Annotated in this window: 52 protein-coding genes, 1 tRNA gene, 1 other RNA gene and 2 pseudogenes (1 of these 56 cut by a window edge); 21 read left to right on the forward strand and 35 right to left on the reverse strand. The window is 66.8% G+C overall.

The annotated features are described in order from the left end of the window. The 3 genes from Q8O26_RS11105 to Q8O26_RS11115 all read right to left on the reverse strand — a co-directional run. On the reverse strand, positions 1 to 389 hold a 389-nt coding region (locus Q8O26_RS11105; RefSeq protein WP_305575583.1), incomplete at its 3' end, for a LemA family protein. 189 nt (positions 390 to 578) lie between these two features. Beyond that, an RNA gene (rnpB, locus tag Q8O26_RS11110) (RNase P RNA component class A) lies at positions 579 to 963 on the reverse strand. A gap of 48 nt (positions 964 to 1,011) precedes the next feature. Next, complete coding sequence (locus Q8O26_RS11115; protein ID WP_305575584.1) at positions 1,012 to 1,254, reverse strand: hypothetical protein; 243 nt, start codon at positions 1,252 to 1,254, stop codon at positions 1,012 to 1,014. 148 nt (positions 1,255 to 1,402) lie between these two features. On the opposite strand from Q8O26_RS11115, the gene Q8O26_RS11120 reads away from it, so the two are divergent. Further along, entirely contained in the window at positions 1,403 to 2,749 is a 1,347-nt protein-coding gene (locus Q8O26_RS11120; RefSeq protein WP_305575585.1) for a 3-carboxy-cis,cis-muconate cycloisomerase, read from the forward strand. Between the two features lie 2 nt (positions 2,750 to 2,751). Here the strand turns inward: Q8O26_RS11120 and Q8O26_RS11125 are convergent, their stop codons facing one another. The 3 genes from Q8O26_RS11125 to Q8O26_RS11135 form a co-directional block, all read right to left on the reverse strand. After that, positions 2,752 to 4,269: a malonyl-CoA synthase gene (locus Q8O26_RS11125; RefSeq protein ID WP_305575586.1), complete on the reverse strand. Its 1,518-nt coding sequence runs from the start codon at positions 4,267 to 4,269 to the stop codon at positions 2,752 to 2,754. Between the two features lie 99 nt (positions 4,270 to 4,368). Next, entirely contained in the window at positions 4,369 to 6,558 is a 2,190-nt protein-coding gene (locus tag Q8O26_RS11130) for an ATP-binding protein (RefSeq protein WP_305575587.1), read from the reverse strand. Between the two features lie 88 nt (positions 6,559 to 6,646). Next, a complete protein-coding gene (locus Q8O26_RS11135) occupies positions 6,647 to 7,189 on the reverse strand; it encodes a thermonuclease family protein (RefSeq protein ID WP_305575588.1) in 543 nt (180 codons plus the stop codon). Between the two features lie 139 nt (positions 7,190 to 7,328). On the opposite strand from Q8O26_RS11135, the gene Q8O26_RS11140 reads away from it, so the two are divergent. The 4 genes from Q8O26_RS11140 to Q8O26_RS11155 all read left to right on the forward strand — a co-directional run bounded on the left by Q8O26_RS11140 (position 7,329) and on the right by Q8O26_RS11155 (position 10,317). Next, positions 7,329 to 8,159: a hypothetical protein gene (locus Q8O26_RS11140; protein ID WP_305575589.1), complete on the forward strand. Its 831-nt coding sequence runs from the start codon at positions 7,329 to 7,331 to the stop codon at positions 8,157 to 8,159. Next, positions 8,144 to 8,935, forward strand: a complete 792-nt coding sequence (locus Q8O26_RS11145) for a HAMP domain-containing sensor histidine kinase (protein WP_305575590.1) — start codon at positions 8,144 to 8,146, stop codon at positions 8,933 to 8,935. Before Q8O26_RS11140 ends, Q8O26_RS11145 begins: the two co-directional genes overlap by 16 nt. Positions 8,936 to 9,024: 89 nt before the next feature. Next, on the forward strand, positions 9,025 to 9,636 hold the full coding sequence (locus Q8O26_RS11150; RefSeq protein ID WP_305575591.1) for a glutathione S-transferase family protein: 612 nt from the start codon (positions 9,025 to 9,027) through the stop codon (positions 9,634 to 9,636). Between the two features lie 51 nt (positions 9,637 to 9,687). Next, a complete protein-coding gene (locus Q8O26_RS11155) occupies positions 9,688 to 10,317 on the forward strand; it encodes a uracil-DNA glycosylase family protein (protein WP_305575592.1) in 630 nt (209 codons plus the stop codon). A 37-nt stretch (positions 10,318 to 10,354) separates the two neighbouring features. On the opposite strand, the gene Q8O26_RS11160 is transcribed toward Q8O26_RS11155, so the two are convergent. Next, a complete protein-coding gene (locus Q8O26_RS11160) occupies positions 10,355 to 11,227 on the reverse strand; it encodes an NAD(P)-dependent oxidoreductase (protein ID WP_305575593.1) in 873 nt (290 codons plus the stop codon). A gap of 253 nt (positions 11,228 to 11,480) precedes the next feature. On the opposite strand from Q8O26_RS11160, the gene Q8O26_RS11165 reads away from it, so the two are divergent. Next, positions 11,481 to 12,569, forward strand: a complete 1,089-nt coding sequence (locus Q8O26_RS11165; RefSeq protein ID WP_305575594.1) for a TRAP transporter substrate-binding protein — start codon at positions 11,481 to 11,483, stop codon at positions 12,567 to 12,569. A 101-nt stretch (positions 12,570 to 12,670) separates the two neighbouring features. Here Q8O26_RS11165 and Q8O26_RS11170 read toward each other — a convergent pair whose 3' ends face one another. From Q8O26_RS11170 to moaA, 7 genes are all read right to left on the reverse strand, one after another. Continuing rightward, the gene (locus tag Q8O26_RS11170; protein ID WP_305575595.1) at positions 12,671 to 13,849 is read right to left on the reverse strand and encodes a patatin-like phospholipase family protein; all 1,179 of its coding nucleotides are present in this window, start codon (positions 13,847 to 13,849) and stop codon (positions 12,671 to 12,673) included. Between the two features lie 95 nt (positions 13,850 to 13,944). Continuing rightward, positions 13,945 to 15,813 (reverse strand): TRAP transporter large permease subunit, encoded by a 1,869-nt coding sequence (locus tag Q8O26_RS11175; protein WP_305575687.1) that lies wholly within the window; start codon positions 15,811 to 15,813, stop codon positions 13,945 to 13,947. A gap of 149 nt (positions 15,814 to 15,962) precedes the next feature. Beyond that, on the reverse strand, positions 15,963 to 16,571 hold the full coding sequence (locus Q8O26_RS11180) for a TRAP transporter small permease subunit (RefSeq protein ID WP_305575596.1): 609 nt from the start codon (positions 16,569 to 16,571) through the stop codon (positions 15,963 to 15,965). Positions 16,572 to 16,958: 387 nt separating this feature from the next. Continuing rightward, on the reverse strand, positions 16,959 to 17,894 hold the full coding sequence (locus Q8O26_RS11185) for a DMT family transporter (protein ID WP_305575597.1): 936 nt from the start codon (positions 17,892 to 17,894) through the stop codon (positions 16,959 to 16,961). Further along, positions 17,891 to 19,039 (reverse strand): N-methyl-L-tryptophan oxidase, encoded by a 1,149-nt coding sequence (solA, locus tag Q8O26_RS11190; protein WP_305575598.1) that lies wholly within the window; start codon positions 19,037 to 19,039, stop codon positions 17,891 to 17,893. The genes Q8O26_RS11185 and solA overlap by 4 nt, the downstream gene beginning before the upstream one ends. Before the next feature lie 99 nt (positions 19,040 to 19,138). Next, positions 19,139 to 19,795, reverse strand: coding sequence for a hypothetical protein (locus Q8O26_RS11195; RefSeq protein ID WP_305575599.1), 657 nt, complete (start codon positions 19,793 to 19,795; stop codon positions 19,139 to 19,141). A 242-nt stretch (positions 19,796 to 20,037) separates the two neighbouring features. Then, positions 20,038 to 21,060, reverse strand: coding sequence for a GTP 3',8-cyclase MoaA (moaA, locus tag Q8O26_RS11200; RefSeq protein WP_305575600.1), 1,023 nt, complete (start codon positions 21,058 to 21,060; stop codon positions 20,038 to 20,040). A 158-nt stretch (positions 21,061 to 21,218) separates the two neighbouring features. On the opposite strand from moaA, the gene Q8O26_RS11205 reads away from it, so the two are divergent. The 3 genes from Q8O26_RS11205 (at position 21,219) to Q8O26_RS11215 (ending at position 23,756) form a co-directional block, all read left to right on the forward strand. Then, complete coding sequence (locus Q8O26_RS11205; RefSeq protein ID WP_305575601.1) at positions 21,219 to 21,623, forward strand: DUF971 domain-containing protein; 405 nt, start codon at positions 21,219 to 21,221, stop codon at positions 21,621 to 21,623. A gap of 127 nt (positions 21,624 to 21,750) precedes the next feature. Then, on the forward strand, positions 21,751 to 22,593 hold the full coding sequence (locus Q8O26_RS11210) for a hypothetical protein (RefSeq protein ID WP_305575602.1): 843 nt from the start codon (positions 21,751 to 21,753) through the stop codon (positions 22,591 to 22,593). 170 nt (positions 22,594 to 22,763) lie between these two features. Continuing rightward, positions 22,764 to 23,756: a tripartite tricarboxylate transporter substrate binding protein gene (locus Q8O26_RS11215; protein ID WP_305575603.1), complete on the forward strand. Its 993-nt coding sequence runs from the start codon at positions 22,764 to 22,766 to the stop codon at positions 23,754 to 23,756. Positions 23,757 to 23,786: 30 nt separating this feature from the next. On the opposite strand, the gene Q8O26_RS11220 is transcribed toward Q8O26_RS11215, so the two are convergent. Further along, complete coding sequence (locus Q8O26_RS11220) at positions 23,787 to 24,137, reverse strand: antibiotic biosynthesis monooxygenase (RefSeq protein WP_305575689.1); 351 nt, start codon at positions 24,135 to 24,137, stop codon at positions 23,787 to 23,789. Positions 24,138 to 24,314: 177 nt separating this feature from the next. Here Q8O26_RS11220 and Q8O26_RS11225 point away from each other — a divergent pair, with 177 nt between their 5' ends. Further along, the gene (locus Q8O26_RS11225) at positions 24,315 to 24,947 is read left to right on the forward strand and encodes a LysE family translocator (protein WP_305575604.1); all 633 of its coding nucleotides are present in this window, start codon (positions 24,315 to 24,317) and stop codon (positions 24,945 to 24,947) included. A gap of 18 nt (positions 24,948 to 24,965) precedes the next feature. Then, positions 24,966 to 26,501, forward strand: coding sequence for a glycosyltransferase family 39 protein (locus tag Q8O26_RS11230; RefSeq protein WP_305575605.1), 1,536 nt, complete (start codon positions 24,966 to 24,968; stop codon positions 26,499 to 26,501). Positions 26,502 to 26,794: 293 nt separating this feature from the next. Here Q8O26_RS11230 and Q8O26_RS11235 read toward each other — a convergent pair whose 3' ends face one another. After that, on the reverse strand, positions 26,795 to 28,267 hold the full coding sequence (locus Q8O26_RS11235; RefSeq protein WP_305575606.1) for an NAD-dependent succinate-semialdehyde dehydrogenase: 1,473 nt from the start codon (positions 28,265 to 28,267) through the stop codon (positions 26,795 to 26,797). A 153-nt stretch (positions 28,268 to 28,420) separates the two neighbouring features. On the opposite strand from Q8O26_RS11235, the gene Q8O26_RS11240 reads away from it, so the two are divergent. Together Q8O26_RS11240 and Q8O26_RS11245 are read left to right on the forward strand one after the other, a co-directional pair. Continuing rightward, a complete protein-coding gene (locus Q8O26_RS11240) occupies positions 28,421 to 29,101 on the forward strand; it encodes an HAD-IA family hydrolase (RefSeq protein WP_305575607.1) in 681 nt (226 codons plus the stop codon). A gap of 108 nt (positions 29,102 to 29,209) precedes the next feature. Then, a complete protein-coding gene (locus Q8O26_RS11245) occupies positions 29,210 to 30,976 on the forward strand; it encodes a methyl-accepting chemotaxis protein (RefSeq protein ID WP_305575608.1) in 1,767 nt (588 codons plus the stop codon). 4 nt (positions 30,977 to 30,980) lie between these two features. On the opposite strand, the gene Q8O26_RS11250 is transcribed toward Q8O26_RS11245, so the two are convergent. Further along, complete coding sequence (locus tag Q8O26_RS11250) at positions 30,981 to 32,147, reverse strand: OpgC family protein (protein WP_305575609.1); 1,167 nt, start codon at positions 32,145 to 32,147, stop codon at positions 30,981 to 30,983. 193 nt (positions 32,148 to 32,340) lie between these two features. Here Q8O26_RS11250 and Q8O26_RS11255 point away from each other — a divergent pair, with 193 nt between their 5' ends. Continuing rightward, positions 32,341 to 32,871, forward strand: coding sequence for a hypothetical protein (locus Q8O26_RS11255; RefSeq protein WP_305575610.1), 531 nt, complete (start codon positions 32,341 to 32,343; stop codon positions 32,869 to 32,871). Positions 32,872 to 33,023: 152 nt separating this feature from the next. Then, a complete protein-coding gene (locus Q8O26_RS11260) occupies positions 33,024 to 33,227 on the forward strand; it encodes a hypothetical protein (protein WP_305575611.1) in 204 nt (67 codons plus the stop codon). 126 nt (positions 33,228 to 33,353) lie between these two features. Here Q8O26_RS11260 and phnE read toward each other — a convergent pair whose 3' ends face one another. The 11 genes from phnE to Q8O26_RS11315 form a co-directional block, all read right to left on the reverse strand. Beyond that, on the reverse strand, positions 33,354 to 34,193 hold the full coding sequence (gene phnE / locus Q8O26_RS11265; RefSeq protein ID WP_305575612.1) for a phosphonate ABC transporter, permease protein PhnE: 840 nt from the start codon (positions 34,191 to 34,193) through the stop codon (positions 33,354 to 33,356). Continuing rightward, positions 34,190 to 35,062 (reverse strand): phosphate/phosphite/phosphonate ABC transporter substrate-binding protein, encoded by an 873-nt coding sequence (gene phnD, locus Q8O26_RS11270; protein WP_305575691.1) that lies wholly within the window; start codon positions 35,060 to 35,062, stop codon positions 34,190 to 34,192. The genes phnE and phnD overlap by 4 nt, the downstream gene beginning before the upstream one ends. 2 nt (positions 35,063 to 35,064) lie before the next feature. Continuing rightward, the gene (gene phnC, locus Q8O26_RS11275) at positions 35,065 to 35,850 is read right to left on the reverse strand and encodes a phosphonate ABC transporter ATP-binding protein (protein WP_371134534.1); all 786 of its coding nucleotides are present in this window, start codon (positions 35,848 to 35,850) and stop codon (positions 35,065 to 35,067) included. 64 nt (positions 35,851 to 35,914) lie between these two features. After that, the gene (locus Q8O26_RS11280; protein ID WP_305575613.1) at positions 35,915 to 36,808 is read right to left on the reverse strand and encodes a LysR family transcriptional regulator; all 894 of its coding nucleotides are present in this window, start codon (positions 36,806 to 36,808) and stop codon (positions 35,915 to 35,917) included. Next, positions 36,801 to 37,823 (reverse strand): NAD(P)-dependent oxidoreductase, encoded by a 1,023-nt coding sequence (locus Q8O26_RS11285; RefSeq protein ID WP_305575615.1) that lies wholly within the window; start codon positions 37,821 to 37,823, stop codon positions 36,801 to 36,803. The genes Q8O26_RS11280 and Q8O26_RS11285 overlap by 8 nt, the downstream gene beginning before the upstream one ends. A 624-nt stretch (positions 37,824 to 38,447) precedes the next feature. Then, positions 38,448 to 39,722, reverse strand: coding sequence for a TRAP transporter large permease (locus tag Q8O26_RS11290; protein WP_305575617.1), 1,275 nt, complete (start codon positions 39,720 to 39,722; stop codon positions 38,448 to 38,450). Positions 39,723 to 39,731: 9 nt separating this feature from the next. Next, positions 39,732 to 40,286, reverse strand: coding sequence for a TRAP transporter small permease (locus Q8O26_RS11295; RefSeq protein ID WP_305575619.1), 555 nt, complete (start codon positions 40,284 to 40,286; stop codon positions 39,732 to 39,734). Positions 40,287 to 40,385: 99 nt separating this feature from the next. Continuing rightward, a complete protein-coding gene (locus Q8O26_RS11300) occupies positions 40,386 to 41,396 on the reverse strand; it encodes a sialic acid TRAP transporter substrate-binding protein SiaP (RefSeq protein ID WP_305575621.1) in 1,011 nt (336 codons plus the stop codon). 94 nt (positions 41,397 to 41,490) lie between these two features. Next, positions 41,491 to 42,219 carry a GntR family transcriptional regulator gene (locus tag Q8O26_RS11305; RefSeq protein ID WP_305575623.1) on the reverse strand — a complete coding sequence of 243 codons (729 nt, stop codon included), beginning with the start codon at positions 42,217 to 42,219 and terminating at the stop codon, positions 41,491 to 41,493. Between the two features lie 252 nt (positions 42,220 to 42,471). After that, positions 42,472 to 42,546 (reverse strand) — tRNA-Val (locus Q8O26_RS11310). A gap of 169 nt (positions 42,547 to 42,715) precedes the next feature. Continuing rightward, the gene (locus Q8O26_RS11315) at positions 42,716 to 44,047 is read right to left on the reverse strand and encodes an aspartate aminotransferase family protein (protein WP_305575625.1); all 1,332 of its coding nucleotides are present in this window, start codon (positions 44,045 to 44,047) and stop codon (positions 42,716 to 42,718) included. A gap of 239 nt (positions 44,048 to 44,286) precedes the next feature. On the opposite strand from Q8O26_RS11315, the gene Q8O26_RS11320 reads away from it, so the two are divergent. The 3 genes from Q8O26_RS11320 to Q8O26_RS11330 all read left to right on the forward strand — a co-directional run bounded on the left by Q8O26_RS11320 (position 44,287) and on the right by Q8O26_RS11330 (position 47,953). Further along, positions 44,287 to 45,609: a DUF2865 domain-containing protein gene (locus Q8O26_RS11320; RefSeq protein ID WP_305575627.1), complete on the forward strand. Its 1,323-nt coding sequence runs from the start codon at positions 44,287 to 44,289 to the stop codon at positions 45,607 to 45,609. A gap of 63 nt (positions 45,610 to 45,672) precedes the next feature. Continuing rightward, the gene (locus tag Q8O26_RS11325) at positions 45,673 to 45,987 is read left to right on the forward strand and encodes a hypothetical protein (protein WP_305575628.1); all 315 of its coding nucleotides are present in this window, start codon (positions 45,673 to 45,675) and stop codon (positions 45,985 to 45,987) included. Between the two features lie 79 nt (positions 45,988 to 46,066). Then, a complete protein-coding gene (locus Q8O26_RS11330; RefSeq protein WP_371134537.1) occupies positions 46,067 to 47,953 on the forward strand; it encodes an FAD-dependent monooxygenase in 1,887 nt (628 codons plus the stop codon). A gap of 19 nt (positions 47,954 to 47,972) precedes the next feature. On the opposite strand, the gene Q8O26_RS11340 is transcribed toward Q8O26_RS11330, so the two are convergent. Further along, complete coding sequence (locus Q8O26_RS11340; protein WP_305575629.1) at positions 47,973 to 48,707, reverse strand: hypothetical protein; 735 nt, start codon at positions 48,705 to 48,707, stop codon at positions 47,973 to 47,975. Positions 48,708 to 48,715: 8 nt separating this feature from the next. Then, positions 48,716 to 50,680, reverse strand: coding sequence for an ABC transporter ATP-binding protein/permease (locus Q8O26_RS11345; protein ID WP_371134539.1), 1,965 nt, complete (start codon positions 50,678 to 50,680; stop codon positions 48,716 to 48,718). 186 nt (positions 50,681 to 50,866) lie between these two features. On the opposite strand from Q8O26_RS11345, the gene Q8O26_RS11350 reads away from it, so the two are divergent. From Q8O26_RS11350 to Q8O26_RS11360, 3 genes and pseudogenes are all read left to right on the forward strand, one after another. Further along, positions 50,867 to 51,478, forward strand: coding sequence for a TIGR00730 family Rossman fold protein (locus Q8O26_RS11350; RefSeq protein WP_305575631.1), 612 nt, complete (start codon positions 50,867 to 50,869; stop codon positions 51,476 to 51,478). A 39-nt stretch (positions 51,479 to 51,517) separates the two neighbouring features. Continuing rightward, a pseudogene (locus Q8O26_RS11355) lies at positions 51,518 to 51,742 on the forward strand (type II toxin-antitoxin system ParD family antitoxin); the annotation flags it as partial. 32 nt (positions 51,743 to 51,774) lie between these two features. Next, positions 51,775 to 52,053: pseudogene (locus tag Q8O26_RS11360) on the forward strand (type II toxin-antitoxin system RelE/ParE family toxin); the annotation flags it as partial. A 2-nt stretch (positions 52,054 to 52,055) separates the two neighbouring features. Here the strand turns inward: Q8O26_RS11360 and cimA are convergent. The 5 genes from cimA to Q8O26_RS11385 all read right to left on the reverse strand — a co-directional run. Further along, positions 52,056 to 53,669, reverse strand: a complete 1,614-nt coding sequence (gene cimA / locus Q8O26_RS11365; protein ID WP_305575633.1) for a citramalate synthase — start codon at positions 53,667 to 53,669, stop codon at positions 52,056 to 52,058. Between the two features lie 7 nt (positions 53,670 to 53,676). Then, positions 53,677 to 53,811 carry a hypothetical protein gene (locus tag Q8O26_RS11370; protein WP_305575635.1) on the reverse strand — a complete coding sequence of 45 codons (135 nt, stop codon included), beginning with the start codon at positions 53,809 to 53,811 and terminating at the stop codon, positions 53,677 to 53,679. Beyond that, entirely contained in the window at positions 53,808 to 54,266 is a 459-nt protein-coding gene (locus Q8O26_RS11375; protein WP_305575637.1) for a GFA family protein, read from the reverse strand. The genes Q8O26_RS11370 and Q8O26_RS11375 overlap by 4 nt, the downstream gene beginning before the upstream one ends. Next, positions 54,263 to 55,648 (reverse strand): cysteine--tRNA ligase, encoded by a 1,386-nt coding sequence (cysS, locus tag Q8O26_RS11380; protein ID WP_305575639.1) that lies wholly within the window; start codon positions 55,646 to 55,648, stop codon positions 54,263 to 54,265. Before cysS ends, Q8O26_RS11375 begins: the two co-directional genes overlap by 4 nt. 179 nt (positions 55,649 to 55,827) lie before the next feature. Beyond that, positions 55,828 to 56,071: the 3' portion of a hypothetical protein gene (locus Q8O26_RS11385; protein WP_305575641.1), read on the reverse strand. It continues 209 nt past the right edge of the window; 244 of the gene's 453 nt are visible here — the last part of the coding sequence; its start codon lies off the right edge, out of view; its stop codon occupies positions 55,828 to 55,830.

Genomic DNA, 56,071 nt, shown 5'->3' on the forward strand with positions numbered 1-56,071 from the left:
GCGAGCTTGTCCTCGACATTGCCGAGATCGACCTGCAACTGCTGGAAATTGGCGCTGGCCTTGAGGTCCGGATAGGCCTCGCCGAGGGCGAGGAGCCGGCCTACGGCCCCGGAGAGCTGCTGCTCGGCGGCGGCCTGTGCCGCCGGACCATGGGCGCCCTGCGCGCTGTTGCGCGCGGCGATCACCGCATCCAGCGTCGACTTCTCGTGCGCCGCATAACCCTTCACCGTCTCGACGAGATTGGGGATGAGGTCGTGGCGCTGCTTCAGCTGCACGTCGATGTCGGCGAAGGCCTGGTTGACCCGCTGCCGCAGCCCGACGAGGCCGTTATAGACGAAGACCGCGTAACCGGCGGCGGCGGCAACGATGCCGAGAATGGCCCAACCCATGACGTGGCTCCTGCACAGGACGACGGACGGCGATAATGCCCGGTGACAGTGTCACGGGCGTGGCCGGTTCGCAAAGACAAGGCGGGCAGACATGTTTCAGCCCGATGTCGGGGGGGCGTTCCTGTCGCGCGCCTGCCGCCATCCCGGACATGGCGAGGCCCCGGACGCTTTCGCGCCGGGGCCTCTCAACATATCAGTCGGCCTGTAAGCCGGGTTTTGTGGGGCGGGATTGCTCCCGCGCGACGGCCATTCCTCTAGGCGACCGATTGCTCGGCCGCTCTGGCAACCTACCCGGACGACGACGCGGATCCACGCCCGGGGTTGCCCCCTGTCGTCCCTATTCGGTTTTGCTCCCGGTGGGGTTTACCATGCCGCTTCCGTTGCCGGTCGCGCGGTGGGCTCTTACCCCACCTTTTCACCCTTGCCGGGGCGAACCCCGGCGGTCTGTTTTCTGTGGCACTGTCCCTGGGGTCGCCCCCGCCGGACGTTATCCGGCACCGTGTTTCCGTGGAGCCCGGACTTTCCTCCCCCGCGCCCTTTCGGGTGATGCGGCGGCGGCCGTCCGGCCGGCTGATGGCCCCAAGTGAAACAGCGGCGGCGCGCTGTCAAGCGCCGCGCCGGCTCAGTCCTCGGCGGGACGATCGACGGATTCGCGTCCCGCCGGGGCGCCGAGGCTGCTCGTCGGGGTCGAGGGCTTGGCCGGGTCGCTGGCCGGGAAGGATCCCTCCAGCGCCTCGTTCAGCGCGGCTTCGTCGGCCTTGTTCATCGTGCTTTTCGGCATCTTCGGACCCTTGCCGGAGATCGCATCCTCGAACTCACGTGTACCCTCGGCCTGCAACGCTTCGGTCTTGCTCTGTGCGGACATGTTGCTCTCCCATGGCCATGCTGCTTCGACACCGACAACCCGCAAGGGTGTTCCGAGGTTCCCGGCGCAAGGTTACCGTCCAGCCGACCGCCTTGGTTCGGGGTGCCCGGCTCTGCTAAGGCTGGGGCCTGCCAGTAAAGAGGTTTCCATGCCGTCGCCGCTTCTCGCGCCCCTCTTCGGTTCGCCCGCCATGGAGGCGGTCTGGTCGGATGAGGCGGCTGTCGTCGCCATGCTCCACTTCGAGGCGGCACTGGCAGTTGCCGAGGGCGAAGCGGGCGTCATACCGGCCTCGGCGGTCGTGCCGATCAATGCCGGCTGCATGATGCTCGACGTCGATATGGCGGCGCTGGCGGAAGCGGCCGGCATCGCCGGCAACACGGCGATCCCGCTCGTCAAGATGGCGACCGCAAAGGTGGCCGAAGCCGATCCGGAAGCCGCTAAATGGGTTCACTACGGCGCCACCAGCCAGGACGTGATGGATAGCGGCCTGGTGCTGCAACTGCGCTCGGCCTTCAAGCTCATCGAGGCCGATCTTGCCCGCGCCATGGCCGCCGCCGCGGCGCTGGCGAAGGACCATCGCGACACGCCGATGGCCGGTCGCACCTGGCTGCAGCAGGCCCTGCCGATCACCTTCGGGCTGAAGATGGCGGGAACGCTCGATGCGCTGATGCGCCATCGCGAGCGGTTGGCCGAGGTCCGCCCGCGCATCCTCGCGCTGCAGTTCGGTGGCGCCGCCGGAACGCTCGCCTCGCTCGGCGGCAAGGGGCCGGAGGTCGCCCGCCTGCTCGCCCAGCGCCTCGACCTGTCGCTTCCCGACACGCCCTGGCACGGCCAGCGCGACCGCATTCTCGAGGCCGCGAGCCTGATGGCGGGCCTCGTCGCCACCGCGGCCAAGGTCGCCCGTGACGTCGCCCTGATGATGCAGACGGAGGTCGGCGAGGTGCTCGAGCCTTCCGCGCCGGGCCGCGGCGGCTCCTCGACCATGCCACACAAGCGCAATCCGACACTCTCGGCCACCATCCTCGGTGCCGCTGGGCTCACGCCGCAACTCCTCGCCACCATCGCTGCCGGCGGCGCGGGCGAGCACGAGCGCTTCGCCGGCGGCTGGCAGTCGGAATGGCTGGCGCTGCCGGAGCTCGCCCGCCTCGCGGGCGGCGTCCTGGCCCGTCTAGCCGAACTCCTCGAGGGGCTGGAGGTGATGCCTGAGCGGATGCGCGTCAACCTCGACGCCACCGGCGGCCTTCTGATGGCCGAAGCCGTGCAGATGGCGCTGGCGCCGGTGCTCGGCCGCCTCGCCGCCCATGACGTGATCGAAGCCGCATGCCGCAAAGCGACGGGCGAGGGCAGGGCGCTGCTCGACATGCTGGCCGAAGATGCCGCCATCGCGCCCCATGCGTCCCGCGATTGCCTCGCCGAACTCCTCGATCCCGCCGGCTATCTCGGCGCGGCGGGGATCTTTGTGGACCGGGTGCTAGAGCGGTATGCAGCCAGCTGAACTCAGCCGCCGTAGATGCCCTTGTAGGTCTCGCGCAGCACGTTCTTCTGCACCTTGCCCATGGTGTTGCGGGGCAGATCGTCCACAACGATCACTCGCTTCGGCAGCTTGAACTTGGCCAGACGGGTCTCGAGGGCGGCGAGGATCGCACCCTCGTCGAGCCGCGTGCCGGGGGTCGCGACCACCACGGCCGTGACGCCCTCGCCGAAATCGGGATGGGGGACGCCGATCACCGCGCTCTCGAAGACGCCGACCATGCCGTCGATCTCCGTCTCCACTTCCTTCGGATAGACGTTGTAGCCACCGGAAATGACGAGGTCCTTGCCGCGCCCGACGATATGGACATAGCCGTCGGCGTCGATCTTGCCGAGGTCGCCGGTGATGAAGAAGCCGTCTCCGCGGAATTCGGCGGCCGTCTTTTCCGGCATGCGCCAGTAGCCCTTGAAGACGTTCGGCCCCTTCACCTCGATCATGCCGATCTCGCCCTTCGCCACCTCGGTTCCCGTCTCCGGATCGGTGACGCGCAGGTCGACCCCAGGCAGCGGGAAACCGACCGTGCCGGCGACGCGCGCGCCGTCATAGGGGTTCGAGGTGTTCATGTTCGTCTCGGTCATGCCATAGCGCTCTAGGATCGCCTGGCCGGTCATCTCCTTGAAGGCGCGATGCGTCTCGGCGAGCAGCGGCGCCGATCCCGAGATGAAGAGGCGCATGTGACGCGTCGCGCCGGCGGTGAGGCGCTTGTCCTGGACGAGGCGCACGTAGAAGGTCGGGACGCCCATCATCGTCGTGGCGCGCGGCAGCAGTTCGAACACCTTGTCGGCATCGAACTTCGGCAGGAACAGCATGGTCGCGCCCGCCATCAGGATCGTGTTGGTGGCAACGAACAGGCCGTGGGTGTGGAAGATCGGCAGGGCGTGCAGCAGCACGTCGTCGCGGGTGAAGTGCCAGTAGTCCTTCAGCGTCAGCGCGTTGGAGGCGAGGTTGTCGTGGGTCAGCATAGCGCCCTTGGAGCGCCCTGTCGTCCCCGACGTGTAGAGGATGGCGGCCAGATCGTCGGCGCCGCGGGTCACCGTGTCGAAGACCGGCTGTTCGGCGATTGCCTTCTGCCAGAGCGAGCCGTCCTTCCCCCGGCCGAGCGTCTCGACCGCCGGCACGCCGGTGCGGGCCGCCACTTCGGCGACACCTTCGCGGCGGGACGGATCGCAGACCACCATCGCCGGCTCGGCGTCGGAGAGGAAATACTCGATCTCGGCGAGCGTGTAGCCCGTATTGAGCGGAAGGAAGACGGCGCCCGCCCGGACACAGGCGAGATAGAGGAAGATCGCTCCTGGCGATTTCTCCACCTGCACCGCCACCCGGTCGCCGGGCTTCACCCCGTTAGCCACCAGCGCATTGGCGAAGCAGCCGGTCGCGGCGAACAAATCCTCATAGGTGAAGAGCGTGCCGTCCTCGGTCTCGATGAAGGTCTTGGTCGGATCGGTATCGAAGAGACGGACAAGATCGAAGAGGTGATTGGCCATGGCTCAGCGGACGGTGCTCGGCGATGCGATCTGGGAACGCGGGAGGGCGGACCATGCCGCATCCCGTCGGTCAGGTCGAGGGGCGGGCAGCGGCGCCCGTCAGCCGGCGAGCGCCATAGGCTTGCCGAGATGGTCGGCGCGGATGGTGGCACGAACCTGGGTCCCCGCCCCCGGCTTGGAGCGGATGGTCAGCGCGCCGCCATGCAGGTCGATCAGCTTCTTGACCAGGGCGAGGCCCAGTTCGTCCCCCTCGCCCACGCCTTCGGCCAGCGGGTCCAGGGCCTGCGCCAATTGCCCCGGCGATACGCCGGTGCCGGAATCGGTCACGTCCAGCACCAGTTCGCCGCCGGGCCCCTGTTTGACGGAGACATTGACGATGCCGCCGCGCGGGGTCGTGGCGATGGCGTTGTTGACGAGTTCGCCCATGATCTTGCGCAGTGCCGCCGCGTTGGCGGACATGGTGGAGACTTCCGGGGTCCAGACCACCCGGAACTTCACGCCCTTGGATTCCGCGCGCGGCCGGCAGAGCAGGTTGACCTCGCCGATGAGCTTTTCCATCGGCGCCTGGTCGCCGGCCGGCGGTCCCTCGATGGCGGAGGCCTGGGCATAGTCGAGCACGTCGGCGAGACGGCGGGCCAGCCTTGCCGATTCCTCGCGCGCCGCCTCGATCAGCGCATCGATGTCGTCCTGATGCCGGCTCGACGCGGCACGCCGCGCCATCAGGTGCAGGCGTTCGATCGGCTGGCGGAACGTTCTGCCTATCAGCCGCACGAGGCCCGAGCGCACGCCCTTGAGGTTTTCGACGGCGATCAGCGAGCGGGCGACCTGGTCGGTCAGGAAGGCGACCTCGCGCGTCGCCGAATCGAGCCTCGACTCGCGCTCATGCACCTCGCCGGAGAGCCGGGCATTGAGGTCGTTGGCCTGCTCGGCCGCTGCCTCTGCGAGGGAGAGCTTTTCCTTCACGCCCTTGATCTGCGCCTGGAAGATGTCGACGGCGCGGTTGTATTCGCGGGCGATCTGTCCGAGTTCGCCGTCGGAATCGGCCTCCAGATAGGCGAAGGCACCGGCATTCAAGTTGAGCGCCCCGAGCTGGCTGACCAGCATGGCGACGTCGGTCGTCATCGCGTGTTCGGTGACGTTCAGGCCGATGCGCTCCTCCTCGGGGCCGACCCTCAGGCGGATGACGTAGCGCAGGCCGAAGGTCGCGGCGCCCATGACCGCCGCCGACCATGCGACGATGGCGAGCAGGCCGATGGCCTGCATGGTCAGGGTCGCAACGAGCGTGTCGGGCAGACAGAGGGCGACGGCGAGGACGCCGAGCATGCCGGGAAAAACGTGCGCGGAGGCGATGCCGAGGGCATCGTCGATCTCCAGGTGTTCGAGCGCCCGCCCGCCCGCGAGCGCAACCGCCGCCCCCGCCGCTCCGAGCCCGATCGCGCCGAGCGGATGAAGGAGGTGAGCCGCTGCCGATGCCGCCACGACGCCGGCGAGGGTCGCGTGGATGATATGGACGACGGTGACGCGGGACGGGCGGATCTGGTTGGCGAGGAAGGTCGCGGTGATCGCCGCGGCGCCGGCGAGAACGAGATTGATCACGACCGGAGCGATGGCGATGCCGGCGGCCATCGCCTGCCCGATGGCGATGCCGAACCAGCCGAGCCACAGCAGCATCACGCCGAGGGCGGCGAAGGGAAAGCTCTGGCTCTGCACCACGAGGGTTCGCCGGGTGCCGTTGAAGCGGCCTGTGCGGGCGCCGATGGCATAGGCGACCACCAGCGCGGCAGTGCCTCCGGCGACATGGATGACGCCGCCGCCGGCGAGGTCGATGAAGCCGAGCCCCTTGAGCCAGCCGGCGGTCTCTCCCTGTGCCCATGCCCAATGCAGGACGAAGGGGAGAACGCCGAGGCTGTATACCGCCACCAGTGCCGCATAGCCGCGCAGCGTCGTGCGTTCCGCCAGCGGTCCGGACAGGAGCGTTGCCGCGGCGCAGGAGATGGCGAGCGCGAAGACAAGGTCCGATCCGCCGTCGGCGGGCATGAAGGGGCCGTTGCCGGCGAGGGGGCCGCCGGCATTCATGATGCCGTATCCGGCAGCCCAGACGATCAGCGTGGTGATCCCGACCTGGACGAGGAGCTTGGCGGCAGCGTTCACGCTGTGCTTCGCGCGTACCAGGCCGCTTTCCAGCGTGACGTGGCCGGCAAGGACGAGGAACACGCAGAGCGCGATGATGACGGGCCAGAGCAGATCTTGCGGCGTCGGAGGCATCATGAAACCGGTGGCGAGACGCATCGCTCGCGATCGCACTGTCTGCGATCATAGTTAACGCAACGTTACTCGGCGCGGAAACCGACAGGATCAGAACCGTTTAGCAGAGGCGTCAGCTTTCCGGCGTCACCCCCGGCCGGTGGCGGTCGCGCCATTCGCGGGGGCGGACGAACTCGCCGGCCCAAAGGCCGCGCCGACCGGTCCGGGCCGAAGCTTCGTCCTGGTAATAGGCTCCATAGGCAACGGCGTTGCCGGAGAGAACCTGCGCCCGCCCAAGGTCGACATCCTCGACGCGGCAAATGGCGACGGTCCGCCCATATTGGTCGATGTCACGACGCTCGCAGGTGAGGGGCTGGCCGGCGACCATGGCGATGAGGGAACGGGCGGATTCGCGCCCGCAGCGCACCTCCCGACCGTCGCGCGTGCAGCGCTGGAACAGTTCCGGCGCATCGATGCCGAAGAGCCTCACTTCGATGCCGGCGACGACGAGGCTGTCGCCGTCGACGATGCGGGCATAGCCGCCGAAGGCGCGGCCGGCCGCAGGTCCCTGCAGGGCATGGCGGATAGCATAGGCCGTTACCGCCGCGACGGCCAACACGAGCCATACGAAACCGGTATTGGGCCGCAGGCTGCGGAAACGTGAGAAGCGCAGCATGGGAGGGCCGGGGCGGAGAATCAGGAATGAAACAGCGTGTTCATGGTTCGTTTACCATGGATCTCGACCTGCCGTTAATCAACCTCTGCCACGATCTGGACTGAGTGGCGTTGCGTTGGAGAGGTGCCCGGGGATGGGCGTGACGGCGGCAGACGGACGGCCGGACGACCGGCAGGCCGATAAGGCGCGCGAGCAAGCCCAGAGCCGCAAGCGCGTCGTCCGCCAGGTGCGCGATGCGCGCGACCGGCTGACCTCGACCACCGGAACGAAGCGCTCCTTCGAATACGAGTTGATGCGCGTCTTCGCGCAGAACAAGCGGTCGGCGGGCATCGCCGTCGCCCTGATCGCCATCGCCACCGGCTGGGTTGCCGGCTGGGCCACCAACCCGGCGCTCGGCGCCGCGGCCGGCGTCATCATCCTTGTCGCCCATGGCTTCTGCATGCTCATGGCGCGGTCGTTCCTCAAGGTCGCCCCGGACAAGGCCGATCTCGCCTCCTGGCGTCTGCGTTTCGTCATCGCCGAGGTCATGCTCGGTCTGGCCTGGGTGCTCGCCTTCATCGTCGTCATGCGCACCGAGGTCGCCGAGGCGAGCAACTTCCTGCTCGTCGGCATGCTCATCGTCGTCGCCGTTTCGGCGATGATCGGCTCGACCCTGCCGGCCGCCGTCTTTGCCTCCTCGCTCCCCGTTGCCGGCACGGTGATCGCCTATTTTCTCCTCCTCCACGGCATGCAGGGCGCGGTTCTGGGCGCCATGGCGCTGGGCACGCTCGTCTTTTTCGCCATCATCTCCGCGCGCCTCTACCAGACCAACCTCGCGACCATCGAGGCGCGGGCCGAGAAGGACGCGCTGATCGGCGAGCTGGAGACGGCGAAGACCAATTCCGACGAGGCCCGCCGAAATGCCGAGATGGCCAATATCGCCAAGTCGCAGTTCCTCGCCCAGATGGCCATGAATTGCGCACGCCGCTGAACGCCATCCTCGGCTTCTCGGAGGTGATGAAGGGAGAGATGTTCGGCCCGCATTCCTCGCCGCAATATGCCGAATATGCCGGCGACATCCATTCCTCGGGCCAGCATCTGCTGTCGCTGATCAACGAGATCCTCGACCTCTCGCGTATCGAGGCAGGCCGCTACGACCTCAACGAGGAGGCGCTGACGCTCGCCTATGTCGTCGAGGATTGCCACCACCTCCTCAAGGTGCGCGCCAAGAACAAGGGCGTCGCCATCATCGAGCGCTTCGAGGCCGACATGCCGAAGCTCTGGGCGGACGAGCGCTCGATCCGGCAGATCGTGCTCAATCTGATGTCCAACGCCATCAAGTTCACCCCGATCGGTGGCGAGATCACCCTGAAGGTCGGCTGGACGGCGTCGGGCGGGCAATACATCGCGGTGAAGGATACCGGCGCCGGCATTCCCGAGGACGAGATCCCCATCGTCCTGTCGAATTTCGGCCAGGGCTCCAACGCGATCAAGAATGCCGAACAGGGCACCGGCCTCGGGCTTCCGATCGTCCAGGGCCTGGTCTCGATGCATGGCGGTACCTTCACGCTGAAGTCGACGGTGCGCATCGGCACCGAGGTGACCGTGACCTTCCCGGCCGAACGGGTGATGGAGGCGCTGCCGGCCATCGCCAGCCCGCCCGTCGCCGCGCGTATCGACATCCCCATGGCCGAGGAGCCGCTGCCCGCCGCCATGGTGCAGAATGTCGGGGCGCTCCGCCGTGCCCTGTTCGGGCCGCGCCGCTGACGCCTATCCCCCGTCCCGCCGGGTTGACCCTCGCGCGCCTCTGATGTGCAGTTACACGATAAAAAGCCTGCTGCAGGAGGACGCTCGCGATGAAGCTCTACGACACCCCGCTCGCCCCCAATCCGCGCCGTGTGCGCGTCTTCCTCGCCGAAAAGGGCATCGATATCCCGAGGGTCACCATCGACCTCGGGAAGATGGAACAAAAGTCGGAGAGCTACGCGGCCGTCAATCCGCGCCAGCGAACGCCCGCCCTTCAGCTGGACGACGGGTCCATCCTGTGTGAATCCGTCGCCATCTGCCGCTACATCGAGGCGCTCCATCCCGAGCCGAACCTGTTCGGGCGGACGCCGAAGGAGATCGGCGAGGTCGAGATGTGGTCGCGCCGGGCGGAACTGAACCTGCTGTCCACCATCGCCTTTGCCTTCCGCCACCTGCACCCGGCCATGGCCGTTATGGAGGTGCCGCAGGTGAAGGAATGGGGCGAGATTAACAAGGCGCGCATCGTCGACGAGCTTACCTTCCTCGACAGGCAGCTCGCGGGCCGCGACTTCGTCTGCTGCGACCGCTTCACCAATGCCGACATCACCGCGATGATAGGCGTCGACTTTCTCAAGCCGACCCGCGTCGCCGTTCCCGACGAACTGGTCGACCTGAAGCGCTGGCATGCGGCCATGGCCGCCCGTCCCAGCGCGAAGGCATGAGGACGGCGCCTGACCGCCAGGCGGCGTTCCCCTGACGGCACGGGAGGCGAAATGGCGGAAGACCTCGACGCCCTCGGACGCGCCATCACCGCCTGCAGGATCTGCGTCGAGACCCCCCGCGGCGCGCCGCTTCCTCACGTGCCGCGCCCCGTCGCCTGGCCATCGGCGACGGCGCGCATCCTGATCGCGGGCCAGGCCCCCGGCACCCGTGTCCATGCGTCGGGCCGGCCTTTCACCGACCCGTCCGGCGACAGGCTGCGATCCTGGATGGGGCTGGACGAGGCCGTCTTCTACGATCGTACACGCCTCGCCATCGTTCCGATGGGCTTGTGCTTCCCAGGCCTCGATGCCAAGGGAGGCGACCTGCCGCCGCGGCGCGAATGCCGGGACACTTGGCACGACCGGCTGATGGCGGTCATGCCGCAGGTCGACCTCATCCTTGCCATCGGTGTCCCGGCGCAGGCCTATCACCTCGGCCGGCTCGGCCTGGGCCATCTGCGCGGCGCGACTCTCACCGAGACCGTCGGCGCCTGGCGCGCCGTTCTCGCGGCCCGCGGCAGCCCGGCCGTCTTCGTGCTGCCGCATCCCTCCTGGCGCAACTCGGGATGGCTGAAGCGCCATCCCTGGTTCGACGCGGACCTTGTTCCGGCCCTGCGTCGGGCGGTGTCGGCAAGGCTTTAGGCCTGGGCGCCGGGGCAACCCGGCGAAGCGGTGCGCGTCACTTGCGCTCGAGGCGGGCGAACAGGCTGGACGTGTCCCAGCGGCCGCCGCCCATCGCCTGGACCTCGCCGTAGAACTGGTCGACCGCCGCCGTCACCGGCAGGGTCGCGCCGTTGCGGCGGGCTTCGGCGAGGCAGATCGACAGGTCCTTGCGCATCCAGTCGACGGCGAAACCGAAGTCGAACTTGTCCTGGTTCATCGTCTTGTGGCGGTTTTCCATCTGCCAGGATCCGGCGGCGCCCTTGGAAATGACGTCGACGAGCTGCTCGATGTCGAGACCGGCCTTGCGGGCGAAGTGCAGGCCCTCGGACAGGCCCTGGACGAGGCCGGCGATGCAGATCTGGTTGACCATCTTGGCGAGCTGGCCGGCGCCGGGGCCGCCGAGCCGGCGGGCGGCGCGGGCAAAGGCCATGATGACCGGTTCGGCGCTGGAATAGTCGGCCTCCTCTCCGCCGCACATGACGGTGAGAACGCCGTTCTCGGCGCCAGCCTGGCCGCCCGAGACAGGCGCGTCGACGAAGCCGATACCGAGGGCCTTGGCCTTGGCCTGGAGTTCGCGCGCGACATCGGCGGAAGCGGTGGTGTTGTCGACGAAGACGGAGCCCGGCGCCATGGCCTGGAAAGCACCATCAGGGCCGATGGTGACGGCGCGCAGGTCGTCATCGTTGCCGACGCAGGCGAAGACGAAATCCTGCCCTGCGGCAGCCTCCTTCGGCGTCCGCGCCGCCTTGCCGCCATGCTGGGTGACCCAGGCATCCGCCTTGGCGGCCGTGCGGTTGTAGACCGTCAGATCATGGCCGCCCTTGGCCTTGAGGTGGCCGGCCATGGGATAGCCCATGACGCCGAGACCGAGGAACGCGACTTTCGCCATGACATGAAGCTCCGCTGCGATAGCTGGACAAAAAGGACGCCTACCATCCCCGTGACGGACGACAGGTCAAGCCTCCACGGCTGCAAACCCGCTCCTGAAACGACATTACGTACAAACACTTAGCCATGCAAAATTCGGAAGACCGCCAATCCGCAATGCTGGCATGCGCCGGTAAATTGTGTTTGTGTCCGCCCCACGAGCCCGGCAAACGGGCCGATTTTTTCACTGCGGGACCTTAAGGGAGAACATGCTCATGGAGCGCCGCACTTTCATCAAGACCGCGTCGGTAGCCGCCGCCGCATCTGCCGTCGCCGCCCCGGCGATCGCCCAGACCGCTCCGGAAGTGAAGTGGCGCCTGGCGTCATCCTTCCCGAAGTCGCTGGACACCATCTATGGCGCCGCTGAGGTCTTCTCGAAGGCCGTCGCGGAGATGACCGACAACCGGTTCCAGATCCAGGTCTTCGCGGCCGGCGAAATCGTCCCCGGCCTGCAGGCCATGCAGGCTGTGCGCGACGGCACGGTCGAGTCCTGCCACACGGCGTCCTACTACTACACCGGCATCGATCCGACCTTCGCCCTCGGGACCGCCGTGCCGTTCGGCCTCAACTCGCGGCAGCAGGATGCCTGGCAGTTCCTCGGCGGCGGCATGGAACTGATGAACGCCTTCTATGCCAAGCACAACATCTACGCGATCCCCGCAGGCAATACCGGCTGTCAGATGGGCGGCTGGTTCCGCAAGGAGATCAGGACCGCCGACGATCTGAAGGGCCTGAAGATGCGCATCGGCGGCTTCGCCGGCCGCGTCATGCAGAAGCTCGGCGTCGTTCCGCAGCAGGTGGCGGCCGGCGACATCTACCCCTCGCTGGAAAAGGGCACCATCGACGCGGCCGAGTGGGTCGGTCCCTATGACGACCAGAAGCTTGGCTTCAACAAGGTGGCGCCGTTCTACTATTATCCCGGCTGGTGGGAAGGTGGGGCCATGCTCCACAACATGTTCAACATCGCCCGCTACAATGCCCTCCCGGCGTCCTACAAGGCGATCCTGCTCAACGCATCGCACCAGGCCAACACCTGGATGCAGGCCAAGTACGACGCCCAGAACCCGGCGGCGCTTCGCCAGCTCGTCGCCGCCGGCACGCAGCTGCGTCCCTTCTCGCTCGAGGTTCTGGAGGCCTCCTTGCGGGCCTCCAACGAGGTGAATGCCGAGACCTCGGCGCAGAATGCCGATTTCAAGAGGATCCTCGATCACCACAACGCCTTCCGCGGCGAGCAGTATCTGTGGTGGCAGGTCGCCGAGTACACCTATGACACCTTCATGATCCGGGCCCGCGCCCGCGGCTGACCAACGCCAGATCGTCACATGAAAAACCCCGGCGGAGCGATCCGCCGGGGTTTTTGCATGGGATCACGGGATGCTTGTTGCCCGAACCTCTACCCAGCAGATCAGGGACGATAGCCCGGAGGGCGCTTCAGCCAGGGCTGGTTGGTGCGGATCTCGTTACGGCCGAACTCGAACAGTGCGTTCATGTAAGGCGGATCGAAGGGCTTCACATAGGGCACCGTGAAGCGGCGGGAGATGTAGGCCAGGTTGAAGTCGACCCGGTCGCGCTGGGTGACGAGGTACATCCGGTAGATGTCGCCGATGGCGTTCGACGTGATCATCGTCGAGATCGAACGCGCCGCGATCTGCAACAGACCGCGCTGGACCTCCTCGTTCAGTTCCTGCGTGCGACCGTTGCGGATGATCCAGGCCACGCGCGGGACGCGGCGGACCACGGCAGGTGCATTCCGTAGCGGTGCATCGCTCGGATAGAGGAATACCTGGGTCGTCGCCCCGCCGTCGACATGCATTTCCTGACGACGGTTGGCGCCCACCATGACGTCCAGCATCACCGGGGGGAACGCTCCGGGAATCGAGGCAGACGCGAGCAGGATGTCGCGGATCGCCTGAACCTTGCCCGGATGGTTGCTGACGGCGATCGCGCCGATGTTCCAGGCCACCGGCTGGCCGAGATCGAGATTGGTCGTGCCGATCATCAGCACGCGACCCTTCTGGTACTCGCGGCCGATCTCCTCGACCATTTCCGGCGTGATGTGGGTGGCGATGAGCGCGGCAAGCGGCCGGCTGTCGGCGACGGAATCACCATTGAGGATGGTGATGATCGGCAGGAGCTGTGCGATGTTGTCGCGCTGGATGGTCGTGTAGACCGTCTTCAACTGCTCATCGTAACGGCTGCCCAGGAAGGCGAAAGGCGCGGTCAGGGCGCCTGTGGACACGCCGGTGACCAGGCGGAACTGCGGACGGTCGCCACGTTCGGTCCAGCCGTAGAGCAATCCTGCACCGAAGGCGCCATTCTCGCCGCCGCCCGAAATGGCGAGCAGATGGTCGGTGCCGGTCACCCCCGACAGACGCCGCCGCTGTTCGGCCGCGGCGAAGCTTCCGGTGAGGGCCACCGTGTCCCCGCTCAATGAGAAACGGGCATCGGGAATGCCGAGAAACGACGCCTCGGATGTCTCGTGCCGCGGAACGGCGGGCAGACGCGGCTGGGTCGAACAACCGGCGATGACCAAGGTCATCGCCATGACGGCCAGCTGGAACAGGCGGGGGACTGTCGGTTGCATGAACCACTCCGTGCCCCATCGATAATGGTCCGCCGACGGAGCGTCTAGGGCTGAAAAGACACGGGCCGCAACGCAATGTCACGGCCCGGTCGGCATCAGTTGCGCGGAGCCGGCGGCGGCTCCAGCCCGGGCGGCGGACCGCCGAGGCCCGGTGGCGGCCCCCCGAGGCCAGGCAAGCCACCCGGCGAGTCGAAACTCGGAAGGCCGTTGCCGAGGCCCGGCAACTCGATACGGATCTCGACCTTGGAGGGATCGACCGTCGACACCGCGCCCTTGTAGTGCATGACCATGCCCGGGAAGGCGATCACCAGGCCCACCATGATGCACTGGATGACGACGAAGGGCACCGCTCCCCAGTAGATCTGCATGGTGGTGACGGGCTCCATGCGCAGGCCCGTTATCTTGTCGATATAGGCCTCTTTTGGCGCCACAGATCGCAGGTAGAACAGTGCGAAGCCGAAGGGCGGATGCATGAAGCTCGTCTGCATGTTGACGGCCAGGATGACGCCGAACCAGATCAGGTCGATGCCGAGTTTCTCAGCTGCCGGACCGAGCAGCGGCACGACGATGAAGGCCAGCTCGAAGAAGTCGAGGAAGAAGGCCAGCAGGAAGACCATGATGTTGACGACGATCAGGAAGCCCGCCTGGCCACCCGGCAGCGATACGAGCAGATGCTCGACCCAGATATGGCCGTTGACGCCGTAGAAGGTCAGCGAGAAGACGCGGGCACCGACCAGAATGAACAGCACGAAGGCGGACAGCTTGGCCGTCGATTCCGTAGCCTGGCGGACGAGGTCAAAGGTCAGTCGCCGCTTGATCACGGCCAGGATCATCGCGCCCGCCGCGCCCATGGCACCACCCTCGGTCGGCGTCGCCAGGCCGATGAAGATGGTGCCGAGGACGAGGAAGATCAGGCCGAGCGGCGGCACCATGACGAAGGTGACCTGCTCGGCGATGGGCGAGATCATCTTGAAATTGCCGAACCGCTCGATGAGGCCGACCACGATCGCATAGGCAAAGCCGAAGGCGGCGGCTTCGGCGATCAGTGACCAGACCTGGTAGCCACCCTGCTTGAGGAGGAAGTAGGCGACCATAAGCGCCAGGGTCATGGCGACAGTGAGGAGCAGCCGCTGCGCGCCGAAGTAATGATTGCAGGCGACGGCGATGAAGGCGACCATCACCGCCACCGACATCGACAGGATGACGAAGTCGGCGCCGCCACGGACGCTCGTCTGGTTCATGATGAAGACGGCGACGATGGCCGAGAACAGGACGAGGACACCGAGCTTCCAGCTGCCGCGCTTGCCGTCGTCCTGCATGTAGAGGAGCGCTTCCTTGGGCAGCCCAGGTGCGTTCTTCGGCTGCGTCATGGTCACGAGGAAGACATAGCCCGCATAGAGCCCCGCCAGCACCAGTCCGGGCACGAAGGCGCCCTCATACATGTCGCCGACCGAGCGTCCCAACTGGTCAGCCATGACAATGAGGACGAGCGAGGGCGGAATGATCTGCGCCAGCGTGCCGGATGCTGCGATGACGCCGGAGGCGAGCCGGCGGTCATAGCCATAGCGCAGCATGATCGGCAGCGAGATAAGGCCCATCGAGATGACGGAGGCAGCAACGACGCCGGTCGTGGCCGCGAGCAGTGCACCGACGAAGATGACCGCATAGGCGAGACCGCCGCGGATCGAGCCGAAGAGCTGGCCAATCGTGTCGAGCAGGTCTTCCGCCATGCCGGAGCGCTCAAGGATGAGGCCCATGAAGGTAAAGAACGGGATGGCCAACAGGGTGTCGTTGTTCATCGTCCCGTAGATGCGCTCGGGCAGCGCCTGCAGGAAGTTCGGCTGGAACAGCCCCAGTTCGATGCCGACGATGGCGAAGAACAGGCCGTTGGCGGCGAGCGCGAAGGCAACCGGGTAGCCGAGCAGCAGGAAGAAGACGAGCGCCACGAACATGACCGGGGCCATGTTGGCGCGGACGAAGTCGCCGAAACCGGAGCCGGCGGCGGCATGCGCCGGCTCGGCGAAGAGGGCCAGGGCGAGGAGTGTGAAGGCGGCGGCGGCGAGCGCGCCCGAGAGGGAACGGCGGATGGACACTGGTTTTCTCCCGGTACGCGTCACTTCTTGGCCGCGTCGAGCAGGCCTTGCGCCTTGGCGATTTCGAGCAGCCGTGCGGCTTCCGCCTCGGCCATCTCGTGATGTCCGCCGCCGTGCACGTCCTCAAGTTCGCCGCGCATGATGGCGACGCGCTTGATGAGCTCGCTGATGCCCTGCAACAGCAGCAGCACGAAGCCCGCCAGAACAAGGAACTTGGCCGGCCAGACGACGAGGCCGCCGGCATTCATCGACTGTTCGTTCTGCAGGTAGGATTTCAGGAAGAACGGCCAGCTGTCGTAGAGCAGCAGGATGCAGAACGGCATCAGGAACAGGGTGTGGCCGACGACATCGATCCAGTTGCGCACCCGCTTCGAGAACAGGCTGTTCACCACATCGATGCGGATATGCTCGTTGGCGAGCAGCGTCCAGGCGGCACAGAGCATGAAGACCGCGCCGAACAGATACCACTGAGCTTCGAGCCAGGCGTTCGACGAACTCGAGAACACCTTGCGGATGATGGCGTTGCCGGCCGAGATGACGACGGCCACGAGAATCAGCCAGCTGGCGGCCTTGCCGATATAGGTGTTGACCGTATCGATGACACGGCTGATCGAAAGCAGTCCCTGCATGCCGGGTAGACTCCCCTGGAAGGCCCTGACCTTGCGGAGCCGCAGGAGAGGACGCCTGGGCACCCCGCTCTCACGCATGCGAGCGGAAGACCCGCCGCCATGAAGCATCATGAAACGTGTCTCGCGACAATGGCCGGTCGCTACGTCAGGGACGCAGCCCGCCTTGTCTCTCGATCGCCCACCATGCCTGTCCCGCTGACCGTTCCCGCGATTGTTGTGCGGTGACCGGTGCGACATCGAAATGTCGTAAGTCCTCTATGCCACGGCTGTGGCGGGGACAACAGTGGTCTGCGGAAGATTTGGACCGGAATCCCCATCCCGGCGCAATGATGGGGTGGATCATTCCGTCCGCGGCGACATTTTCCCGACAGTGCCGCAGCCGCGGGATCAGGGGAGGGTCGTCCGCGCCTCCACCTCGGAGCTCCTCATCTTGAGCCTGACCCGCTCGCGGTGAAGGGTATAGAGGCCGGCGCCGACGATCAGGACGATACCACCCCAGCTGGTTGCATCCGGCCATTCGCCGAAAACGGTGATCCCCGAGACAATGGCCCAGACCATGACCGAATAGCGGAAGGGCGAGACGAGCGAGACCTCGACGCCGCGGAAGGCGAGGATCATGGCGTGGTTACCGACCACGACGACGGTCGCTGCCGCGAAGAGAAGTCCGACATGGGTGGCGGTCGGCGTGACCCAGTGCTGGAACGGGATCATGGCCGCACCGAACAGGGCGACCGCGACGCAGGTCGTCAGCGTGATGACGATGGTCGGAATGCGCGGGTCGATGAAGCGCGTGACCATGTCGCGGACCGCGCAGAAGGCGACGCTGGCGAGCGCCATGGCGGTGGCCGATCCGGCGACGAAGCCCGCGCCGCCCGGCTTCACCACCAGCAGCATGCCCACGAACCCGGCGGCGACCGCCGACCAGCGGCGCCAGCCGACCTTCTCTTTCAGGAGCGGCCCGGACAATGCGGTGATCAGGAGTGGCGTGATCAGGAAGATGGCGGTGATGTCGGCGATCGGCATCGACGCGATGGCGGTGATGAAGAGGAAGGCGACGATCGCCTCGAGGCCGGCGCGCGTCGCCACCAGCGGCGATGCCGCCATGCCGATCTGACGGGCGTGGCCGGCAATCACCAGCCAGGTGAAGACCATCACGGTCGCGAAGGCGCCGCGGATGGCGATCATCTGGCCTGAGGGCAGGTCCTCCGCCACCAGCTTGACCAGCGTGTCGTTGGTCATGAAGCAGGCCATGGCGGTGCACATGGCGATGATGCCGCGCCGGTTGGCGCCGCTGTCGACGGCAGGCGCGGTCAGGGGCTTCACGAACGGGCTCCGGCCGGAGCGAAACGGTCGAGGCGGAACAGCGAGAGGTCGTGTCGGCTGCTGCCCGTGGTGGTCAGGTCGGCGAGGACCTCGCCGATGACGCTGGCGAACTTGAAGCCGTGGCCGGAACAGGGGGAGGCGACGACGACCTGCGGCAGGCCCGGCAAGGTATCGACGATGAAATGCTCGTCGGGGGTATTGGTGAAGAGGCAGCAGCGCAGCGCCAGGGTCGGCCCGTCCGCTTCGGGAAAGACGTCCCGCAGCACCTCACGCAGCGCGGCTTCGTCCTGCTCGTTCGGCTCCCGCGAAAGGGTGTCGGCATGGCCGGTCTCCCTGCGGTGGTTGTAGAGGCCGATCTTGAAGCCAGGAACGCTGAAGACCGGGAACTGGTAGCAGGAGCCGAAGCGCGTCTCGACGATCGAGACCGGGAAGGCGCCGAGCGCAAAGGGTGCGGGATCGCGCGGCTGGAACCAGCCCAGCACCTGGCGCTCGGGCACGGCGATGCGGGCGAGGCCGGGCGCATGGTCGCTGATCCAGGCCCCGGTCGACAGGATAAGGCGCTCCGCCTCGTAGGTGCCGCGCGTCGTGGTGACCCTGACCCCACCGCCGGCGGTCGGCTCCCAGCCGGTCAGCGCCTCGCGTCCGCGGATATCGGCGCCTGCCGCCATCGCCATCGTGCTGTGGGCGACGATGGCCCGCTCGCTCATGACGAAGCCGGCATCCGCCTGGAAATTGGCGACGTGCCCCTCGGCCAGCCGATAGGCCGGAAAGCGGCGGCGGGTCTCGCGCGCATCCATCACCTCGTGGGGCAGGTCGTGCTCGCGGCAGGCCGCCAGCGATCCCGCGACGACGCGGCCGTCCGCAGGACCGGCGTCGAGCCCGCCGGTGACGTAGAGAAGCTGTTCACCGAAGGCCGCCTCGGTCTCGCGCCACAGCTCGTAAGCCCGGCGCAGCAGCGGCACGTAGAGCGGATGCTCGAAATAGGCGAGGCGGATGATGCGGTTGACACCGTGGGACGAGCCCATGGCGTGGGGGATGTCGAACCGCTCGAGGCCGAGCACCCGGCGCCCCCGCCGCGTGAGCTGATAGGCCGCGGCGGATCCCATCGCGCCGATGCCGGCTACGATCACGTCATAGTGGGCCACGCTTCGGCGCTCCGGTCGTTTCGTCCCTCCGCCCGTGCTAGCGCCCGGCAGGCTGGCGGTCGAGCGCCGCTTCGTCGCATCAGCCCCGCAGGGCCCGTTTCAGTCGACGACTTGCCGGTAGCTGCGCTGCACCTGGTAGTGGATCTGGTCGAGCATCGGATCGCCGGCAGGAGCCTTGGCTGCTGCGCGGACGCGCTTGTAGGCCGGTTTGACCTCGGCCGCATAGGGCGCCATATCGGAGCGCATCTGAACCGCCATCAGCGATACGGTCATCGCCAGGTCCATCGCGAGGATCGCCGAGATGGCGATGAGCCAATTGGCCGACGTCGAGAAGGCGACGCGCCTGCTGCGCGGCGCAACGGCCGGCAGCGCGGGCTCGGCGGAAATGCCAGGCTCAGCCTCGACCGCCACGGGTTCGAAGGTCGGCCGATAGCTGCCCGGCGCCATCCGGATGCGCAGCGGATCGCGTGCACCCGGGCCGGCGTAATAGAGGTCGAGGGCGTTACGCAGCCGCATCGCCGCGACGCGCACGGTGGAATCGCGGTCCGGATTGAAATCCGGCGACCGGCCGAGACCCTCGACGGCGATCGTATAGGCTTTGATGGTGCGATCGTCCCCGGCGAGCGTGCGCTCGACGACATGGGTCAGGATTGTCGCCGGAACCGATCCGGTCGGAACGAGGGTGGATGCTGTAATCCGGCGCAGCGCGTCCCGTATGATTGCGGGATCAGGCTGCGGCGTGGATGAAGGTTTCATCGCGGACGCCTTTGAAAAAAAATCGTCATTGCGCGCGAAGGCGTCGGACGACGGTTGATCTGGGATGCGTGTCGGGTCCGTCGCAGTTTGAACTGCCAAAGCGAGCCGCCCGTCTGGTGCGGCTTAAGCGAGAGAATTAAGGCTGAAAAACGGCAAATTCCCTTGCGTCACTTGCATAGCTTCCAATCTATTCGAGTATTATCATAATGTTGCAGGCGGTCGTCCTAAGACGACACGATCTATCATCCTCCCGTCATGCTCATGTGACGCGACACGGCCGGCTGGCGGGTGCGCCGATCGATCACGAAGTCATGACCCTTGGGCTTGCGGGCGATGGCGCGGTCGATGGCCTCGTTGAGCAGATCGTCGGACTCCGAGGCCCGGAGCGGCGCTCGCAGGTCGGCGGCGTCGTCCTGCCCGAGGCACATGTAGAGCGTGCCGGTGCAGGTGATCCGCACGCGGTTGCAGCTCTCGCAGAAATTATGGGTCATCGGCGTGATGAAGCCGACGCGGCCACCGGTTTCGGCCACATCGACATAGCGCGCCGGTCCCCCGGTCCGATGCGGGCTCTCGGTCAGCGTCCAGCGTTCACCGAGCCGCGCCCGCACCAGCGACAGCGGCAGATACTGGTCGAGGCGCGAGGGCTCGATGTCGCCGAGCGGCATGACCTCGATGAAGGAAATGTCCATGCCCTTGCCATGGGCCCAGGCGACGAGCCCCTCGATCTCGGCCTCGTTGACGCCGCGCAGCGCCACAGCGTTGATCTTGACGTGAATTCCGGCGGCGAGGGCCGCGTCGATCCCCTTCAGGACGGCATCAAGGTCGCCCCAGCGCGTGATCTCGCGAAACTTCGCCACGTCCAGCGTATCGAGCGAGACATTGATGCGCCTGACGCCGCAGGCGGCGAGGTCGGCGGCATGGCGGGCGAGCTGTGACCCGTTGGTCGTCACCGTCAGTTCGTCGAGTGCGCCACGGTCAAGATGGCGCGACAGCGAGCGGAACAGTGTCATGACATCCTTGCGGACGAGCGGCTCGCCGCCGGTCAGGCGGAGCTTGCGGACACCCTTGCCGATGAAGGCCGAACAGAGACGGTCGAGTTCCTCGAGCGTCAGCAGGTCCTTCTTCGGCAGGAAGGCCATGTTCTCGGACATGCAATAGACACAGCGGAAATCACAGCGGTCCGTCACCGAGACGCGCAGATAATCGATCGACCGCCCATAAGGGTCGATCATCGGGACTGGTGTCGTCACAGCCTGGTCGAACATGCGCACCTCCCGGTCGCGTCCCGGAGGATGCCGACCGCCTCTTTCGTCTATTTAGGCGCTGACGGCGTCGCCGTCACCTCCTGCGACGTTGAAGATGGCGAGAGAACAGTCTACCTCTCCGATCCGTCCTGCGACACGTCTCAGACAGGAGCTCCGCGATGACGGAGATCAGCACCGTTGAGAGCGCGACCGGCCGGCAGCACGCCTGGCCGACAGAGCTCCGGCTGTCCGCCGACCGCCGCCGGCTGACCGTCACCTATGACGACGGGCACATTTTCGCCCTCGACGCCGAATATCTCCGTGTGGAGAGCCCGTCTGCGGAGGTGCAGGGGCATTCGCCGTCTGAACGCAAATTCGTCGGGGGCAAGAAGGACGTCCAGCTGATCGGCATCGATCGGGTCGGGCATTACGCGGTCCGCCTGACCTTCGACGACATGCATTCCTCCGGCATCTATTCATGGGACTACCTGTATGAGCTCGGACGAGACAAAGACGCGACCTGGACCCGCTACGTCGACGGACTCGCCTCCGCCGGCGCCTCCCGCGAACGCCCCGGCCGTTGAACTCGGGCCTGACGACCGGCTGAAGCTCGACGAACTCTCCGCCGCGCTCGAAGGGCTCAGCCTCGACCGCCCGGATCCGCCGTTCGCGGCGGCCGTTGTCGCAGCCCCTGCGTCGCCGGAGCCAACGGTGGTCCGCGAACCCGTCGCCGAGCCGCCCCCGGTCGCGGCCGACCCGGTTCCCGCTGAACTGCCGCCCGTCATGGCCCCGGAGCCTGTCACGCCCCCGCCGAGCGCCATCGCATCGATGCCTGTTCCACCCGACGCCCCGGCCCCCGTTCCTGCTCCCTCCCTGCCCACGAGTTCCGCCGCCATGATCCCCTGGATCGAGACCAAGCAATTCACCGTCGACCTGTTTCCCAACTGGACCAAGACCGAAGGCGACAAGGAGTGGAGCCTCGGCGCGGTCACCGTCGACGTGCCCGCCATCACCAGCCGTCTCGATCAGCTCATCGCCTCCCTCAACGAGGACCAGTGGGAGATCAAGATGGTCGTGCCGCTCGAAAAGAGCCTGACCTATCACGAGCACCAGAAGGTCGTGCGTGCGGGCAGCCGCCGCGAGCCGGAAGCCGTGCTCGGCGCCTTCGGCCTCGGATGGGCGGCGGGCACCACGGCCTCGCTGCTGGTCGTCTGCCAGCGGACGGAATGGCTGGAAGCGGCCGATTATCGCGCCCGCATCGACGCCCGGAACGCCAAGCTCGCCGGCGTTCAGCGCGAGCGTGACCGGGGGCTCGCCCTCGATCACAACGCCGCCGTCAACGCCAAGATCACCGCGGCCCAGACGATCCTCGACGACCTCAAGACCCATGGCGTGAAGGTGAAGAAGTCCGGCTTCCTGCGCGGCGAGAAATTCGTCGTCGACGGCGCCGAGTTCGCCAATCGCACCGAAGCCGAATCGGCCTTGCGCGCCCGCATGGGCGAGCTAGAGGCCGATCTCGCCGCGCTGCCGCGGCAGTTGAAGGCGATGCCCTGAGGCGAGCGTGGCGGCGAGGGCGCCCCCGCAGGGGCGCGCCGCCGCCGCCGTTCTGGCATCCATTCCGCCTCCCGTGCGTGGCAGCCTCGGCGGTTGCGCACGCGTGAAGCCGTGCTAGGGTCCGGCCCAAGACGGGATCAAACCCGCATGGATTCATCCTAGGAGGAACTATGACCAAGGCTATCGACAGGCGTACCGTGCTCGGCTTGGCGGCCGGGACGATCGCTGCCCCTCTGCTCGGCACGGAGGGCTTCGCCCAGAGCTACCCGGCCCGTCCCGTCACCTGCATCGTGCCTTTCGGCGCCGGCGGTTCGACGGATGTCATCGGCCGTATCGTCTGCGAGAAGCTCACCCAGAGGTTAGGGCAGAGCTTCGTCATCGAGAACCGCGCTGGCGCGGGCGGCAATGTCGGCGTCGCGGCGATCGCGCGCGCGCAGCCGGACGGCTATACGATCGGCATGACGACCATCTCCACCCACGGGATCAATCCGAACCTCTTCGGTGAGCGCCTGCCGTTCAAGCCGATGGACGATTTCGAGTTCATCGGCCTGTCCTCGTCGCAGCCGAACTTCCTCTGCATCCACCCGTCGATCCCGGCCAACAATCTGGTCGAGCTGATCGCCTATCTGAGGGCCAATCCGGGCAAGGAGAATTTCGGCTCTTCCGGTATCGGCACCTCCATCCACCTGTCGGCCGAGCTCTTCATGCAGCTCACTGGCACGCGCATGACCCACGTTCCGTTCCGTTCCTCGGCCGCCCTCGTTCAGGGCTTGATCACCGGCGAGGTCAAGCTGTCCTTCGACAACTTCACCTCGCCGTTCCCCCACTACAAGGCCGGTTCCATCCGCGGCATCGCCGTGACCTCGGCCACCCGGGCCGCCATCGCTCCCGAAATCCCGCCGCTCAACGACACCCTCCCGGGCTTCGACATCACCTCCTGGAACGGCTTCGTCGCCCCCAAGGGCACACCGAAGGAGATCGTCGAGGCGCTGGAAAAGGCGCAGATGGAGGCGCTCAAGGATGCGGCCGTTGTGAAGCGCTTCGAGGAGATGGGGGCCGCTGCGATTCCCTCCACCGGTGCCGAAATGCGCCAGAAAGCCGTCATCGAGATCGCCAAATTCAAGACGATCATCGAAAAAGGCAACATCAAGCTGCAGAACTGACGGCTCTGCCGTGCGGACCCGCCATCGCGCTCAGGCGCGGTGGCGATCGCGGCTGTCGTCGGGTGCCTGGTCCCGGTTCTCGGTCATGTCGTAGTCGCGCATCACCGCCGCGACGCGCAGGCGATAGCCGGCGAACATGCCGTCCCGTCCCGCCGCCTGCGTCGCCCGATGCATGGCATGGTTGCGCCAGGCCTTGACCGCGGCCTCGTCGCGCCAGAACGACAACGACAGAAGCTTTGTCGGATCGGTCAGGCTCTGGAAGCGCTCGACGGAAATGAAGCCATCCATCGCCTCCAGTTCCGGCCGGAGCCTTTTCGCGTGCTCCAGATAGCCGGGGAGGGCTCCCTCGGCCGGGATCACCTCGAAGATCACCGCGATCATCTCATCCACCCTCGTTTTCGCGTCACCTGTCTGGTGTCTAAGACATACCGTCTGCCCTGTCAGGAGGCGGGCAGGGCGGCGGGCGTTCGCCGGAGAAGGGTATTCGGCTTTGACGCTGGCGGTCGCGGATGATCGGATGGCAGCTTCTCCACGAGTCGTCCTGCAAGAGCCTCATCCATGACCCTCGGCCTTTTCTTCGCCACCCTCGCCGCCGCGATGATCTATGTGCTCACGCCCGGGCCGGCTTTCCTGGCGATCTTCGCCCTGGCGGCCAGGGAAGGGCGGATGTCGGGAACATGGTTCGTCACCGGCCACCTCGTCGGCGACCTGCTCTGGGGCACGCTGGCGCTCGCCGCCATCGTCGGCGTGAACCAGATGGGGCCGCTCCTCTTCGAGGTTCTCGGCCTCGCCTGCGGCGCCTATCTCATCTTCCTCGGCATCAAGGCGCTGATGGCGAGAGAAGCGGCCGGCACGGCGGTCGTCGGCAGCCGCCATCCCCTGCTCGCCGGTCTCATTTTCGGGCTCACCAATCCGAAGGCCTATCCCGTCTCCGTCGCCATGTTCACGGTGCTGGTCGGCCATTATTCCGGCCTCTTGACCTGGGACCTCGCGCCGCAGGTCATGCTGGTCGCCTTCCTCGGTTTCATTCTCGCCGACGTGATCCTGGTCGCCGTCGCCGGCCTGCCGGCAGTCCGTCGCTTCTTCATGACCCATGGGCTGATCGTGACCCGCCTCGTCGGGCTGACCTTCGTGCTCTTCGGCGCGAAATCCGTGGCGGACGCCGTGCAGAGCTATCGCCAGCGCGCCTGATCGGCTAATCCGCCCGGCATGACCGCAGCGACGAGCGCCAAGCCCTTTCGCCTTCTGCCCGACGATCCCGGCCGGGCCGCGCTGGTGATCATCGCCGGCTTCACGGCCCTGCGCATCGTCTTCGCGGTCCTGCTCGGCTTCGGCGTAGACGAGAGCTACACGCTCGGCCAGGCCCGCCGCCTGGCGCTTTCCTATTTCGACCATCCGCCGCTGCATCTCTGGCTCGCCAACATCTCGATGGCCGTCTTCGGGATGACATGGGCGGTGCGTCTGCCCTTCATCCTGCTCTTCTCCGGCACGTCCTGGCTGCTGTTTGCCCTGACGCGCCGCCTCTTCGGCGGCTGGGAGGGGGTCTGGGCCGTCGCCGCTCTCAACGCCTCGCTGTTCTTCCTCGCTTCCCCCGGCACCTGGATCGTCCCGGACGGGCCGCTGCTGTTCTTTCTCGCCGGTGGCGTGCTGGCGCTGGCCCGGCTGTTCTTTCCCGTGCCGGGCGAGACCCCATCCCCCTGGACGGCCTGGCTCGTCGCCGGGCTCTGCTTCGGCCTCGCCGGCCTGTCGAAATATTCGGCGCTCTTCGTCGTCGCCGGTCTCGCAATCTTCCTTCTCGCCAGCGAGCATCGGCGCTGGCTCGTCCATCCCGCGCCCTATGCCGGTGCCATCCTCGCGGCTCTCGCCGTTTCGCCGGTCATCCTCTGGAACATCGCCAACGACTGGGCGTCGCTGCGTTTCCAGGCGGGCAGGGGCGGCGGACGCGGGCTGACGCTTGCCGCCTTCGCCCAGATGCTGGCCGGACAGTTCGTCTGGCTGGCGCCCTGGATCGCGGTCCCGCTTGCCACCATCGCCGCGCAGAACCTCCGCCTCCTCAAGGATCCGCCGCGCCTCTTCCTCATGGCGCTGGCGGCCCCGACCATCCTCTATTTCACGCTGCAGTCGCTGTGGTCGGGCTGGGCGCTGCCGCACTGGCCGATGCCGGGCTGGTTCTTCGTCTTCCCGCTGCTCGGCGCCTGGATGGTGGCCAATCCCGCGGCCAGCCCTTTGCCCAGGGCCTGGGCGGGATGGAGCGCCGGTCTCGCGGTCGCCATCGTCCTGGTTGTCGGCGGGCTCGGCGCCACGGGCCTTCTGACGCGCATGGGCGTGCCGGTCAGGGCCGATCCGACCATCGACGCCTTCGACTGGGCGGCGCTGCGGCCCGTCATCGCGGCGAAGGGCGCGGCGCGCGGCGCCGGGCCGGTCGTGGTCGGCCTCACCTGGAACGAGGGCGGCAAGATCGACCTCGCCGTCGGCGACCGCGCCGACGTCATGGTGATCGGTCCTGATCCGCGCGGCTTCGCCTTCCGGCAGGTGCCCCGCGCCTACCAGGGCGCGGATATCCTCATCGTCGCGCTGGCAGGCACATGGGCGCGCCAGCAGGCGACGCTCCAGGGCCAGTTCGCCGTGATCGGGGAGCCGGAGCGCCTGTCCATCGGCCGCGGCGGGCGGCCGGAGCTCGACCTCGTCGTCGTGCCGGCGCGCGGCCTGAAATCGCTGTCACCGGTGAGCGTGGCGGCGCGTTGAGGCGGCCTTGCATCCGTCAAGTGCGTCCTTCGAGGCTCGCCAACGGTCGATGCTGACGCATCGCCCGGTCTCGCACCTCAGGATGAGGAGGGGTGAGACTGGCATACCCGGTCTGGCTGGCGGTTTGGGAGAGCGCCCCAGTTGCCATGCACCAACCTCCTCATCCTGAGGTGCGAGCCTGAAAGGCGAGCCTCGAAGGACGCTCTTGACGGATGCAACGCGCCTCTGGATCCCAAAAGACAAGGGCGGCGCCTCGCGACGCCGCCCCCCGTTCAACTCCGGGATGACCCGGCTTACTGGATGCCGCCGAGCATCATCAGCTTGATCTCGATGAACTCGTCGAGGCCGTAGTGGGAGCCCTCGCGGCCGAGGCCGGATTCCTTGACGCCGCCGAAGGGCGCCACGTCCGTGCCGACGAGGCCGGTATTGATGCCGACCATGCCGTATTCCAGCGCCTCGGCGACGCGGAAGATGCGGCCGATATCGCGACCGTAGAAATAGCTCGCCAGGCCGAACTGCGTGGCATTGGCCAGCGCCACCGCCTCGTCCTCGGTCTTGAACTTGTAGATCGGGGCGAGCGGCCCGAAGGTCTCCTCGTTGGTCACCAGCATGTCGGTGGTGACGCCGGAAATCACCGTCGGCTCGAAGAAGGTGTGGCCGAGGGCGGAGCGCTTGCCGCCGGTCTCGACCTTGCCGCCCTTGGCGATCGCGTCCTTCACGTGGGTCTCGACCTTGTCGACGGCGGCCGGCTTGATCAGCGGGCCCTGGTCGATGCCGGCCTCCAGGCCGTTGCCGACCTTCAGCGCCTTCACCTTGGCGGTGAACTTGGCGACAAATTCGTCATGCACCGATTCCTGCACGAAGATGCGGTTGGCGCAGACGCAGGTCTGCCCCATGTTCCGGTACTTCGAGACCATGGCGCCCTCGACGGCGGCATCGACATCCGCGTCGTCGAAGACGATGAAGGGCGCATTGCCGCCGAGTTCGAGACCGACGCGCTTCACGGTGGAGGCCGCCTGCGCCATCAGCAGCTTGCCGACCGGCGTCGATCCGGTGAAGCCGATGAAGCGCACGGTCGGATGCTCGCACCAGACCTTGCCGATGGGCGCCGCGTCGCCGGTGATGATGTTGATGACACCGGCCGGAATGCCGGCGCGATGAGCGAGTTCGGCCAGCGCCAGGGCGGTGAGCGGTGTTTCCGGGGCGGGTTTCACCACCATGGTGCAGCCGACCGCGATGGCCGGTGAGCACTTGCGGGTGATCATCGCCGCCGGGAAGTTCCACGGCGTGATGGCGGCGCATACGCCGATGGCCTGCTTGTGCACGAGGATGCGGTGGTCCGGACGGTGCTGCGGGATGATGTCGCCATAGACCCGCCGGGCCTCCTCGGCGAAGAACTCGACGAAGGAGGCGGCATAGGCCACCTCGCCCTTGGCCTCCGCCAGCGGCTTGCCCTGCTCCGCCGTCATGATCAGGCCGAGATCGTCGGTATTGGCGATCATCAGGTCGAACCACTTTCGCAAGATGTTCGAGCGTTCCTTGGCGGTCTTCTTCGACCACAGCTTGAAGGCCTTGTCGGCGTGCGCGACCGCCTCGCCGGCTTCCTTCGCGCCGAAGCGCGGCACATGGCCGATGGTCTGGCCGGTGGCCGGATTGACGACGGGATCGATGGGCGTGCCGATCCATTCGCCGTTGACGTAGCACTGCGACTTCAGGAGCGTCGGGTCCTTGAGCGGCAGGGGCGTGGTCGTCAGGGGCGCGTTCATCGGAGCCTCCAGGGCTTGTCGGATGGGGAGACTTGCGTTCTAGCACCGGCCCGCAAGCGGTGCATCCCGCCCGCCGGCACGGCAGCCAAACGTCAGGTGACATTCCCGCGCATATTCGGCATGACCTGCCGGACCTTCACGGAGAGCCCAGGCATGTCGGCCGCCACCATCGTCTTCGATCTCGACGGCACGCTCGTCGATACCCATCCCGACCTGATCGGCACGCTCTCCTGGCTCCTCGAGGAAGAGGGCCTCGACGCCATGGACATGGAGGCGGCGAAGCAACTGATCGGACACGGCATGAAGCCGATGGTCGAGAAGGCGCTGAAGCTGAAGGGCAGGGGCGACACCCAGGACGAGATCGAGGCGGTCTATGCCCGCTATATCGCCGTCTACGAGACGCGCCTGACCCGCGAGAGCCGCCCCTTTCCCGGCATGCTCGACGCACTCGACCAACTGGCCGACGAGGGCATGATCCTCGCCGTCTGCACCAACAAGGTCGAACGCCTTGCGAAGAAGCTGCTCGAGGAACTGGACATGACGCGCCGCTTCGCCTTCATCGCCGGCGCCGACACCTATGCGCTGCGCAAGCCCGATCCCCGCCACATCCTGCTGACCGTTCGCGATGCCGGCGGCGACCCCACCCGCGCCGTCATGGTGGGCGATTCCGACACCGACATCCGCGCCGCCCAGGGCGCCGGCGTGCCGGTCGTCGCCTATTCCGGCGGCTATACGGCGGTGCCCCTCCAGAGCCTCGCCCCCGACGTCATCATCGACCACTACGACACTTTGCCAGCGACCATCGCGCGCTTGCTGACTTCGCCGAAAGTCTAAGACGGGGCGTCGGCCCGCCAAGCGATACGGTTAAGCGGCCGTTTACCCTGTTGCGCGACAATTCCCGCAATCTTCTCGTCAATTGACGCGAAGAAAGAGGGAACGCCGATGGATTTTCGCCGCATGCTGACGGCGCGCGAGCCGGCGGCCTCACCGTCGTCGCATCCACCCGCCAGCGCGACGGAGGATGCGATCGCGGAGGTCGTACGGCTGAAAGCCGAGATCGTCCAGATCCGCGACACGATCGGGCTCGTCGAATCCGACCTGATGAAGGTGATCGCCGACGTCTCGGACTCCGCCGACCATGTCCATGACGGCACAGCCGCCGCGAGCCGTGCCCTGGCGGCGATCCGCGAACGGTCGCGCGCGCTCGACCGGCTCGCCGCCGGTGCCTCGCAGAATTCGAGCCAGCTCGCCGCCGCCACCGAGGAGTTCGGGCAGAGCGCCGCGGCGATCGGTGACCGCGTGCGCCAGGCGACGCGCTTCACGCAGGAGGCCATCGAGGCGGCCGGCCATGCTTCCGCCAGTGTTGACGGCCTTCGGGCCTCGTCGACCGAGATCAATCAGGTCGTGGGGCTGATCGGCAAGATCGCCCGCCAGACCAACCTCCTCGCCCTCAACGCCACCATCGAGGCGGCGCGCGCCGGCGAGGCCGGCAAGGGCTTCGCCGTGGTCGCCACCGAGGTCAAGAGCCTCAGCCTCGAGACGCAGCGCGCGATCGACGAGATCTCCCGGCGCATCGCGCAGCTACAGGCGGATTCGCAGGCTTCCATCGCCGCCGTCCAGCAGATCGCCGGCGCCGTCGACGCGATCCGCCCGGTCTTCGCCTCCGTCGCCGAGGCGGTGGAACAGCAGGTCGCCACCATCGGCGAACTCTCGCGCTCGGCCGGCGACAGCGCCGCTTTCATCGCCGACGTCGCCTCCGGCGCCGGCGCCATCGATCAGGCGGCGGTGGAGGCCGAGACGACTTCGGACGAAGCCGACAAGGCCGGCCGTCAGGCCAAGCTGCTGACCGAAAAGCTGCGCTCGCGCTTCACCATCTTCCTGCGCCAGTCGGAAGTCGGCGACCGCCGCCGCCACGACCGGCTGCCGGTGGAACTCGCCGTGCGCGTCGATGGACCGCAGGGTGCCATCCGCGCCAAGACCATGGACCTCTCCGAAGGCGGCATGCTGCTGGCGGCGGGCGAGGTCGACCGGCTGGCCGTCGGCGCCGTGGTGACCGCGGCCGTCAACGACATCGCCGCGTTCCGCATCAAGGTGGTCGCCCGTTCGGCGCTCGGCACCCATTGCGAATTCGTCGCGCCGGACGAGGGCGGGCGTGTGGCCCTGGCGAAGAAGATCGCCGCGCTGCGCGAGGCCGATGCCGTCCGCATCGATTACGTCGTCAAGGCGTCCGCCGAGATCAGCCGTGCCATGGAACAGGCCATCGAGGCCGGACGGCTGTCGCGCGACGACGCCTTCGACAACGACTATGTACGCATTCCCGGCACCGATCCTGTCCAGTTCTCGACCCGCTACCTCAAGGTCTTCGAGGAGATCCTGCCGCCCATCCAGGAGCGCTGGCTCGCCGTCGACAAGCAGATGACGTTCTGCGCCGCGGTGGACCGCAACGCCTATCTGCCGGTTCACAACCGCATCTACGCCCATCCGCAAAGGGCGGGCGACCCGACCTGGAATGCCGCCAACTGCCGCAACAAGCGCATCTTCGACGACCGCGCCGGCCTTTCGGCGGCCCGCTCCTCGCGCCCCTGTCTGATCCAGTCCTATGCCCGCGACATGGGCAACGGCGTCACGGTCCACATGAAGGAGATCGACGCGCCGATCCGCATCTTCGGCCGCCACTGGGGCGGTCTGCGGATGGCTTACCGCCTCTGACGGCTTAGGCGCCCTCGGCCCGCAGCGCGGCCGCGGGCTGGGACGCCGACGGTACCGCCTGTGCAGCCACCGCCGGCTTCGTCCATGGCGCCGACTTGAACAGGCGCGCGAGCCAGGCTGCCGCTACGATACCCGCAAGGCCGACGAGATTGACCAAAGCCGCCGGTCCGGCTCCATCGCCGACGATGTCGAGCGCGATGCCGCCGATCCAGGCGAGCACCGTACAGGCGAGGAAGGCCGGCAGCGACTGGGTGCCGACGAGGGTCAGGACCGCCGCCGCGCGTGTCTCGAGCAGCCAGCGCGCCCCTTCCAGCAGCGACAGGGCAAGATAGGCCAGCGCCAGGAAATGGATGATGCGGACCGGGTGGATGTTGGTCCAGGTATTGGCCGGCAGGGCCATCATCTGCAGGTCGATGAAGACGGGAAAGGCGTCGGTGACGAGCCAGAAGTTGAACGGGACCGAGACGATGACGATGGCCGCCGTCAACCCGACCAGCCGCGGCCGCCCCAGCGCTGGTGGCTTCCACCATCCGAGACCGATGGCGAAGCCGGCGAAGAACAGTACCTGCCAGGCGAAGGGGTTGAAGAACCAGGTTCCGGCATTGTCGGAGCGGCCGGGCATGGCCAGGCCGAAGGCCAATGCGGCGATGTAGAGTGCGGCCGAGAGGGCGAAGGGGGCGACGGGGTGCAGCCGGTGCGCTGCCATCATCACCGGCACCAGCGCCAGCACGACGATGTAGAGCGGCAGGATGTCGAGCAGCATCGGCACATAGGTCAGCGTCACGAGCCCGCCGAGCGCTTCGGCCGGGGCCGCGAAGACATGGGCGAGGGCGCGCATGGCATGGCTGTCGGCCGGAGCGGCAAGAACGGTGACGCCGGCCAGCGCCATGAACAGCGCCAGATGGGCCCAGTAGAGCTGCCAGATGCGCTGGACGATCTTCAGCGTCGCCGGGATGAAACCCGCGGTCGCATAGGTCCGCCCGAAGGCCGTGGCACTGGCGAAGCCGGAGCCGAAGACGAAGAGTTCGGTGGCCGAGGAAAAGCCGAACCGCGCCGGAATCCAGGCGAGCCAGGGGTTCTGCGGCATGTGGGCGATGAAGATGATCAGCATGCACAGGCCGCGGAAGACGTCGAGGCGCAGATCGCGCGGGCGCTTGGGCGGTGCGGTCATGTCGGGCTCGTCTGTCGGTTGCTGCAATGCAGGATACGCAGTCACCGAAACGGTCGTTACGCGGACGCGGCGTCGCCGTGAGATTGCCGCTTCACGGTTTGGTGAACCCTCGAGACGGTAACGCCGTGACGTTGGCCGCGAATTGTCGGGGGAGGGCGAGGTTGCCCGCATCAGGACCTGAGGGGGCCCCGCCATGATTGCCGACACCGCTCGAACCATTACGAACCACGAGTTCCGCATCGCCGGCATCGCCCTGCCGGGCCTCAGGGAGATGATCGCCCTCATGGTCGGCGGCTTCGCCGGCCTCGGCCTGTGGGAGATCTGGGCCAATGTCCCCACCGCCATCGTTGCCGGCGGGCCGCTGGAGCCGCCGGCCCTGATCAAGGCGCTGTTCGCCGCCCGCCTTGGCTTCGAGCCTTCCGACGTCGCCGCCAAGGCGCTGCACTACGTCACCGGCGTCGTCGGCTACCCGCTCGGCTACTATCTCCTGACCCGCAACGGTATCTCGCTGGGTCGGCGCTGGAACGGCTGGGTCTGGGGCGCCTTCACCACTTTCATCGCGCTCGGCATCTTCGCGCCGCTGGCAGGCCTGCCCTTCCTTCTCCTCGCCTGGGGCGGCCAGCTCACCATCATGAGCACGATCGGCCACGCGCTCTACGGCGCCATGGCGGCCTATGTGACCGAGATGATGCTCGACCGTGACCGTGACCGCGACCGCCCCTGAGCCTTCACGGCACCTGGACGGCGATCGCGACACTTGGAGCGACCAAGACAAGGAACGGGCAACCCTGATCCCCATCAGGGCTTGCCCGTTAACCATTCCTGTACGAGAAAGTCGCCATTCTGCCGCTCAAGAGCACGTTCGAGGATGCGCGCATGACCACCATCAAGCTGCAGATCCCGCCGGACCTTCTGGCCGCGGTCGATCGTTTCATCGAGGAAGAGGTGCCCGAGGTGAGCCGCCCCGACGCGCTGCTCGCCGCCCTGCGCGCCTGGGCCGTCGGCAACGGGCTCATGCTCTCCTGGCGCGGCCCGCAGGAGCCGCCCGCGACCTGGCCGCAGGCGGCGAACGACGGGTGAGGGGCGGAGACAGCGGTTCGACCGCGCGATCACGCTGCAAACGGGTGCGACAGGGATCGACCTGTGACTCCACCCGTGTGAAGGCCAAGAAGTGAGCCGCTTCGGTCGAGATTCGACTTTCAACGGCTATTTGAGGTTGCGCCTCAGCCAGGCGCCGATGGCGTCAACAATCAGGACACAGGCAAGGATGGTCAGCAGGATCGCGCTGACCTGATCATATTTGATCAGCCGCAGGGCCGCGATGAGTTCGAAGCCGATACCGCCGGCGCCGACGATTCCGAGCACGGCGGAGGCACGGAAATGATACTCCCACCTGTAGATCGTCACATCGGCGAGTTGCGGCAACACCTGCGGCAGCACAGCGTGGCTGATCACTTGAACAGACGTGGCCCCGGCAGCACGCGCTGCTTCCAGCGGGCGTGGATCGACGTGCTCGATCGCCTCTGCGTAGAATTTACCCACCATGCCGACCGAGTGGAGAGCCAGCGCCAGGACACCCGGCAGCGCACCGAAGCCGACGGCGGCAACGAACAGGATGCCCATGATAATCTCGGGCACCGAACGCAGGAACGACAGCAACGTCCGCACGATGTGCATCAAGATTGGATGGGGAGTTGTGTTCGGGGCCGCGAGGATCGCCAGCGGCAGTGATAGGATGACGGCGAGCACTGTGCCGGCAATCGACATGGCGAGCGTATCCAGCAGTGGCCTCATCCAGTTGCGCCAACGCCCGAAATCAGGCGGCACCATCTCGCTGAACAGCTGGCCCAGAGCAGGAAGGCCATCGTTGAACCGTTCGGCATCGAAGAAGCCGGTGATTGCGAGCGCTGCGATGCAGATCAAGCCGATGCCGCCCATGATCACAAGGCGACGCAGCCCGGCTGCACGCTCTTGGGAGAGCAGTGCGTCATGACGAACAAGACTGGAAGTGACCTGTCGGGCAGGCAGTGGTGCGAGGTTGTTCATCCGCGCACTTTGGTCAGGTCGAGATCAAGCACCTTCGCAGTGTCGCGCAGGACATCGTAAGCCTTGTCGTCGGTGGCCGCGAAGCCCTGTACGCGGAAGGCCTTCAGGATTTCAGGGTCCTGGAGGCCGATGAAGGCCTCGCGGATACGCGCTTTCAGTTCAGGTGCAAGATTGCCCTGCATGACCATCGGATAATTGGGAATGGGATCAGACAGGCCGATCTCGATGATCTTGGACTTGTCGACCGTACCGCGTGACGTCAGATTGTCGAGAATGGCTTTCGAAAGTCCACCAGCCGGAACCTGCCCGTTCTGGACGGCGCGTGCGACCGCGTCATGCGTGCCCAGATGTACGGCCTGATAGTCGCGACCGGCGATCAGGTCGCGATTGGCGAGGAAGGCGCGCGGGATCAGGTGGCTCGATGTTGAGGCCTGATCACCGAAAGCAAAGGACTTGCCCTTGATGTCTTCAACCTTGGCAACGAGGCCGCCAGCCTGGGCGATCAGCACGCCGTTGTAGGTCGGCGAGCCACGCTCGATGCCGACGGCGAAAGGCTCGAGTTCTGGTGCGCGTGACTTCGCGAGCACGTAGGAAAGCGGGCCGAAATAGGCAATCTCGATGCGTCCGAAACGGGCTGCCTCGATCATCGAAGAATAGTCGGTTGTAACCACGAGCTCGACGCTTCTGGCCAACACTTTTTCAAGATGCAGCCTGAGCGGCTCGGCGTTCTGGATGATCGTGGCCGCATTTTCATCCGGCAACAGCGCCACACGGATGCGCGAGGGATTGCGCGTCTGCGCCAAGGCCGGGAGGGTCTGTGCGCCGATGGCGGCAGCCGAGAGTGCCATCAGGATGCGACGGTTCAACATGGTCATGCGACAAGCTCCATGGCGGAATGATCAAGGTTTTTCGCAGCACCAACCATCGGCGCTGTCTGATAAAGGCGGGTGATGTCGAGTTCGCTGAGGTCCGTTGGCTTGCCGTCGAACACGACCTCACCATGGGCTAAACCAATGATCCGGTCGGCAAAGCGGCGTGCGAAGTCGAGTTGGTGAAGTGAAACGACCGCTGTCAGTCCGTCCTGCTTGGCGATGCCGTGAATGAGCGAAAGCACGGCCTCCGCAGTGGCCGGGTCAAGACTGGCAACGGGCTCGTCGGCGAGGATAATGTCCGGCTGCTGCACCAGCGCGCGGGCGATCCCGACCCGCTGTTGCTGGCCTCCGGACAGCTGGTCAGCACGACGCAAAGCGTATTCGATCAAGCCGACGCGCTCGATGGCTGACAGGGCCCTCAGCCGCTCGTCGCGCCCAAACGGGAACAATGTGCGCAAGCTGTTATGGTAGCCAAGCCGGCCCATGAGGACATTTTCGAGCACGCTCGAACGTCCGATCAACTGATGTTGCTGAAAGATCATCCCGGTGCGGCGGCGATGACTGCGTAAGTTCGCGCCGCTGCTCAACGGCCCGAAATCTGCTGTGACGACTTTGCCCGAGGTGGGCTTCACGAGCCCGTTGAGGGCCCGGAGCAGCGTAGACTTGCCCGCGCCTGAGGCCCCGAGCAGCACAGTAAAGGCGCCGCGCTCAAAGCTGAGCGTCGTCGACTTCAGCGCAGGCGCTGCTTGGCCATACGAAACGGACAACGCCTCTACTGTGATCACGACCCACCTGCTGATTGCAAATAGAGATGAAAAGGAGCGTTTGATTGAGATCAATAATATCGGTTCAGCTTGACAGCGATGTGACAGCCTCATTCCGGGCGAGGTGTGCTCCAAACAATCTGGCGGGTGCCGCGATTGGCAGACTGCTTGGCGTGGCCGCCCACAAGGCTTTGGTCATGGGCGCATCGGCGACCGTCAACGCCACCAGCAACCCGGCTGCCACCTCTTCCGCAACGGTCGCATGCAGGACGATGGAGATGCCGAGACCAGCCATGACGGCCCGCTTCACCGCTTCTGTCGAACCCAAAACAGGACCAATCTTCAGCCGCCGCGCCAGTTCCGCACCAAGCGCCTGTGCGAGCACGCGCCCGGTCCCGGTGCCGGCTTCGCCACCAATCATGGGCTGGTCAGTCAGCTCTTCAGGGTTGACAACGCTCCGCCCAGCCCAGGCGTGACCAGGCGGCACAATGACGACCAAAGGCTCGTGCCGCCAGCAAAACGCCTGAAAGCCATCTGTCTCGGTCCACCACTCGGTGAGTGCGATATCAACTTCGCCATGTTGCAGGCGTTCGATCACGGTCGGGTTGGGTCCAATGCTCCAGCCGACAGGCTTGGCCGTCGGGTAAACTTCGCAGAACCCTTTGACCGCCGGTGGCAGCAGATAGATCCCGATATTCGAGGCCGCACCGATCACGAGCCGGTCTGGTTGCACGGATATCCGCGCCTGTTCCTCCGCCTGGAGCAGGCGTTTCGCGTGGGGCAGGAAGGCCAAGCCTTTCGGCAGGGCCCAACATCCGGCGTTGCTGCGCGCAACCAGACCTGTCCCGAGGGCCTCTTCCAGTTTGCGGATATGCTGCGAAACGGTTGGCTGCGCCAGACCGAGCCGTTTGGCGGCTTCATGGAAGCTGCCGCAAGCCACCACGGCGACAAAACTGCGCACCTGAGCAAGATCAAGCATGCGACATGTCTGCCGTGGCTGGCGACGTCAGAGTATTGGGACTGCTCCGTCCTGCAAGGACATCGATAATGTCTTGCGCTGCACTCATCGCGATCGCGCGCCTGACATCGTCGACTGCCGAACCCAGATGCGGCGTGAAAAATGTCGCGTGGTGGGCCAGTAGCCGCGGCGGGATCGTTTTGGGTCTGTCGGGCTTTGCCCAGTCCTCAAATGCAAAAACATCGGCGGCGTAGCCACCGAGGTGCCCGCTTTCCAGAGCTGAAGCCACTGCACTCTCGTCGACGATCGAGCCACGGGCAGGGTTGACCAGCAATGCGCCGGGTTTCATCGCGGCCAGCATCGAGGCGTTGAACAGCCCATCGGTGTGCTGGTTGAGCGGCAGCGCCAAAACCACTACGTCGCTGTTGGCCAGAAGGTCGGGCAGTCCGACGATGCGTGCCGGGGTGCAACTCTCCGGTTCAAGTGGCCGTTCATCAAAGGCGAGAACCGTCGCGCCAAGTGCTGCAAACGGTGCCACCAGTGCTCGTCCCACAGCGCCTTGTCCGACCACGCCCAAGGTGGCTCCTGCCAGCCCACTTCCGTAAAGCACTGGCTTCCATCCGACGAATTGACCCGAACGCACCATGGCATCGCCATGCCGCAGATTGCGCGCCAGACCGATCGTCAGCCCGACCGTCAGTTCAGCGGTTGGAACCGTCAGCAGATCCGGCACAAAGGTCACGGTCACCCGATGCCGCATGCAGGCATCAATGTCGAAATTGTCCGCCCCCTTGAGGGCGCAGGCGATCACCTTCAATTTTGGTGCTTCGCGAAGAAAGGCGTCATCAACGCAATCGGTCATGAACGCCATCATCGCGTCAGCACGTGCCATCCGGCTCGCAAGCTCACCAGGCGGCAAGGGTTCCTGCGAGTCATTCGCGACCACCTCACAGCCCTGACCCAGATTCTCTCGCAAGTGAGAGAGAACCTCTGGGTGGACCCAGTTGGTCAAGACAACGACGGGGGACAGCGGCATCGACGATCGCCTAATCAAATTGATGCGCGATCTTGATTGCGTTTGATGACTGGCCTGTGACGTTGGTCGGCCGTTGACCTGCCACGGAGCTTTTCCTCGACGCGGAGTTCGAGCCCGGCCCTTCGAAGAACGGACAGATGAAGCGGGAACGGTCCACGGAAGAGCAGACACCGCCACCCGGGACGCGACCAGACGATTGATCCGTTGGCCTGAGCAGACGATGTTTCCTATCGTCCGCAGTCCATTTCGGGAATGTCGGTTTTCGCCGCTATTGGGCCTCGAGTCGTGCTTCCATGGGTGCTGAATGATCCGGACCGCGATGATTTATGCCAAAGTCGGCGCTCTGATCCTGTTTGGGTTTTCACAAGCCAGCGCCGCCGAGACCCGCCCGTGCTCGAGGGGTTTGCACCGCTCGACGCGCTGTCGGTTTACGAAGGGGCCTGTCTGTACGGGGAGGCAGATGCCGGGTTTTCGCGGTTTGACCTGCCGGTCGGCCCGATGAGGGGCCGCGCGCGACCTGGCCCCAGGCCGCCAACGACGGGTGAGGGGGCTCACGCCCGGCCCCCGCACACTGGCATGACGCCCGGCCCCAGCGCCGGGCTCTTCATTCCTGCCGCCTCGCGGTCAGCGATACCAGAGCGTCGGCAGCGCCGTGGTGAACCACGGGAAGACCGAGATCAGCACCAGCACGATCAGCAGCGGCACGAGGAAGGGCGTCACGCCCGCCACCGTCCGCTCGAACGAGATGTTGGCGACCTTCGACAGCACGAAGAGCACCATGCCGACGGGCGGCGTCAGCAGCCCGATCATCAGGTTCAGCACCATCACCACGCCGAACTGTACCGGATCAATGCCGACCTTGAGGATGATCGGCATGAAGATCGGCACCAGGATCGAGATGGCGGCGATGGTCTCCATGAAGCAGCCGACCACCAGCAGGAAGAGGTTGATGAGCAGCATGATCAGCAGCGGATTGTCGGTGATCGACAGCAGCCCCGTGGCGATCGCCTCGGTGACGCGCGTGGTGGTCAGCACCCAGCCGAAGAGCGACGCGGCGGCCACGATAATGAGCACGCTGGCGGTGGTCTCGATGGTCTCCAGCGTGATGCGGTAGAACTGCTTGAGCGACAACGACCGGTAGAGCAGCGCCCCGAGCAGCAGCGCCCAGGCACAGGCCGCGATCGCCGCCTCTGTTGGAGTGAAGATGCCCAGCGACATGCCGCCGATGATGAGCGCCGGTGTGAACAGCGCCGGGATCGCGCGGACGAAGGTTTGCCCCAGCGCCTTCATCCGGAACACCTGGTCGCGGCCGATCCCGTGCCGGCGTGCATACCATGTGACATAGAACATCAGGATCACGGCCATCAGGACGCCGGGAATGAGCCCGCCGGCGAAGAGCTGGCCGATGGAGACATTGCCGACGACGCCGAAGATCACCATCGGCAGCGAGGGCGGGATGATCGGCCCGATGGTCGACGAGGCCGCAGTGATGCCGACGGCGAACTCGTCCTTGTAGCCATGGTCGCGCATGGCCTTGATCTCGATCGTGCCGAGGCCACCGGCATCCGCCACGGCCGTGCCCGACATGCCCGCGAAGATCACCGACCCCACGACATTCACGTGGCCGAGGCCGCCCTTCATCCACCCGACCGCCGAGACGGCGAAATCATAGATGCGGTTGGTGATGCCGGCGGTATTCATCAGGTTGCCGGCGAGGATGAAGAAGGGCACCGCGAGCAGCGGGAAGGAATCGACGCCTCCCGCCATGCGGTGCAGCACCACGAAGTCCGGGATCATGGTCTCGAACTTGATGTAAGCGAGCGATCCCGCCGCCAGTGCCACGAAGATCGGCGTACCAAGGAGCAGAAGGATCAGAAAGATGCCGAAAAGCCAGAACATGCTGCGCCCTCAATCGATGATGAGGCCCTGACGGGCCGGGTCCGGGCGCCACCCGCGGCGGGCATTGGCGATGAACATCTGGCCGGCGCGCCAGAGCATGAGCAGGCAGCCGACAAGGATGCCGCCGTAGACGATGCTCATCGACAGGTCGAAGACCGTCATGCGTTGGATTTCCATGCGCTCGGTCACCTGCCACGCGTACCAGACGAGCAGGGCGACGAAGCCGAGAACGATGACGTCGATGAGGAAGTTGAGCAGGCGCACCACCGGTTCGGGGAGGAACTGGTGGAGCACCTCCACCGCGATGTGGTTGCGTCGGCGCATGGCCACCGCCGAGCCGACGAAGGTGACCCACATCAGCAGATAGCGGGCGATCTCCTCCGTCCATGAGAAGGACGAGTTGAGGATGTAGCGGGAGAAGAACTGCAGGAAGACGACGAAGGCCATCAGCCAGAACAGGGCGAAGGCGATCCAGTCCTCGGGATAGTGCTCGATCCGCACGTCCGGGTCTTCGACGACGATCAGATGCTCCGCGCCGGGCGCGGTCGGGGGCTGCGGTGACATGGGAACCTTGCCGGGCAGGCGGTGTGGGACGCTGCAGGGGACGGTGGCGCCGGCAAAGGCACCACCGTCTCGATGTCGGGCGGAGAAGGCGCCGCCGCCTCAGCTGGAGGAGGCAAGCCCCTGGAGCGCGTCGTACTCGGCCTTTGACCAGCCGGCACCCGAGGCCGCATCGTTGTGCAGCGGCACCGCCACGGCCCGGAACGCCGCGCGGTCAGGCGCGATGACGGTCTTGCCGAGCTTGCGGAACTCCTCGGCGAGCTTCTGCTCGCTCTCGCGGATATGGTCAGATGCGCGGGAGGCGGCCTCCATCAGCACGTCGGAGAAGATCTTCTTCTCGGCGTCGTTCAGCCGGGCCCAGACGTGGCTGCCGACGATCGACAGCAGCGATTCCGTGATGTGGCCGGTGAGCATGATGTGGCTCTGCACCTCGTAGAACTTCTTCGCCATGATGGTGGGAAGCGGGTTCTCCTGGCCGTCGACCGTGCCCTGCTGCAGGGCCAGATAGACCTCGGCGAAGGCGATCGGCGTCGCGTTGGCGCCGACCGACTTGGTGAACATCAGGAAGAGCGGCGCCGGCGGCACGCGCAGCTTCATGCCGCGCATGTCCTCGGGCTTGTTGATCGCACGGTTGGCGGTCACATGGCGCTCGCCGTAATAGGTGAGGGCGGTCACCTTGTGGCGGGTGCGGCCCTCGTAGCCCGCGGCGATCTGCCTGAACAGCGGCGAGTCGCGATAGGCCTTCCAGTGGTTGAAGTCGCGCAGCACATAGGGCGCGTTGGTGATGGCGATCGGCCTGTGGATCGAGCCGGCGAAGGCGACGCCGGTATAGATGATATCGACCGCCCCGAGACCGAGCGCCTCGTTGATCTGGTTCTCGTTGCCGAGTTGCGAGGCAGCGAAAACATCGATCTGGTACTTGCCGTTGGTGCGCTTGGCGATTTCCGCCGCGGCCCAGAGGGCATCGGTGTGATAGGCCTCGCCCGTCTCGTAGACATGGGCCCATTTCAGCTTCGTCTGCTGGGCGCGCAGCGGCGTGGCGCCGAAGGGGCCGATCGCGGTCGTTGCAAGTCCCGCGCCCGCGATCAGGGCGTTGCGGCGTGTGATGGTCATGGGGTGTCCTCCCTACCCGTGGTGATGGTGTGATGGGCGGTTGATCCGCCGCTTGTTGCCGCAGGGTCCTTCGGGACCTGGCGGTGAATGGGCTTCAGGCGCGCTTCAGGTCGGGCCGCCCGCTATCCTCCACGAAAAAATCGGGGTTAAAGTGCTTAAGATCCTCGGTCCCGAGCTTGAGGCCGTCGATATGCCGGCCGAGCGCCTCAGCCGCGGCATCCGGCCGGCGCTGCTCAAGGGCATGCAGAACCGCCTCATGCTCGGCCACCACACGCGCCATCCGCCCCGCAAGCGGCAAGGTCAGGCGGCGGAACCGGTCGACCTGCAGCTTGACATGCCGGACTAGCGCCCAGACGCCGGGATGGCCGCCCGCCGCCGCGATCGCCTCGTGGAAGGCCTCGTCGGCGCGGTGGAAGGCCTCGGTATCGCCGGCCTCCGCCGATTCCGCCATGCGCGCCAGGATGGCGCCGAGCGCGATGATTTGGCTTTTCGTCGCGCGTTCCACGGCAGCGCGCACCGCATGCTGCTCCAGAACGCGCCGGATGGTAATGGCTTCGGGAAGGTCGGCCAGCGGAATGCGCGAGACATAGGTCCCGGACTTCGAGACGATGTCCACCAGACCCTCGTCCGAGAGGCGGAGCAGGGCCTCGCGGACCGGCGTGCGGCTGACGCCGTGCTGGGCGGCGATGTCCTTCTCGTTGAGCTGAGAACCCGGAGCGAGGCGGAGCGACAGGATATCGTCGCGCAACAGGCCATGGACCGCCGTCGCCGCCGTCCGGCCGCGTGACGCCCTGTCCCGTACTCCGCCGATCACTGTCAGCATAGCCGCTCCTGATATGACAGGTACACCTGATATATCAGGTTGGCAACGGGTTCCGGGAGAGCATGCGGGTGGCGCCGGGGATCGGGTGTCGAAACGCCATAAGGAGCGCGCCACCGTCCAGGATCACGGGCGGCGGCGACCGCCATCCCGGCGTGACCCGGAGCACGATCCCAATGCTGGTGTCAGGCGAGTTCCGGGCCGGACAGGCGGCGCCACGCATCGCCATCGGTTCGGCTGGTCAGTCATAGAGAATGGTGGGCGCGACAGGGATTGAACCTGTGACCCCTCCCGTGTGAAGGGAGTGCTCTCCCGCTGAGCTACGCGCCCGCGCCATCGACTGGCGAAGAGCCGCGTTCCTAGCGGCTCCCCCCGACCGGTGTCAAGAATCGAGATGGCGGAAACGGTGGAGCTTCGGGTGCGACCGGCGGACGGGTGCAGCGGCGATGCGCTGCCACCGATGAACCAGCCCGGACCCTGACGAGAGGATACCCGCCTCTCACGCCGCCGCGGCGATCGCGGCGTCCACCGCCTCGCCCAGCCGTTCGACGATCCCGTCGATGTCGGAGGCGGTGGCGATGAAGGGCGGGGCGAGGAGAACGTGGTCGCCGCGCGTGCCGTCGGCCGTTCCGCCGGACGGATAGACCATCAGCCCGCGGGCCATGGCCTCGGCCTTGATGCGCGCATGCAGCTTCAGCGCCGGGTCGAAGGTTGCTTTGCTGCCGCGGTCGAAGACGAGTTCGATGGCCTGGAACAGGCCGCGGCCGCGGATGTCGCCGACATGATGGTGGTTGCCGAAGCGCTCGCCGAGGCGACGCGTCAGGTGCGCCCCCTGCGCCTGCACATTGGCGAGGAGACCGTCGCGCTTGATCACCTTCTGCACGGCGAGGCCGGCGGCGCAGGCCAGCGCATGGCCGAGATAGGTATGGCCGTGCTGGAACAGCTTCGAGCCGCGGTCGAAGGCCTGGAACACCGTGTCGGCGACCAGCACCGCGCCTATCGGGGCAAAGCCGCCGCCGAGCCCCTTGGCGATGGTCATGAGGTCGGGGGCGACGCCCTCGTGCTCGCAGGCGTGCAGCGTGCCGGTGCGGCCCATGCCGCACATGACCTCGTCGAGGATCAAAAGGATGCCGTGGCGGTCGCAAATCTCCCTGACAGTGCGGAAGTAGCCCGGCGGGGCGGTGATGGCGCCGCAGGTCGCCCCGCCCACGGTCTCGGCGACGAAGGCGATGACGCTGTCAGGCCCGAGACGGTCAATCTCACCCGCCAGTTCGGCGGCGAGGCGCGCGCCATAGGCCTCCGGCGTCTCGCCGGGCTCGCGGCCGCGATAGTCATAGGCCGGCGCGACATGGTGGGCTTCGATCAGCAGCGGCGCATATTGCACCCGCCGCGCTGCATTGTGGCCGATGGCGAGGGCCCCCAGCGTGTTGCCGTGATAACTCTGCCGCCGGCCGATGAAATGCCGGCGCTGCGGCTGGCCGATCTCGACGAAATATTGCCGCGCCATCTTCAGCGCCGTCTCGATCGCCTCCGATCCGCCGGAGAGGAAATAGACATGGCCCATGCCGGCGGGGGCATCGGCAACGAGGGTTTCAGCCAGTTCCTCCGCCACCGCGGTCGTGAAGAAGCTCGTATGGGCGTAGGCGAGACTGTCGAGCTGGGCATGCATGGCGGCCAGCACGTCGGGATGCGAATGGCCGAGGCAGGAGACCGCCGCTCCGCCGGAGGCGTCGATATAGTCGCGGCCGGCGGAATCGCGGATGACGAGGCCCGTGCCCGACACGGCGACAGGGTAGTCGTGGGCGAGGCTGCGGTGGAAGATCGGCGTCATCGGCGGGGCCTCTCGGAACCAGGGCGGCTTGGCGACCATTTGGACGCAGGCCTCGCCGTTCGGCAATGGCGCGGCAGGGACGCTGGACTGCGTCGGCGCGCGTTCTGGCGAAGACCACGAAATAGAAATAGTTATGGGGCTAGATCGTACCGGCGCATGAGATGCCGGAACAGTCCGAAGGGGGACACGTGCAGGTTCTTCGGGGCCCCAGGAGGGCGGTGTGGCTGGCTTTGGCGGGGATGGCAGTCGCCATCGCCGCCGATATGGCGCAGCCGTCCCAGGCCCAGGCGCAGGCCCCGGCGGTCTGCGGGCAGATTCGCGCCCGGATCGCCCAGCTCGACCGGGCGCCCGCCGGCGGCGCCGCCAACCGCCGCTTCGTCGCGGCGGCCCGCAGCCAGCGGGCCGAGATCGCCAACGTCACCCGCGCCTACCAGGCGGCAGGCTGCGGCGGCTTCTTCCAGGGCGCCCAATGCGCCGCCCTCGACGGGCGCCGCCGCCAGATGCAGGCCAATCTCGCCCAGCTGGAGACGCAGGCGGGCGGCGGAGGGATGGAGACCGCCCAGCGGGCCCAGCAGCGGGCGCAGCTCATCGCCGCCTTCGACGCCAATGGCTGCCGCGGTGGCGCGGTGACGCGCGAGGCCGCGGCCCCGCCGCGTACGGGCCTCTTCGGCTTCGGCGCCACGCCCGATCGCGATTTTCACCGTGAATACCGGACGCCGGACTCGCGGCCGCAGTCGGCCTACCGCGAAGGTGCCGAGCCGCAGCGTCCCGGCTTCGGCAATTTCATCGAGCACCTGTTCAGTGCGCGGCGCGACCCCCGCTTCGACGATGTCGCGCCCGTGCCCGAGGAGCAGTTGCGTCCCGGCGACGGCGACGCCCGTCCGCGCAATGTCGGTCACCGCGCCGTCTGCGTCCGCCTCTGCGACGGTGCCTTCTTCCCCATGACCTCGTCACCGCGGCCGGGCGCGCAGCTCGGTCAGGAGGAGCTCTGCCAGATGCAGTGTCCCGGCGCCGAGGTCGCGCTCTACCGCATGCGCGACGACCAGATCGAGAATGCCGTGTCGATGAGCGGCGCCCCCTACACGGCGCTGCCCAATGCCCTGCGCTTCCGCCAGCGTTTCGACGCCGCCTGCACCTGCCGGCCGCGCAACGGCTCCTGGGCGCAGGCCTTCGCCGATCGCGCCGACCCGACCCTGCGCTCCGGCGATCAGGTGATCTCCGCCGAGCAGGCGCGCCTCCTGTCCATGCCCGCCGACCAGCGGCAGGCGGTGCGCGAGGAGATTGCCTCCGAGCAGCGCACCCGCCGCGAGGCCGAGCGTCTGGAACGGCTCGACCGGGCGCGCGGTCGCGACGGTGCTCCCCGCCCGACCATCGGTCTCGACGGCACCGTTCGCGCCCCCGCCGAGCCGGAACCGCTGGAAATCCGCGGCACAACGCCGGATGCCCTGCAACTGCCGTCCCCCGCGCAAAGCGGCAGCGAGCCAGACCGGCGCAACATCCGCGTCATCGGCCCTCTCTACGCACCCCGCGCCGACACACCGGCGGCTCCCAGCGGCGGCTGACCTTCAGGGCGCGCGGCCGGGCAGCCTCGGCCCGCATCGCCCCCGATACCGAGAAAGTGCCTCATGGATCTCGTTCTCCACGGTCTCGTCTGGCTCGCGCTGATCGGGGCGACAGCCTGGCTCCTCTCCTTCTGGCCGCGCTGGGTTGCCGACGAGCTCGGCGTGCCGGCGCGTGAGATGCTTATGCGGCCCTGGATGCGGGGCATCGCTCCCTATCGGATCCGCTGGCCCTTCGTGTCGCTCGCCTTCTACGCGCATTTGTGGCGCCGAGGCCGCGTTCTGGAATTCGTCCTGGCGGCGATCGCCTTCTTCTCGGCGTTCCGCATCGCCAGTGCCATCCTCAAGACCGCGAGCGCCGTCATGCGGGCCGGCGGCTGAGCGACGGGGTGGACGGGGGCGCCCGCCTCGGTCAAAACAGGCGGAAACGGTTTCAGGCGAAACCATCGGGAGGCCGTGCATGCCGATCGCCGCGCCGGACGCGCTGCCGCTTCGCTTCACTTATCGGCGCCATCCGGATCAGTCCGCTGCGGCACCCGCGCGCCATCCCGTCGTCATCGTCGGCGCCGGACCCGTCGGCCTGTCGCTCGCCATCGATCTCGCCCTCGCCGGCATCGCCAGCGTCGTCCTCGACGATGCCGACCGCATCGGCGAGGGCAGCCGCGCCATCTGTTTCGCCAAGCGGACGCTGGAGATCTTCGACCGGCTGGGCGTCGGCGAAGGGCTGGTCGCCAAGGGTGTGACCTGGCAGCGCGGCCGCGTCTTCCTCGGCGAGCGCGAACTCTACGACTTCGACCTGCTGCCGGAGGCCGGACATCGCCGTCCCGCCTTCATCAACATCCAGCAATTCCACGTCGAGGCGGCGCTGGTGGCGCGCGCCCTTGAACTCGGCGACCGCATCGACCTGCGCTGGCTGAACCGCGTCGACGCCATCGCGCCGCAGGGCGATGGCGCCATCCTGACCGTCGGGACGCCCGACGGCCCGTACCGCATCGCCGCCGACTGGGTCATCGCCTGCGACGGCTCTCGATCGCCGATCCGCTCCATGATGGGGCTCGACTTTGACGGCGAGGTCTTCGACGACCGCTTCCTGATCGCCGACGTGAAGATGAGCGCGGACTTTCCGACCGAACGCTGGTTCTGGTTCCAGCCGCCCTTCCATGCGGGACAGTCGGCCCTGCTGCACAAGCAGCCGGACGATGTCTGGCGCATCGACCTGCAACTAGGTCGCGATGCCGATGCCGAGGTGGAGAAGCGGCCGGAAAATGTCGTCCCGCGCATCCGCCGGATGCTCGGCCACGATGCCTTCACGCTCGAATGGGTGTCGGTCTACACCTTCCAGTGCCGCCGGCTCGCCCGCTTCATCCACGGCCGGGTGATCTTCGCCGGCGATGCCGCCCACCAGGTCTCGCCCTTCGGAGCCCGGGGTGCCAATTCCGGGATTCAGGATGCCGAAAACCTCGCCTGGAAGCTGGCCCTGATCCTGAGGCGGGAGGCGGGGCCGGGCCTGCTCGCGACCTATGATGGCGAGCGCGGCGCCGCGGCCGATGAGAACATTCTGAACTCGACGCGTGCCACCGACTTCATCGCGCCGCCCTCGCCGGGCGAGAGGACCGTCCGCGACGCCGCGCTGGCGCTGGCCGCTTCGGCACCTTTCGCGCGGCGCCTCGTCAATTCCGGGCGGCTCTCCACCCCGACGACCTATGACAGCGAACTGTCGACCCCGGACGGTGATGACTGGGCCGGTACGGCGCGTCTGGGCGCGCCGGTGCCCGACCTGCCCCTCATGCGTGCCGACGGTCGCCAGACCCACCTCACCGCGCTCGCCGCGGGGCGCTTTACCCTGATCACGATGGGAGAGACGGGCATGGCGGTTCCCGGCTGCGACCGCCTGACCATCGGCCCGGACCTGCGCGACGGCGACGGGCTCTTCGCCCAGCGCTTCGACGCCACGCCCGGTGCGGGCTTCCTGTTGCGCCCGGACGGACATCTGGCGGCACGCTGGCGCAGCCCCGATCCCGTGAAGGTCGAACATGCGATGCGGCGCGCGAAGGGATTCCAGGACAAGGACTTGGCCGGCCGCGCTGAATCGGAATCATCGCCTGAACGGGTTGAATCTCAACATGAGGACCAGCACGCGACGCCGCTGGTGACCGAAAACCGTTTCGCAGACCCCGATGCCGCCCTGCGCATCCTGGCCGATGCCCACAGGCCCCTGTCGGAAAGCGCCAGCGCCGCCTTCAACGCCCGGCTTCTGCTGATCCTCGCCAACCATGTGGGGGATCAAGCCGTACTGGCAGAGGCCGTGGCCCTGGCACGCAAGGCCCTTGATTCCGAGGCATCCTGAGGAGCCGCGACGGCGTCTGTCAGCCGATCGACGAACGCCCCGACATCCATGCCGCCACCGCCATCCACGGGCGGTCGACGAGGCTGCCATGGGCGGGCCTGTCCTCGCGCGCGAGCTTCAGCGGATGGACGTCGAGCAGCGGCAGGGCGGGTCCGGAATAGTTCTCGCTGATGAGGATGCCGGAGCGTGCCCCGCGCACCAGCACCGCATCGGAAGGCGCTGCCGAGACGAACTTCTCGCCGGGGCTACGCTCCCGGCCGGTGAGCCGCGTTTCCTCGAAGGCGACGACGGAGCCGTTGTCGGCGAGGACCAGATAGACGAGCGGCATGGTCTCGGCCTCCTGGAAGCCGATGGCCTCGACGAAGCGCCAGCTCTCCTCCTGCACGTCGCCCTCGGCGATGTCCGCGAGGATGGCCCGCCGCAGCGCCGTCGTCCGGCCCCTTCGCGCGACGACGCGCAGGGCGCTCATGCCGCCCCAGCCGCCGAGCCAGAAGAGCGCGGCCAGCAGCCAGGTCTGATCGTTGCCGAAGGACACGCCGGTAGCGAATTGCAGGCCCCAGGCGGCGAGGAGCGCGACGGGACCGATGAACAGGAGCGAGATGAGGCCGAGACCGAACCCCGAGCCCACTTCGGCGAGGTCGGACTGCGCATCGTGGCGCAGGTCTTCCACGACATCCCGCAGCACGTTCTTCTCCGAACGGTCCGCAGGCCGGCGGTAGGACAACGACAGGGGCCGCTCGCGTGTCTCGACCATGGGGCCGTTTACTCCGCCGCCTGCCGTGGCGGCTTGACGAAGGCGGCAGCGCTTTCCGCGGACGAACCAGAGGCAGCTTCCTGTGACCGGGCGGGAGTGCCGCGATCGAGGCCTGCGATTTTTTCCTCGGCCTCGGCCGCTTCGCGCTGACGGTTCCACAATCCGGCATAGAGGCCGCCCTTGGCAAGCAGTTCTGCATGCGTGCCGCGCTCGGCCACTCTGCCGTCGTCGAGAACGATGATCTCGTCGGCATTCACCACGGTCGACAGGCGGTGGGCGATGACGATGGCGGTGCGGTCGCGGGAGATGCGGTCGAGGGCTTCCTGGATCTCCCGTTCGGTATGGCTGTCGAGTGCCGAGGTCGCTTCATCAAGGACCAGAATGGGCGGCGACTTGAGGATGGCGCGGGCGATGGCGACGCGCTGCTTCTCGCCGCCGGAAAGCTTGAGGCCGCGCTCGCCGACCTCGGTCGCATAGCCGTCCGGACTGCGCGCGATGAAGTCGTGGATCTGGGCGAGGCCTGCCGCCTCCTCGACCTCGGCGTCGCTCGCCTCCCAGCGGCCGTAGCGGATGTTGTAGCGGATCGTGTCGTTGAACAGCACGGTGTCCTGCGGGACCATGCCGATGGCCCGGCGCAACGAGGCCTGCGTGACCTCGCGGATGTCCTGCCCGTCGACGGTGATACGGCCGCCGCTGATGTCGTAGAAGCGGAACAGCAGGCGCGAGATGGTCGACTTGCCGGCCCCCGAGGGACCGACGATGGCGATGGACTTGCCCGCCGGCACCTCGAAGGACACGCCCTTGAGGATGGGCCGCGCCGGGTCATAGGCGAAGGTCACGTCCTCGAAGCGGATCGTGCCGCCGGCAACCGCGAGTTCCGCTGCGCCCGGACGGTCGACGATCTCGGGGGCACGACCGAGGATGGCGAACATCGCCTCGATGTCGGTCACCGCCTGCTTGATCTCGCGATAGACCATGCCCATGAAATTCAGCGGTTGATAGAGCTGGATCATCATGGCGTTGATCATGACGAAGTCGCCGACCGTGTTGCGCCCGCGTGTGATGTCGATGGCGCAGAGCACCATGGCGACCGTCATGCCGACGGTGAAGATCGCTGCCTGACCTGCGTTCAGCACGGCGAGCGAGGTCAACGCCTTGGTCGAGGCCGTCTCGTATTTCGCCATGGAGACGTCGTAGCGGGCCTTTTCGCGCGCCTCGGCGGAGAAATACTTGACCGTCTCGAAGTTCAGGAGCGAGTCGATGGCCTTGACGTTTGCGTTGGTGTCGCTCTCGTTCATGTCGCGGCGGATGGCGATGCGCCATTCGGTGGCGTAGTAGGTAAAGCCGAGATAGGCCGCCACGGTCACCAGGATGACCACGACATAGCGCCAGTCGAACATCCACAGGAGGATGCCGACGATCATCGCCAGCTCGAGGATGGTCGGCAGCAGCTGGAGGATGATCATCCTGACGATGGTCTCGATGGCGTTTCGGCCCCTCTCGAGCACGCGCGTCAGCCCGCCGGTCTTGCGCTCCAGGTGGAAGCGCAGGGAGAGCTTGTGCATGTGCTCGAAGGTGAGCAGCGCGAGGCGCCGCACCGCATGCATCGACACCTTGGCGAAGAGGCCGTCGCGCATCTGCGTGACGACGGCCATCAGGACGCGCGAGATGCCGTAGGCGAGGGTGAAAGCCAGCGGGGCGGCGAGGACGGCCGCCCACCAGCCGGCATCGGCCGCCTGCGGAGCGGCGAGGGCGTCGGTGGCCCATTTGAACGTAAACGGCACAACCATGGTGACGAGCTTGGCGATGACCAGCAGCACCATGGCCCAGGCGACGCGCGTCTTCAGGTCGGCCCGTTCATGCGGCCAGATGAAGGGCCAAAGATGCAGGATCGTGCGCGTCAGCGCGCCGCCCTCGGCGGAGACGGGCCGGGGCCCGGCCGCGGGCCCGGACGGCGCGTGAGGAGCTGTCACGATGATCTTGTCCTTGGGGAGTGTGAGATTTTCTCTGGAACCGATATAATCTCCTTTCCCGGCCCGTGAAGCCCCGGCGTCGCGCGAATGCGCATGGCTGACCTCGGCCGGCGCGCCCTGCTATGGTCTCGCCCGCGACTCGCGGTCTGCGCCCTCGCAGCCGAAATCCCCGCTCACGAGGCCACCATGGCGACGATCAAGTCCATCTGCGTCTATTGCGGCTCCGGCTCGGGCCATGACGTCGTCCACGAGCAGGCGGCGCGCGAACTCGGGGCGGCCATGGCCAGGGCCGGGATTCGCCTGGTCTATGGCGGCGGTGGCATCGGCCTGATGGGCACGCTGGCGAAATCCGTGGTCGACGGCGGCGGCAAGGTGCTCGGCATCATCCCGGACTTCCTCAAGCGCAAGGAAATGCCCCTCGACGCGGTGATCGACGTCGTCACCGTCTCCGACATGCACACGCGCAAGATGCGGATGTTCATCGAGGCCGACGCTTTCGTCGCACTGCCCGGTGGCATCGGCACGCTGGAGGAACTCGTCGAGCAGCTCACCTGGGCCCAGCTCGGCCGCCACGCCAAGCCCGTCATCATCGCCAATGTCGGCGGCTTCTGGGATCCTCTGCGGGTCCTGCTCGATCACATGAAGAGCGAGGGCTTCATCCGGCCCGGCCTCGCAGTGAAATACACTGTCATCGACGAGATCCGGGACATCATCCCGACGATCCGCGACCAGGTGGCGGACCTGCCGCAGGAAGCGCTGGCCGCCGAGCACGACACGGTGGTCATCGAGAAGATGTGAGGGTTGTACGATTATACCAAAAATTGGTATTCTCCGCTAATGGCAAAAAACACGTCCATCAGTCTCGGCGATCACTTTGCCACCTTCATCGAAGAGCGGGTCACCGAGGGGCGCTACGCGTCGGCCAGCGAGGTCGTGAGAGCCGGGCTGCGCCTCCTCGAGGAGCACGAGGCGAAGGTGGCGGCCTTGCGGGCGGCCATCGACGAGGGTGACCTCAGCGGCGTCTCCGGACCCTTCGACTTCGATGCGTTCATCGAGCGGAAGTCGGCGTCACGGCTGAGAGGCTCGAACTCACGCCACGGGCCGCGCGTGACCTGGAGGACATCTTCGACTGGTCGGCGGAGACCTGGGGAACCGAGCAGGCCGTGCGCTATGTGAGATCACTGCAGGCGGCGATGGAGCGGCTTCTCCGCTTTCCCGAACTCGGGCGGCCGATCGACGACATCAAGGCCGGGGTGAGAATCCTGCCGGTGGAATCGCATATCGTCGTCTACAGGCGAAGCGCGGATGCAATCGGGGTGGTCCGCATTCTCCACGGCCGGATGGATATTCTCCGCCATCTCCGCCATCTCTGACCTCACAGCCCGACCCCCTCCTTCACCAGCTTGTAGGTGATGGAATCCGTCAGGGCCTGGAAGCTGGCGTCGATGATGTTGGCCGAGACCCCCACCGTGGTCCAGGTCTCGCCTGTGCCGTCGCGGCTCTCGATCAGCACGCGCGTCACCGCGCCGGTGCCGCCGTTGAGGATGCGGACGCGGAAATCGACGAGTTCGAGATCCTCGATGAAGCGCTGGTAGCGGCCGAGATCCTTGCGCAGCGCCGCGTCGAGGGCATTGACCGGGCCGTTGCCCTCGGCCGCCGAGATCATGACCTCGTCGCCCACCTTCACCTTCACGGTCGCCTCGGAGAAGGTGACGAGATCGCCGACGGCGTTGTAGCGCCGCTCGACATTCACCTTGAAGCGCTCCACCGTGAAGAAGGCCGGCACCTCGCCCATGACGCGCTTGGCGAGCAGGAAGAACGAGGCGTCGGCCCCCTCATAGGCATAGCCGAGGCTCTCGCGCTCCTTCACCTCGTCGAGGATGCGCGCGACGCGCGGATCGTCCTTGGCCACCGTCAGCCCGACGCGCTCGAGCTCGGCCAGCACGTTGGACTTGCCGGCCTGTTCCGACACGAGGACCCGGCGGCGGTTGCCGACCGTCTCCGGCGGCACGTGTTCGTAGGTCTCCGGCTCCTTCAGGACCGCCGAGGCATGGATGCCGGCCTTGGTGGCGAAGGCCGAGGCGCCGACATAGGGCGCGTGGCGGTTCGGCGGGCGGTTGATGAGTTCGTCGAGCTGGCGCGAGATCTTGGTGAGCTGGGAGAGCTTGTCGAGGCTCACCCCGACGGCGAAACGGTCGGCATAGGCGGGTTTCAGCAGCAGCGTCGGGATCAGCGAGGTGAGGTTGGCGTTGCCGCAGCGCTCGCCGAGGCCGTTGAGGGTGCCCTGGATCTGCCGGCAGCCGGCGCGCACCGCCGCCAGCGTGTTCGCCACCGCCTGTTCGGTGTCGTTGTGGGCATGGATGCCGAGATGGCCACCCGGCACCACCGCCGCCACCTCCCGCACGATCGCCTCGACCTCCTCGGGCAGGGTGCCGCCATTGGTGTCGCAGAGCACCACCCAGCGCGCACCGGCCTCGAAGGCGGCATGCGCGCAGGCGAGGGCATAGGCGCGGTTGGCCTTGAACCCGTCGAAGAAATGCTCGCAGTCGACCAGCACCTCGCGGCCCCGGGCCTTGGCAGCGACGACGGAGCCGGTGATCCCCTCGAGGTTCTCCTCCAGCGTGCAGCCGAGCGCCACATGGACATGGTAGTCCCAGGCCTTGGCGACGAAGCAAATGGCGTCCGCCGCGGCATCGAGAAGGGCGGCGACCCCCGGATCGTTCGCCGCCGAGCGGCCGGCCCGCTTCGTCATCCCGAAGGCGGTGAACTGCGCCTTCAGGCGGCGCGGCGCGCTGAACAGGGCGGTATCAGTCGGATTGGCGCCGGGATAGCCGCCTTCGATGAAATCGAGGCCGAGATCGTCCAGCAGGGCGGCGATCTTCAGCTTGTCGTCAAGGGTGAAGTCGACGCCGGTCGTCTGGGCGCCGTCGCGCAGCGTCGTGTCGAAAAGATAGAGGCGTTCGCGGGTGTCGGTGATGGAATCGGTCATGGCAATGTCAGATCAGGCCTTTCCAGCGCAGGACGACGAGCGTCAGCGCGAGGAGGAACAGGTTTTTCACGCCGACCCAGAAGGCGATGCGCTTCAGGGCGCGGGCCGTGTCCGCGTCGGCATGGCGAGGCGCTCCGCTCATGCGGGCCACCGGCCGGTGTCGTGGTCGGGATGCTGGTAGGACACCACCGATGCGTAGAAGCCGGCGACCTTGGCCTCCTCCGCCGGGCTGCGTGTCGGCAGCGTCGCGATGTCGGCGATGAAAGGCATGCGCGCCTCGAGCCCCATCTGGATGACCGGGGGGAGGGCGGCCGGATCATCGAAGGCGCCAAGCGCAAGCTCGACGCCTTCGGCATGTTCATAGGTCAGCGGCGTGCCGCAATCGGCGCAAAAGCCACGGCGCACGATGCTGGAACTCTGGAAGTGCTTCGGTGCTCCGCGCGTCCAGGTCAGCCCATGGGCGCTGGCCAGCGGCGCGAAATAGCTGCCGAAGGCCTTCTGGCACATGCGGCAATGGCAGAGCGAGGCGCGGCCGAGGCTCTCGCAGGCAAAGCGCACGGCGCCGCACTGGCAGCCGCCGGTGAAGCGGGCGGTCATCGCATCACCTCCCAGGTCGTCACCGGCTCGCCGGTCGCCGGGTCCTTGCCGTCCTTGAGCTGGATTCCCATCGCCGCGAGTTCGTCGCGGATGCGGTCGCTCTCGGCGAAGTTCTTCGCCTTGCGCGCGGCGAGGCGGGCGGCGATGAGGTCATCGATACGGTCGGTGTCCTTCATGTCCGCCTCCGCGTCGATCTCGGCCGAAAGCTCGCCGGCGCGGGCCTCGTCGAAGCCCATCAGCGCCAGCGCTGCTCTCAGGCCCGGATAATCGCCGCGCTTGTCGAGTGCGTGCAGCTCAGCGATGGCCTTCGCCGTATTGAGATCGTCTCCCAGCGCCTCCAGAACGGCATCGGGAACTGCTCCTGCCGCCGTCCCCGCCGTCGCGCGGTACCAACCTTCAAGCGTCTTCCAGCTCTCTTCCATCGCCCGGACAGTCCAGTCGATGGGCTGGCGGTAATGCGTCTTCAACATGGTCAGGCGCAGCACCTCGCCCGGCCAGGCCTTGCCCTGCCAGCCGTCGAGCAGCTCCTGGATCGTCACGAAATTCCCCAGGCTCTTGGACATCTTCTCGCCCTCGACCTGCAGGAAGCCGTTGTGCATCCAGACATTGGCCATCATCGGATGCCCGAAGGCGCAGGTGGTCTGCGCCACCTCGTTCTCGTGGTGGGGGAAGACGAGGTCGATGCCGCCGCCATGGATGTCGAACACCTCGCCGAGGTGCTTCCAGCTCATGGCCGAGCACTCGATATGCCAGCCGGGACGGCCGGGCTGCGCAATGCCGCAGGGGCTCTCCCAGCCCGGCTCATGCGCCTCGCGCGACGGCTTCCACAGCACGAAATCCATTTCCGAGCGCTTGTAGGGGGCGACGTCGACCCGCGCGCCGGCGATCATGTCGTCCAGCGGCCGCTTCGACAGCCCGCCGTAATTCGGCATGGACGGCACCGAGAAGAGCACATGGTCCTCGGCGACATAGGCGTGGCCGGCCGCCAGCAGCTTCTCGCAGAGCGCCTTCATCTCCGCGATATGCTCGGTCGCCCGCGGCTCGACCGTCGGCCGCAGGTTGCCGAGGGCGTCGATCGCCGCATGGAAGCGCGCCGCCGTGCCCTCGGTCAGTTCGCGGATGGTGATGCCGCGCTCATGGGCGCGCTTGTTGATCTTGTCGTCGAGGTCCGTGATGTTCCGCGCATAGGTGACATGGTCCGCGCCATAGACAAGGCGGAGCAGGCGGAACAGCAGATCGAAGACGATCACCGGCCGCGCATTGCCGATATGGGCGTCGTCATAGACGGTGGGACCGCAGACATACATGCGGATATTCGTGTCATCGATCGGGACGAAGACGTCCTTCGATCGCGTCAGCGTGTTGTAGAGCCTGATCGCCATAGCCGTCTCCGCACAGCACCGCTCGCCGCTGGCCGTGTCAGTGATCTTTTGCGCTTGTGGATTTTGGCAAAGAACGGCGACCGGCCAGCGAAAACGCTCAGCCGCAAATAATCCCGATGAGGATGATCGAACCGTTCATGCGTCAGAGATAGCGCAGAAGGGCGCGCGGACGTCAAGCATCAACCTTCGACCGAGCAGGATACGCGGCCTGTAACCCGGCGGCTGCGGAACTCGCCGTTCACCGTCTCGCCGATGCTCAGCACGTAGCGCCCGCGCCAGGTTTCGGCATTGGCGGTGCCGCGTGCCTCGACAGTGAGATCGATGGTGCCGTGGGGCTCGCCGGCGCGCTCGAAATGGACATGCATCTTCAGGTCGCGTGCGTCGAACCAGCTCTGGGTGAGGTGATCCTTCGTGAAGGTGACC

Origin of the sequence: Phreatobacter sp., assembly GCF_030691135.1 — a bacterium.
GTDB lineage: Bacteria > Pseudomonadota > Alphaproteobacteria > Rhizobiales > Phreatobacteraceae > Phreatobacter.

Coding starts and splice junctions, on each gene's coding strand:
- Q8O26_RS11115 (WP_305575584.1), bottom strand. CDS start 1,254: ATGTCCGCACAGAGCAAGACCGAAGCGTTGCAGGCCGAGGGTACACGT.
- Q8O26_RS11120 (WP_305575585.1), top strand. CDS start 1,403: ATGCCGTCGCCGCTTCTCGCGCCCCTCTTCGGTTCGCCCGCCATGGAG.
- Q8O26_RS11125 (WP_305575586.1), bottom strand. CDS start 4,269: ATGGCCAATCACCTCTTCGATCTTGTCCGTCTCTTCGATACCGATCCG.
- Q8O26_RS11130 (WP_305575587.1), bottom strand. CDS start 6,558: ATGCGTCTCGCCACCGGTTTCATGATGCCTCCGACGCCGCAAGATCTG.
- Q8O26_RS11135 (WP_305575588.1), bottom strand. CDS start 7,189: ATGCTGCGCTTCTCACGTTTCCGCAGCCTGCGGCCCAATACCGGTTTC.
- Q8O26_RS11150 (WP_305575591.1), top strand. CDS start 9,025: ATGAAGCTCTACGACACCCCGCTCGCCCCCAATCCGCGCCGTGTGCGC.
- Q8O26_RS11155 (WP_305575592.1), top strand. CDS start 9,688: ATGGCGGAAGACCTCGACGCCCTCGGACGCGCCATCACCGCCTGCAGG.
- Q8O26_RS11160 (WP_305575593.1), bottom strand. CDS start 11,227: ATGGCGAAAGTCGCGTTCCTCGGTCTCGGCGTCATGGGCTATCCCATG.
- Q8O26_RS11165 (WP_305575594.1), top strand. CDS start 11,481: ATGGAGCGCCGCACTTTCATCAAGACCGCGTCGGTAGCCGCCGCCGCA.
- Q8O26_RS11170 (WP_305575595.1), bottom strand. CDS start 13,849: ATGCAACCGACAGTCCCCCGCCTGTTCCAGCTGGCCGTCATGGCGATG.
- Q8O26_RS11175 (WP_305575687.1), bottom strand. CDS start 15,813: ATGGCCCCGGTCATGTTCGTGGCGCTCGTCTTCTTCCTGCTGCTCGGC.
- Q8O26_RS11180 (WP_305575596.1), bottom strand. CDS start 16,571: ATGCAGGGACTGCTTTCGATCAGCCGTGTCATCGATACGGTCAACACC.
- Q8O26_RS11195 (WP_305575599.1), bottom strand. CDS start 19,795: ATGAAACCTTCATCCACGCCGCAGCCTGATCCCGCAATCATACGGGAC.
- moaA (WP_305575600.1), bottom strand. CDS start 21,060: ATGTTCGACCAGGCTGTGACGACACCAGTCCCGATGATCGACCCTTAT.
- Q8O26_RS11205 (WP_305575601.1), top strand. CDS start 21,219: ATGACGGAGATCAGCACCGTTGAGAGCGCGACCGGCCGGCAGCACGCC.
- Q8O26_RS11215 (WP_305575603.1), top strand. CDS start 22,764: ATGACCAAGGCTATCGACAGGCGTACCGTGCTCGGCTTGGCGGCCGGG.
- Q8O26_RS11220 (WP_305575689.1), bottom strand. CDS start 24,137: ATGATCGCGGTGATCTTCGAGGTGATCCCGGCCGAGGGAGCCCTCCCC.
- Q8O26_RS11225 (WP_305575604.1), top strand. CDS start 24,315: ATGACCCTCGGCCTTTTCTTCGCCACCCTCGCCGCCGCGATGATCTAT.
- Q8O26_RS11230 (WP_305575605.1), top strand. CDS start 24,966: ATGACCGCAGCGACGAGCGCCAAGCCCTTTCGCCTTCTGCCCGACGAT.
- Q8O26_RS11235 (WP_305575606.1), bottom strand. CDS start 28,267: ATGAACGCGCCCCTGACGACCACGCCCCTGCCGCTCAAGGACCCGACG.
- Q8O26_RS11240 (WP_305575607.1), top strand. CDS start 28,421: ATGTCGGCCGCCACCATCGTCTTCGATCTCGACGGCACGCTCGTCGAT.
- Q8O26_RS11245 (WP_305575608.1), top strand. CDS start 29,210: ATGGATTTTCGCCGCATGCTGACGGCGCGCGAGCCGGCGGCCTCACCG.
- Q8O26_RS11250 (WP_305575609.1), bottom strand. CDS start 32,147: ATGACCGCACCGCCCAAGCGCCCGCGCGATCTGCGCCTCGACGTCTTC.
- Q8O26_RS11255 (WP_305575610.1), top strand. CDS start 32,341: ATGATTGCCGACACCGCTCGAACCATTACGAACCACGAGTTCCGCATC.
- Q8O26_RS11260 (WP_305575611.1), top strand. CDS start 33,024: ATGACCACCATCAAGCTGCAGATCCCGCCGGACCTTCTGGCCGCGGTC.
- phnE (WP_305575612.1), bottom strand. CDS start 34,193: ATGAACAACCTCGCACCACTGCCTGCCCGACAGGTCACTTCCAGTCTT.
- phnD (WP_305575691.1), bottom strand. CDS start 35,062: ATGTTGAACCGTCGCATCCTGATGGCACTCTCGGCTGCCGCCATCGGC.
- Q8O26_RS11280 (WP_305575613.1), bottom strand. CDS start 36,808: ATGCTTGATCTTGCTCAGGTGCGCAGTTTTGTCGCCGTGGTGGCTTGC.
- Q8O26_RS11285 (WP_305575615.1), bottom strand. CDS start 37,823: ATGCCGCTGTCCCCCGTCGTTGTCTTGACCAACTGGGTCCACCCAGAG.
- Q8O26_RS11290 (WP_305575617.1), bottom strand. CDS start 39,722: ATGTTCTGGCTTTTCGGCATCTTTCTGATCCTTCTGCTCCTTGGTACG.
- Q8O26_RS11295 (WP_305575619.1), bottom strand. CDS start 40,286: ATGTCACCGCAGCCCCCGACCGCGCCCGGCGCGGAGCATCTGATCGTC.
- Q8O26_RS11300 (WP_305575621.1), bottom strand. CDS start 41,396: ATGACCATCACACGCCGCAACGCCCTGATCGCGGGCGCGGGACTTGCA.
- Q8O26_RS11305 (WP_305575623.1), bottom strand. CDS start 42,219: ATGCTGACAGTGATCGGCGGAGTACGGGACAGGGCGTCACGCGGCCGG.
- Q8O26_RS11315 (WP_305575625.1), bottom strand. CDS start 44,047: ATGACGCCGATCTTCCACCGCAGCCTCGCCCACGACTACCCTGTCGCC.
- Q8O26_RS11320 (WP_305575627.1), top strand. CDS start 44,287: ATGGCAGTCGCCATCGCCGCCGATATGGCGCAGCCGTCCCAGGCCCAG.
- Q8O26_RS11325 (WP_305575628.1), top strand. CDS start 45,673: ATGGATCTCGTTCTCCACGGTCTCGTCTGGCTCGCGCTGATCGGGGCG.
- Q8O26_RS11330 (WP_371134537.1), top strand. CDS start 46,067: ATGCCGATCGCCGCGCCGGACGCGCTGCCGCTTCGCTTCACTTATCGG.
- Q8O26_RS11340 (WP_305575629.1), bottom strand. CDS start 48,707: ATGGTCGAGACACGCGAGCGGCCCCTGTCGTTGTCCTACCGCCGGCCT.
- Q8O26_RS11350 (WP_305575631.1), top strand. CDS start 50,867: ATGGCGACGATCAAGTCCATCTGCGTCTATTGCGGCTCCGGCTCGGGC.
- cimA (WP_305575633.1), bottom strand. CDS start 53,669: ATGACCGATTCCATCACCGACACCCGCGAACGCCTCTATCTTTTCGAC.
- Q8O26_RS11370 (WP_305575635.1), bottom strand. CDS start 53,811: ATGAGCGGAGCGCCTCGCCATGCCGACGCGGACACGGCCCGCGCCCTG.
- Q8O26_RS11375 (WP_305575637.1), bottom strand. CDS start 54,266: ATGACCGCCCGCTTCACCGGCGGCTGCCAGTGCGGCGCCGTGCGCTTT.
- cysS (WP_305575639.1), bottom strand. CDS start 55,648: ATGGCGATCAGGCTCTACAACACGCTGACGCGATCGAAGGACGTCTTC.